The sequence below is a fragment of the Psychrobacter cibarius genome (genome assembly GCF_016107535.1).
Lineage (GTDB): Bacteria > Pseudomonadota > Gammaproteobacteria > Pseudomonadales > Moraxellaceae > Psychrobacter > Psychrobacter cibarius.
The window spans coordinates 115,344-173,014 of the sequence record NZ_JABASQ010000003.1; the positions used below are offsets into that span (position 1 = coordinate 115,344).

A 57,671-nucleotide genomic window follows, 5' to 3' on the forward strand; every position below is an offset into this window, starting at 1 on the left:
AACTGTGGGACGGTCTACAAGATATCGAAGAGATTTACCTAAACGGTGATCTTGAAAACAGTGTACCTAATATCGTAAACATCAGCTTTAACTTCGTTGAGGGCGAGTCTCTCATGATGTCACTCAAAGACTTAGCCGTATCATCAGGCTCAGCCTGTACCTCAGCGACGCTTGAGCCATCATATGTATTACGCGCTATTGGTCGCCCAGATGAATTAGCACATAGCTCAATTCGTTTCAGCTTCGGTCGTTATACCACAGAAGAAGATATCGATACTGTCATCAAACAAATGCATGAAGCGGTCGATAAATTACGTGCCTTATCACCACTTTGGGATATGTACCAAGAAGGTGTTGATTTAGATTCAGTCGAATGGGCTGAGCACTAAAATTACCGAAAGCAACGACATAGTTATCAAATAGAACCATTAAACGATTGATCAGACACTTATAAATCCAGTTTTTATAAATACCGTTTTTATAAATACCGTTTCTATTAACTAAATGTTTGACCCCAATTATCGATGAGTAGTTAGACATTTAAAGTCAGTAATTGACTACTCATCATCTAACTAGGAGAAAACCCCATGGCCTATAGTGACCAAGTTATTGATCATTACGAAAATCCACGCAACGTCGGCAATCTTGATAAAAATGCCAAAAATGTTGGTACTGGTATGGTTGGTGCCCCAGCTTGTGGCGATGTAATGCGCCTACAAATTCAAGTTGATGATAATGGCATCATTGAAGATGCACGCTTTAAAACTTATGGCTGTGGTTCAGCAATCGCCTCAAGCTCGCTCGTGACTGAGTGGCTAAAAGGCAAGAGCTTGGATCAAGCGGGCGAAATCAAAAACAACGATATCGCGAAAGAGTTGGCCTTACCACCAGTAAAAGTGCATTGCTCTGTACTTGCTGAAGACGCCATTAAAGCCGCTATTAGCGACTATAAAGGCAAGCACAGCGCAGCAGTAGAGACAGAAGAAGCGGCTAGCTAAACCTATTAGCGTAAGTATTGTACTTCTAAGTACACGGTCTTAATGGCCGTACTTTAGTAGTCGATGTATTGAACAGCTACTAACGCTAAAAAGGTGACAATAACGCTAATGTAATTGTCACCTTTTATTTTCTAGTGATTCTTAACTGGTCGTTATTAAGATTTTTTTGGCAAGTGCGCTATTTTCATTGCCAGTTTATACAGATTTTTTTGATTGATATTTATCATTGATAGTCAATGGGAGTTGGCATGATTGAAATGACAGAACGCGCCGCTCAGCATGTTCGAGACTTTTTGGACAATCGCGGCAAAGGTGAAGGTATTCGAGTGGGTATCCGTACCGCGGGTTGCTCAGGCTTAGCTTACGTTTTAGAGTTTGTAGATACCCCTGATGAAAATGACACGCGTTACGAAAGCCGCGGCGTTAACATCTTTATTGATCCTAAAAGTTTGGTCTATTTAGATGGTTTGTTGATGGACTACGAAAAAGAAGGTCTTAACGAAGGCTTTAAGTTCACCAATCCTAATCAAAAAGGCGAATGTGGTTGCGGCGAGTCTTTTACCGTTTAATGGTTCAAAGGTTAAAAAACCCTTGAGTTTAGAGTTTCCTGATTCTATATTCAAGCCATAATAAATATGTTCTCAGCTAAAGAAAACTTTCAAAATAAATAACAAGCAAGGCGTATGATATGACAGACATTACTGCAGAAGCCCAGTTTGATAACTTCTTTGCCCTATTTGAGCAGCCTGTACAGTTTGAAGTCAATCAAGAGAGTCTCGATCAGCATCTACGTCTGCTACAAAAACGTTATCATCCTGATAATGTCAACAAGAATCTAGCCAATACTACGCAAGCGCAACAGCAGTCTGAGCAGGCCTCAGCGTTAATCAACCAAGCCTACCAAGCGCTAAGTGCGCCTGATAGTCGTGCTAGCTATCTACTAGACATGGCAGATCAAGCACAGAATCTAGAGCATTCAATTGCAGACTTGGACTTTTTAGAAGATGCGATGCAGATGCGCATGGATTTAGATGACGCTATCGAGGGTAAGGATCGTGCGACATTGCAACAACTACACCCTCAAATCACCGAACGACTGGCAAAACAGTCTAAGCGTTTTAATGATGCTTACCAAAACCAAGATTGGCAAACGGCGATTGATGCGACACAAAAACTGAAATTCTTAGTCAAATTAAATGCTGACGTCACTACTGGTATCGATGAGTTAGCAACTGCTGAGCATTCAGATGATGATGATTTATACGTCTAACTAACTGACGTATAAGCTTGTTAATTTATTTTATATGCCAAATTTATTTATAAATGGTATTAGCTTATAACGCTTATTTGAAAACTATATTATAAGCGATGGTTAAAATAGTCACAGCGATGCCGTATAATCCCTTATTTTAAGCACTTTTAATCGCTAAGTATCTTCGTTTTCACGTGCATACAACGCAGTTAAACTACAATAGTGCGCTTATCATATTTGTTTCATTTCACTTATTCATTTTATCTTTTTCATTTTATCTTTGAGTTATCTTATGTCTTTATTGCAAATTGCCGAACCCAATCAAAGCGCCCAACCCCATCAGCATCGTTTTGGCCTAGGAATTGATCTTGGTACTACGCGCTCATTGGTCGCGGTAGTACGCTCAGGCAAGGCGCAAGTCTTAGAGGCAAGCGCAGCTACCGATACCTTATTACCTTCTGTGGTCTATTATCCAAGTATAGGTAAGCCGTTGGTTGGCTCTGATGCATTAGCCCACTTAGCGGATGATCCAAAAAATACGATCGTCTCGGCTAAACGTTTTATGGGTCGTAGTCAAGCTGATATCAAATTCTCTCATCCTTATGAGTTAAGCGGCAGCAAAGATGACATGCCAGCATTTGTGACGGCTCAAGGTGAAGTATCGCCTGTTGAAGTATCAGCACGTATTTTAGCAGCGCTTGAGCAACGGGCAGCGAGCGCATTGCCTGCAGACAGTATCGAGGGTGCGGTCATTACTGTCCCTGCTTATTTTGATGAAGCCCAGCGTCAAGCGACCAAAGATGCAGCCCAAGCGGCTGGTATTAATGTTTTACGTCTGCTAAATGAGCCTACTGCTGCTGCCGTCGCCTATGGTCTCGACCAGTCAACGCAAAACGGCGATAAAGAAAGTTATTATTTAATTTACGATCTGGGTGGCGGTACTTTTGACGTTTCTATCTTAAAGCTGACTGATGGTGTCTTTGAAGTACTGGCAACTGGCGGTAATAGTGCATTAGGTGGTGACGACATCGATCGTCTAATGACCAATTGGCTTATCAAGCAATTAAATATCGATCCTAAAGATGTGAGTCGTCATGATAAATCGATACTCGCCCAACAAGCCAAGGCTTATAAACAAGCCCTGACGGATGCTGAACAAGTCAATATTGACATCACTGTCAACGAGCAATCTTATCAAGGTGTGCTGCGCCGTACAGATTTACTGGCTATTGCAGAGCCAGTGAGCCGCCGTACATTGAGCGTATGCGAACAAGTCCTGCGTGATGCCAAGCTTTTGAGTGCTGATCTAGACGAAGTAATTTTGGTCGGTGGCTCTACTCGTATGCCTGCTATACAACAAGTCGTGACAGAGTTTTTTGCCAAGCAACCACTTTGTCGTCTAAATCCCGATGAAGTCGTGGCTTTGGGTGCTGCCCAAACGGCGCATCAATTGGTCAATGGCGATAGTAATAACAACCTATTATTGTTAGACGTAACGCCGCTATCGCTTGGTCTTGAGACCATGGGCGGCTTAGTTGAAGTACTGATTCCACGTAATACGCCTATTCCTGTCAAAAAACGCCAAGTGTTTACCACCTATCAAGATGGTCAAACAGGCATGGTGATTCATGTGGTACAGGGCGAGCGCGAGACAGTAGATAACTGCCGTTCATTGGGTCGTTTTGAGCTATATGGTATCCCGCCGATGAAAGCTGGATTTGCTCGTATTGAAGTGACCTTTAGTATCGATGCGAATGGACAGCTAACCGTCAGTGCACAGGAAACCACAACCAAGACAGAAAGTAAGATTGAGATTGTGCCTTCTTATGGGTTATCAGATGGGCAAAAAGAGCAATTGCTCGTCGCAGGATTCAAGCATGCAGAAGAAGATAAAAATACACGTTCTTTAATCGAGACCAGAGTAGAAGCGGAGCGTGAAGTATTAGCGCTACAATCTGCCCTTAAAGAATTTGCAGCCTTATTGTCTTCTGAGGAGCAGCATTCATTGGCTGAGCAAATACAAGTGTTGCAGACAACGCTCAGTACTGATGATTTGGCACTTATCGAAGCACAGCAAGCAAAGCTCAAGCCTCACAGTGATGCTTTTGCTGCCCGTATTATGAATCAAAGCGTCAAAGCCAGCATGGCAGGCACGAATGCCCAAGATTGGTAGCAGATACATTTAAAATGTGATTTAGTCACCATACTAAGCTCATTTCTTATATTTTTATTCTTTTAATTGATTAGCACTGGAAAGACGATTTATGCCAAAAATTACCGTACTACCGCATCATGAAATTTGCCCTGAAGGCGCCGAAGTCGAGCTAGAAGCTGGCAGCAACTTATGTAAAGCGCTATTGGAAAAAGGCATTAAAATTGAACATGCATGTGAGATGTCAAAAGCCTGTACCACATGCCATGTGGTCGTCCGTAAAGGTTTTAATAGTTTAGATGAAATGGATGATATTGAAGCCGATTTATTAGATCGTGCTTGGGGATTAGAGCCTGACTCACGCCTATCTTGTCAGGTCATGCTCGATGATGAAGACTTAACCATTGAGATTCCTAAATATACGCTCAACCATGCAAAAGAAAACCACTAAACGCTAGAACACGTTCTAATATTACAGTTTACTTCATTAGATAAGAAAGCCAGCTATCATAATAATAGCTGGCTTTCTTGCGCTTGATTTTATAAACATTATTTTTGGATGATTATTTATGATGATTGTCATTGATTGTCATTACGTTTGCTTGCTGCCGCTATGTCAGTTGCCACTTTTTCTTGCTCCTGCTCGACACGTTCAAGCGCAAAATTTAAGCGTGCTCTGATATCTTGATAATCATTATCCTTCATATCTTTAAAATTTAGATGCAAATTGAAACCTGGTAGTGTGTGATCAACCCACTTTGATAAATGACCTTTATACGTATCTGGATCCAGCACTTGCCATGCATTTACCTTGCTATCAAAACCCTTTAACTTGAACGCACCCGCATGCTGACAGTCATAATTATGACAGATATAATCGTAGGTACTCTCACTGACCAGTATCTCATCTTTACCAGCGCTCGACTCCAGTCTTGCCGCTAGATTGGCCTCTTTACCAATAAGGGTATAGCTTAGGCGATTATTACTACCAAAATTACCAACATGGCAATAACCTGTGCTGATGCCGATACGGATGTACAACCCCTCAAAGCCCATCAATCGCCATTTCTGCCTCAAAGTTCGCATCTCGCGACGCATGTCTATTGCCATTGCGATACAGTCTAAAGCATCTTGGCGCGCACCGCGACTATTTGGCTCACCAAAAAAACACACCATGCCATCACCAATAAATTTATCAAGTACGGCGCCATGCTTATTTGCTATCAATGTCATACAATGCATATAAGTATTTAAGATATCAGCCAAATTGTCAGCGCTCAAACTATCTGACAATTCCGTAAAGCTAACGATATCTGAGAACATAATCGTCAGCTTAGCACGCTTATTAGCAACGGTAACTGGGCTATCAGATTTTACGATAGGCTCCCAAACTTGCGGAGGTATGAAGCGCGTCAACTTATTAATGACGGAGACCATCGTGCTTAATCGCCCAACGGCCTGATGAGCACGAGTTTCATAACCAATATACTCTTGGTACACATGCCAAAACTGATACAGTATAACGATTATACTGGCTAATAATATTATCGGTGTGGTCCAGCCTTCATGGCAATCTATATCAGCACTACTTAGGGTAACGCTAACATAATAGAAAACAATGACAGTTATTACAGAGACGGCTATCAATTTTAAATGATTTTCAGGGCTGCTAATAATAATTCTGAGTGCTATGAGCGCGGCTAAGCTAAGCGAAATAACCGTGCAAAACTGTATCGATCCAATAACTATCGATAGTAAAATGATAACAATATTAGACGTCCAAAAGCTTTTTTGGCGGCGATAGTTATAAATCAAAATCATTAAACTTGGCAGACAAACAATAACGAGCAGTGCCATTGAAGTAGGTCTAAAATTAAAATGTACAGCGAGGAGTATGACCGTAAGTATTAAAACGAAGACTTCTGGATAGTCAAATCGATAAATCCCTTCATTTTTTGAAGAGTGATTTGGTCTCAGCGTGTCTAAAAAAGGCATATGAAGTATTCGCTTACGTGAAACAGGCTATGTAAAAAATTAAAAGGCTTGAGGATAGCACACGCGTACTACCTACCTCTATGCCAAGTTGTGTATAAAATTAATCAATGATTACATTATACTTTTTAAATGCAACAAAACCCATGTCACTGATAGCCAAAAGCCTACCACTCATCACTCATCTTGTCTTAATTTGCTACCAAATCGGGATTATAAGACGTATCGTTTGAGCCAAACACAAAAAATCCAGATAATATTTATCTGGATTTCACATACTTAAAACCTATTAATATATAAAAATTAAGTCATGTAATAACCGAGCATAACGTTGGCGCATAACCGTAAAACGACTAAGACACCAAAATAAAGCTTAACTTTAAATGTTTGGCCATTTTTCTAGTTATTTTGATGGGTCAATCGATGCCTAGTTAATCGATACCTAGCCAATAGAGTATCATTATCGATTTGCCAATCAACTTACCGACCTGTTACTACTCAGGCATTTATTACATTTGCCAATCAAATGGCATTTGATGATGACCACGTAGCGCCATCATTAACGTTTGCTGCATCTGCGCCAACACCTCTTTAGTATAAGGAATAGCAGGGACGCCCCATACTGGATTTGGCCATTGCATGTCATTTTGATAGCGAACGATATGATGAAAATGAAGTTGGGGCACTTGATTACCGAGTGCAGCTACATTCATTTTATCAGCTTGAAAGGTCTTGGCTAGCTGACTCGACAACCAGCTCGATTCACGTAAAAACTGTGTTTGATCGGCTTCAGATAACTCATATAACTCTTTGATACCTGATACGCGCGGCACTAATATTAACCAAGGAAACTGGCAATCATTGATTAAACGACAAGTCGATAATGGGAAATCACCCACTAAAAAACTATCGGCAGCAAGTTTATGATGAAGTTGGAACATAATGACGGTTCTCTTGTTATGACACACAGATAAAAGGAATATGAATCTAGAAAAGCAGAATTTAATTTACTAAAAAACAATAGGCTAAATATAGGATGTTGCTATTTTATCAGTTATCCGACCGATAAAATAGCGCTATGACTCATTGTCTTGACGTCCTACTTGAGCACTGGCTAGCTGACTTATTGAGCTGATTGAATCTACCTAAAATCATTGCTAAGCTCTCAAAATGCCGAAATGCCAAAACAACTACGCTGACTCTGCCACCATATGCTCACTAAAATAGCGTAATAATTCTTGAATCGCGGTGACGCGCTGTTGCGGCGTTGCCAGTTTATCAGCATCTTGATAACGAATACCAGAAGCACCGTTCATACGATAACGCTGACCATTGCTCTGAATCAACTTAATAATTGCCAAGGCATCGACTGGGGTATTAGGCGCAAACTCTAATGTCATGCTATTACTATTGGCATCAATCTTATTAATCTTGAGCGGCTCAGCTTGTATACGCAGTCCGTGGATGGCGAACAACTGCTTAGTTTGCTCTGGTAATGTACCAAAACGGTCAATCATTTCGGTACGAATATCAATCAATGCCTCTTTATCATCGGCATTACTGATGCGTTTATAAAATAACAAACGCTGATGGACATCATGGAGATATTCTTCTGGTATCAATGCTGAGCTATGCAGATTAATCTCACTAGTCAGCGACAACGGTGTGCTTAAATCAGGCTCTTTACCCGCTTTAATCGCCTTAGTTGCTCGCTCTAGCATGTCCATATATAAGCTAAAACCAATCGCCTGCATATTACCACTTTGCTGCTTACCAAGTATTTCGCCAGCACCGCGAATTTCTAAGTCTTCGCTAGCCAGCATAAAACCTGCACCCAGCGTATTGGCGCGTTCAATCGCATGCAACCGGCGTTTAGCATTGCCTTTTAGACCTTTGATAGAAGGCACAAGTAGATAACAGTACGCTTGATGATGACTACGACCGACACGACCACGCAGCTGATGTAATTGTGCCAAGCCAAACTTATCAGCGCGCTCAATGATAATGGTATTAGCATTTGGTACATCAATACCAGTCTCGATAATGGTGGAGCATATCAGTACGTTGAATTTTTTATGATAAAACTGCTGCATCACTTGCTCAAGTTGGCGCTCTTGCATTTGCCCGTGAGCAACCCCTACTCTCGCCTCAGGCACCAATTCACGTATGGTTTCTGCCATACGCTCAATGCTCGCCACATCATTATGTAATAAATAAACCTGCCCACCGCGCAATAACTCACGCAAGATGGCCTCTTTCATTAGAGCATCCGTTTTTTGCATGACAAAGGTTTTAATCGCCAAACGACGTGCTGGAGGTGTCGCGATAATTGACATGTCACGCATACCTGAGAGCGCCATATTGAGCGTTCTAGGGATGGGGGTTGCTGTCATCGACATACTATCCACATCAGTCTGAATCGCCTTGATACGCTCTTTATGGCGCACCCCGAAGCGATGTTCTTCGTCGACAATCATCAAACCTAAATTAGAGAATTTCACATCAGGTTGTAACAGTTTATGGGTGCCGATGACAATATCGACTTTACCTGCTGCTAAATCTGTCAACACCGTTTCTTGATGCTTTTTGCCGCCAAAGCGTGAGAGCGTCTCGATACGCACTGGCCAATCGGCAAAACGATCACGGAAATTGTCTTCATGCTGACCGGCCAGCAAGGTCGTAGGCACTAGCACTGCCACCTGATAACCTGCGCTGACAGCAATGAATGCTGCCCGCATAGCCACTTCTGTTTTACCAAAACCCACATCACCGCAGATGAGCCGATCCATTGGTTGGTTTTGTCGCATGTCTTCCATCACCGCATGAATGGCATTGGCTTGATCCGGCGTTTCTTCAAAGGCAAATTGACTGGCAAAGAGCTCATACTGTGACGCATCTATTTTAAAATGAATACCGACTTTAGCTTCACGACGCGCTTGCATATTAAGCAGCTCGGCCGCTACGTCATGGATTTGCTCAAGCGCTTTTTGCTTGGCTTTATCCCATTTTCCGCTACCGATTTTGTGCAATGGCGCAAGCGCTGGATCACCGCCACTATAACGGTTAATCATTTGCAAATTAGCAACGGGCACATAAATACTGGCATCATCGGCATATTTTAAGTGAATAAACTCTTGCTCGCCATCACCCACATCTAACGTAATCAGCCCATTGTAACGCCCAATACCATGCTCGATATGCACCACTGGGCTGCCTTCGGTTATTTCAGTAACACTTTTAACCAAAAACTCTTCAGACACCCCGCTTTGACGACGACGGCGTGTTTGCAATACTTGGCGACCAAATAACTGCGTCTCACTAATCAGCACCAAACGCTCAGGAACATATACCCCACGTTCAATGGGCGCAACGGTTAAACCAACCTGCGGTAGCTTATTACCTTTAACGCTGTTGGTTTTGTCCGCTGCTAAAAACGCCTCAAAGCTATCATAAGCTTTGATATCGATTTTGCCTTTAAACAACTCGATGAGAATTTCGCGGCGACCCGCTGTTTCAGCAACGATCAATACTGGCGTCGCTGTTTGTGCTTGCAGCTCTAAAAATTCTAATAGCTGGGTAAGAGGCTCAGACTTTTGGTGATTAACAGCCAATTGTGGCGGCTCTTGCGCACTGAGCGTCACCAAGCCTTGTTGCTTACTCGGCGCAAGCGGCAGTTGTGGCTGTGAATCTGACTGCTCTTCAACTTCCAGCAATGAACCATCTGCTAACAATGAAGCATCTTCCAATAACGAATCATCGCTGTCAATCGCAGCAACATCCGTCATGCTAGCCAGCTCATTGCGCGCACTGAGAATCACCCGTGGATAACGATTAAGATGCGCGTTTAAGGTATTTGATAGCAAATATAACCATTCAGGGGCGACAATAGGTTTATCGATATCATGACGGCGCTCTTCATAACGGCGCTGAATTTGTGACCAGTAATCTACCTGTTTTTCATTAATCAGTTCATCAGTGATAAAAAGCGCATCGCTTGGTAAGTAAGCAAACAAGCTACTCTCTGCTGTCCACTCTTTTAAATCAAAAAATAGCGGCTGATAATATTCAAGTCCGCTACTAGCGATACCTGCCATTACGTCTTTATGTAGCTCAAACTTACGGCTGCTCGCATTAGGGAACATCGTGGCGAAGTTGGTACGAAACGTCTCACGCCCTTCATCAAGCGGGAACTCTTTCGCTGGTAATATTTGAAACTGTTCGATAGGTTTTGAGATATCTGGCAGCTTATGTAACAGTGATAGTGACTCTTTACCCATGCTACTATCGTTGCCGCTCATCATTGTTTTGAGGTCATCAACGGTCAATGTCCGCTGGGTTTGCGGATTAAAAAAACGAATGGTCTCAATCTCATCATCAAACAAATCTAAACGTAGTGGGAACGGTTGACCCATGGCAAAGATATCAATGATGCTGCCACGTACCGCGAATTCACCCGGCTCAAATACATTCTCAACGGCGCGGTAGCCTGCCTTTGCCAGCAATCCGCGCTGGATATTGATATCAAATCGATCACCAACACTCAAATCAAAATGCTGCCCTATCAGCCAGCTTGGCGGTGCGACACGATGCATCAACGCCTGAACCGAGATGAGCAGCACGCCTGACGTTGGCATATCGGTTAATAGATTGATACGCTCACTAACAATGTCTTGATGTGGTGACAGCTCATCATAGGTCAACGTCTCCCAATCGGGAAACACATAAGCATCGACGCCGCAAAATGCCAATTCCGTCTCTATTTGATTGAGCTGGTTTTGGTCACGCGTCACCACAACTTTTAATCGGTCGGCAACATTCCATAGCGGTGTTTGCACCAGACTTGCTAGCCACAAACTGCTGACTGCACCATGCACAGGTGCCAGCCAACGCCGCTCGGCATTCTGGATAGGAAACAACTGCTGGTTAATTGGTTCAAACGCGTCAGTCAAAGCAGTGATAGGCATAAAGAGTAGGATCAATGTTAAGAGTCAGAGAGCTATTATACGAATATTTCAGCAATTACCAAAATTTATGCCGTAACGGTTTGTCACTTAGCATTTTACTTCTTATCAAACACTACCGAAAAACCTTAAAAATACCTATGACAGTCTATAAGCTATCACTACAGCATTGAAGTTGTCACTCAATAAAAAAACCTCAACGGCTAAGCTGAGGTTTTTGAGTGCTATTTATTAAGCTAGTGTTAAATTAATGGCTTATCACTAGCGATAATGCCATTATTATCTGCATAGACAAACATACCAGAATTTAGTGTTAAATCGCCAAAGCTAATTTCAATATCGGTTTGACCTTCATCGCGGCGATTCGATTTACGCGGAATGCAACCAAGCGCCATCACACCGATGTCCATTGCTGCCATATCATCAACATCACGGACGCAGCCGTATACGATAACCCCCGCCCAATCATTATCAATCGCTGACTGCGCAATCATGTCGCCTAGCAGCGCACAACGCATCGAACCGCCGCCGTCAACGACCAATACCTTACCGTTACCATCTTTGTCTTTACCATCGCTATTTAGCAATGATTTGACGCGACTATTGTCTTCGAAGCATTTCACCGTCACAATTTCACCGCAGAATTTCTTTTTGCCGCCAAAGCTATGAAAAGACTTACCTTCGATATTAGGCAAACACACCTGCGACTCAGGATTGGCATCCAATAAATCACAGGTCACAAAGTTCTCTTTATCCATTGTTATTGATTCTGGCATGTCTGACATAGTGACGCTCCTTGTTATGTATGACTGGGGCTTAATTTTAATTGTTCCTTTAACTTAATACTTAGGCTATTTTTTAACTTTAGTCATCGCTAGCATTTGCTTATTTTCGATGATATCAGTGGTTTGGATAGCAGGTTCAGTACGGTATTTATTACGCTGATAAACATCATGCGCACTCATCGCCATGGCACTGGCAACGCGTTTGGCGGAAATGGGATGCAGTGACAATGATTCTGAAACTAAGGGCGATATCAGCTGAAAGGCTTTTTGACCAATACTTTCGAGCGGACGACCTTTATGCTTGCCAAGTAACAAGGACGGACGGAAAATAACTAGCTGCGTAAAACCTAGCGCCATAATAGACTGCTCAGTTTCAGCTTTTACGCGATTGTATAAAAACCGACTATGAATATCAGCATTCATGGATGATAACAAAAAGAAATTTTCAACACCTTTTTCTTGGCACAGTTTGGCAAAATTGACATTATAATCATGATCAACCTTTCGAAAGGCCTCATCGCTACCAGCCTGCTTCTTTGTCGTACCAAGACAGCTAAAAGCGTCCGTCTTTCTATCAACGCCAACACTGGCAAATATTTCAGCCAAATTATCAAAATCATTAACCTGATAAAAACGCATGCTGGTATTGATATAGCGTGGCGGACGCCTTGCAATCACAATTAACGTGTCATAAAGCTCACTAAGCTGTTTGACAAGATGCTGTCCGACCAATCCTGTCGCGCCAATTACAATTGCTTTTCGCTGCATAGCCTATCCATTTATAGTGTGTTGGAAAATAGATGATAATGAAAAATCTGATTTTAAAGCCTATCACCAAAGCTTTTCATCTTAGGGCGTATCCTCATTTTGAAAATGGTGATAAAAATGAGATAAATCATAGTCAAATGAGGAAAATAGCGCAGATACTATCAGAATGTTAAATACTATCGGAATATCAACCAGCTATTTGACATTGTTTTTTAACATTGTTTGGCAAGATTCAGCCACTTTTAGCCCATTTAGATGTCCATCGATTGAATTGAGGACATGCCCTAGTATCATACCTAAATTAACGCATAACTGAAGGTATTCTATAGAATTTATTGTAAGAGATTTTATCGGCTAAGCGATTTATTCACTCATAAGCGGTTTTTAGTGCAACAATATTGATAAATATTTCAAAAAACAGCTGAGCAGAGACACAAAAGCTGTCATATATATGATCACACAACTTCTTTAAGCATTAATCATCAAATATATTGTTCTAAGGGCGATAATTTGCTAAGATAACCGGCTTTACACGTTAACGCTGTTTAATTATTCCAAACAGTTTTGGCGCTTGCGATGCTCTATTGCTCATTTAGGTGCCTTTAATAACAGATAGGTACTTTAATATTAGACATCGACATCATGTTTGGCGAGACGGCTGCTCGTTACCGATGATGGTTAAACCCTTTTTTATTGTAATCCACATTCATATTTTTATCTGTCTTTATCAAGGAGATTCGCGTGGCTAATACTGCACAAGCTCGTAAACGCGCCCGTCAAAACACCAAACGTCGTCAGAACTCTGCGTCACAACGCTCTATGGTTCGTACTTACTTAAAACGTGTTGATGCGGCTATCGCAGCTAAAGATTATGACGCGGCTACCGAAGCTTACAAAAAAGCGGTACCAGTTCTTGATCGTATGGCTGACAAAGGTATTATTCATAAGAATAAAGCTGCTCGTCGTAAGAGCCGCCTAAACAAAACCATCAAAGGCCTACAAGCTTAAGATTGTTAACGTTTAGACCACATCTCGCCTTTATAGCGTGATGACTAAAACCTTGTCACTGGTTCTAATACTAGGGCAAGGTTTTTTTATGTCTGCTTGAAAAATGAGTAGTAATCTTTTAAATAGTATTTAGATTAAATAGTATTTAGACCCATTTCACTTCTGGTGGTAAGAGCAATGTATTAGGATGAAAGCCGGCAGCACGGTAGTCTTCTAATAAAGTATGAATCGGGCGCACATACACTTCACCGCGCCAAACGAAGTGTGCACTTGCTTGTTCAAACGGCTTATCATCAAACCACAAGAACACCCCTTCCATCATCTTTGGCCAATCATTCCAATCAATCTCGACCACATCAAACATCACTGCTAAAAAAGCAGATAATAAAGTATCATGACTAACAGCAAGCATGAGATGCCCTTGCTGCGGCTGATGTTGATAAAACAGCGATAAAATATCGAGACCGCCTTGGTAAGCGTTTTTAGTTCCCTCTAAATTACCTTGCAAAAATCGATTGATAAAGTTGAGCACACCAATTTCTTTAAATACTGGATTTGCTATTTCAGGCTCAGTCACGAGGCTACCAGGCTCGACCAACAATGACTGATGCGTAATATCACGTTGTAGTCCCGCACCTGCTTGCATCAGCTGCGCCGTGTCAATACAGCGTCCAATCGGACTTGAGATACTGTCTACATCAAGCGAGTACGGTAAATGCCCTGCCAACCAACGCCCCCACGACTTCGCTAGTACTCGACCTTTAGGTGTTAGTGGTAATTGATAACTGGCAAAACCATTGCCATCAGAGCGTTCACGTAAGGAATGTCTGGTAAATAAAATCAGCCGTTTATCTTCAGGCAATAAGCTGACTGAGGAAATCATACTATTAGGCAGGTGCGAAGGCGCCGGAGCACTTGGAGTATGACTCGCAAGTTTTTCAGCAGACAGTTTTGAGGGATTGTTATTGAGATATTTGCTCATGGTAGCAAGCGTAGCAGATTTTTTGATATGAATGAACAAAATAACAGTTCGATTGCAATATTGCTTACGAGTCTAGGCGGTTAGACTTTAAAATAAGCACTATTTTATATTCACTATTTTAAAAAATGCGAATCAAGGTGACAAATAACTAAAAACATTTTTACTTTCAAGAGGCTAAAATTACTTAGCCGATATCAATGACTTTGTCCCACGCAAATGCTAATGCAGTGCTGCTCACCTCATTTGGATACGCACGTGGATTGACAATGATTCGTGTATTACCAATACGGTAATCAAATGCTTCGTGTGTATGTCCATGTACCCATAGTATTGGCGCCCAATCTTCATGCATCCAGCCAGACAAATCACTGATAAAAGCTGCGTTACTTGGTAGATTCGCATACTTCTCAGACACCGATAATGGACTGATACTATGATGACTCATCACAACAGTTTTTTTGCCAAGTGTTTTGGCGGTGATCAATGCTTGCTTTAACCATTGACGCTGCTTAGCATGGATTTGCATCGATACTTCAGGTGAAAAAAGCTCGCCTCCAGCATAGATTTGTTTATAGTCACGCATAAAGCGCATAGCAGCAGCTATAGTATCTTCATTGACCTGATATTGGTAATCTGTCCATAAAGTACAACCTAGGATACGTATGTCACCAATATCAATATGTTGACACTGTAGAAAACGGACGCCTTGCTGCGACTGGGCATTATAATTATCCCAAGTCGCCAGCTTTTTATCAAAATGTAGCACATCTTCATTAAAGTATTCATGATTACCAGCTATCGTAATCACAGGCACTTGCAAACGTGCTGCCTGCTCTTGTAGCCATGGCATACCACTATCGCTGTTGGCAGTATCACCCGCGACTAATACCACGTCTGCATCAGTTTTGGGAATATGCCCTAGCGGATGTGACTGACGCGCATAACTGTCAATATGTAAGTCACTTAAAATCTGTAATTTCATAAGTTCTAATATCATTAAATAAACATAAATAGTTTAGCACTTTTTGATATACCCGCAAAAATTAAAAAAAGACAGCGGATTAGGCTGTCTTTTTTATTATGCTGATACTATAAAATGCTAAACACTTTGTAAATATCCAAATATTTTATAAGTATCTAAATACCTCGGAGTATCTTTTGTAATTTAGCCGCAGGATCTGCTGCCTGAGTAATTGAACGACCAATCACCAAATAATCAGAACCATCGTCTAACGCCTGTTTCGGTGTACAAATACGCTTTTGATCATCTGCATTGTCGTCTAGCAAGCGAATACCAGGGGTAATCAATTTAAAATCCTGACCACACAGTGTCTTAAGCGTTTTAGCTTCTTGCGCTGAACAGACCACACCATCAAGACCCGCTTGCTCGGTTAATTGTGCCAATCGACTCACTTGCGCATCTAGACCATCGGTAATACCTGTTTGCATCAATGCTTGATTATCCATAGAGGTCAGCACGGTGACGGCTATCAGCAAGGTATCAAAATTACCGTCTAACAAGCGCTGTTTAGCCAATGACATCGCCTCTAAGCCCGCGCTGGCATGCACATTCACCATCCATACGCCAAGCTCAGCTGCCGCTAGTACCGCTTGAGCGGTAGTATTAGGAATATCATGGAATTTCAAGTCTAGAAATACGTCAAAATTACGCTGATGTAGCGCCTTAACTATCTCAGGACCACAGCGAGTAAATAGCTCTTTACCCACTTTTAAGCGGCATGATGTTGGATCTAACTGATCAGCTAATGCTACCGATGCCTCCATCGTCATATTATCTAAGGCAACGATGACTGGGGAGTTCATTGTATTATTCATGGTTTTACCATATCTATATCAGAATTATCAAAACACTATATATGGACTGCTCATAGATCAGTACAGAATATAATTTAGTCTCGTTTTTGTTTGGTAAGTGTCGCGCCTTCATCTACAGTAAGTACTTCTGCGTCTTGCACTTGCACATTGGTTGCTGTCGAACCATAAACAGCTTCTTCCAACGTTGGTGCACTTGCTTGGCGATCAATGACAGCATTGGCTTGTGTCAGTTGCGCTTGGAGGTTCACATTCGCTTTTTGCAAACGCGAGATTTCCCACTTATTCTGTAAGACACGGAAGATAAGCAGTGCCAACAAGATGCCGATAACAATACCAAGCATAAGGCATAAAATCAGCAGCAATCCTAGATTCATCGTCGGTGCTTGCGAGAATAATAAATTTACGCCAACTTCGGTATTATTTGCCAACACCAAGCCAAGTGCATAAGCAAAGCTCAAAAACAGCAATACAAATAGTAAAAAGCGCATGAGACGTCTACCTCGATTTGGAATGTCGTTAGTGTTTTAAAAATAGCACTTTAAAACCTTCATCAACCCACACATTTATATGCTTATAAACTCACTAGTGATAAATTCTAGCAAAAGTGGCTGGCAAGCACTCTTGTTGGCAATTTTACCCAATAAATACTTTATAACACACTTAGCTATTTGCTACTGTATCATTGACTGCTTCACGTAATGCTTTACCTGGTTTAAAGTGCGGTATCGCTTTGGCAGGTACAGGTACGCTTTCTCCTGTTTTAGGATTTCGACCCATACGGGCACGACGATGGTGCAGACAAAAACTGCCAAAACCACGAACTTCTACGCGTCCATCATTGGCTAACGTATCGGTCATCAAGTTTAATATTTCACGTACTGCATCATCGACTACAGTATCAGTCATATTGTCACAGTTCGCACTTAAATTACTAATAAATTCGGACTTGTTAATCGCTTGCTGCATTATTACGCTTGCCTTGTTGATTAATGGATAAGATGACTGTGAATTGAACCATCATTTTCGATAGTTGGTTACTTTTAAGACAAGCTATACATCAAGATCATAAGGATAAATAGCCATTCACTAAAACAATATCAGTGTCTTAAATAAGTAATAATTCACATCTCGTTACTCAATGTTGCAAATGATAGCGGATATTACGGTAAATGGAAATAAGAGTTTGCCTGTTTGAGCAAAAACCTCATTGATTAATAGTGCACTTAAAATTTAAGCAAAAAAAAAGCGACCATAGTCGCTTCTTTTATAATCTTATATCAATAACGTGCAGCTTACTGCATTTGCTCTTTGATCAAGTCACCAATTGTTTTTGGCTGTGCATCAGAACTGACAGTAGTACTAGTCGTGCTAGTGCTGCTTAGCTCTTTAATCGCCTGACGCTCTTCAGCTTCGTCTTTCGCTTTGATAGACAAGTTGATGTTGCGAGTTTTACGATCAACACTGATGATTTTAGCTTCAACGTCATCACCAATGCTCAAATGCTTAGTCGCATCTTCAACGCGATCACGTTGAATTTCAGAGGCACGTAGATACGCTTCAACTTCGTCAGCAAGCTCGATAGTAGCGCCTTTAGCATCTACTTCTTTTACTTTACCATTAACGATAGCACCGCGGTCATTGTTGACTAGGTATTCGTTGAATGGATCAGAGCTTAACTGCTTCACGCCTAGGCTGATACGGTTTGCTTCTGCATCTACTGACAATACCATTGCTTCAACGGTGTCGCCTTTATTGTAGTTACGGATAGCGTCTTCGCCAGTTTCGTTCCAAGAGATATCAGATAGATGAACAAGACCATCAATACCACCGTCTAGACCGATAAAGATACCGAAGTCAGTGATTGATTTGATCGTACCAGTGATTTTATCACCGCGCTCATGTTTCTTATCAAACTCATCCCATGGGTTAGCAAGAGTTTGTTTGATACCTAAGCTGATACGACGACGTTCTTCATCGATATCAAGAATCATTACTTCAACTTCATCACCCACTTGAACAACTTTTGATGGGTGGATGTTTTTGTTGGTATGATCCATTTCTGAAACGTGTACTAAACCTTCAATACCTTCAGAAATCTCAGCGAAACAACCATAATCAGTTAAGTTGGTTACGCGTGCTTTAACCACACTACCTACTGGGTAAGTGCCGCCAACGTTATCCCAAGGATCAGTACCAAGTTGTTTTAGACCTAGGCTAACGCGATTGCGCTCACGGTCAAACTTCAATACTTTAACTTTTAGGTCCTGACCAACTTCAACAACTTCAGATGGATGCTTGATACGGCGCCATGCCATGTCAGTGATGTGCAATAGACCATCGATACCACCTAGATCAACGAATGCGCCGTAATCAGTAAGGTTCTTAACGATACCTTCGATCTCGATGCCTTCTTCAAGCTTGTTCAATAGCTCTTCGCGCTCAGCTGAATTTTCAGCTTCCATAACTGCACGACGGCTAACAACAACGTTGTTGCGTTTTTGATCAAGTTTGATGACTTTGAACTCTAGCTCTTTACCTTCAAGATGCGTGGTGTCACGGATAGGACGAACATCTACCAATGAACCTGGTAGGAACGCGCGTACTGAACCGATATCTACAGTGAAACCGCCTTTCACTTTGCTTGAGATGATACCTTTTACGATTTCATCATTGTCAGCGATTTTTTCAAGGAAGTTCCAAGTTTCAACACGTTTGGCTTTTTCACGTGAAAGCAAGGTTTGACCCATGCCGTTATCAACCGCTTCAACCACGACATCAACGCTATCGCCAACTTCAACTTCAAGTTCGCCTTCTTCGCTTAAAAACTCTTCACGAGCGACGATACCTTCAGATTTCAGACCAGTATCAACAGTGATCCAGTCGTTATCAATGGCCACAACAGTACCAGTGATAACCGAGCCACGCTCGATATCCAGACCTGTTTCTTCGATGCTCGCTTCAAATAGTTCAGCAAATGATTCCATTATGTCTACCTTTGTATAGCCGTATCCTGTCCAGCACAGTACGGATCAAATTTATGATTGCATAAAACGAGAATACTGGTTTTATATCCCATACAATCATATATAAAAACGTTTGTTGTTAGTAAGCACATAACTTATTAAACTCACTAGCAACAACTGTCTTATATTGCAATGCCTTATACTTTCAAATCTCTATGATTTAGAAAGAATATTTTTATCACTCTCTAGAGATTATTAGCGTCTACTACTGTGATTTTATACTAAAATCAAGCGTATAGGAAACTTTTTCATACTTACTAACTTGTTTTTATTAACTATTAAAGAAAATACCTTTATCCTGACAATGTCTTTTCACTTGTGCATAAACTGCATCAGCATCTAAGTTAGAGCTATCTAGTAGTAGAGCATCTTCTGCAGGCTTTGATGGTGCAGTCGACCGATTCTCATCACGATCATCACGAGCTTTAATTGTCGCTAAAATCGCGTCAAAATCTGCCGTCTGACCAGCATTTATTAACTGTGTTACACGGCGCTCGGCACGCGCTTCAGCACTGGCAGTCAAATATACTTTTACATCCGCATCTGGGAACACCACCGTCCCCATATCGCGACCATCAGCGACCAATCCAGAGTGAGTTGCCATATCTTGTTGCAACTGTAGTAATGCTTGACGAAATTTTGGAAATACGGCTATTTGTGATGCATAGCCGCCCACGGTTTCATTACGAACCTGCTCACCAACCGCCTCACCATTCACTAAAACATCAACACGTCCTGATGCATTGTTAGGTACAAAAGCAATCTCTAGGCGCTGCGTTAGTGCTAATACAGCCATCTCGTCAATGGCTTGGCTTCCGTCTGCCGCAACTAATCCAGCTTCAAATGCTTTGAGTCCAACGATACGATACAAAGCACCTGAATCTAGCAGTTGATAATTCAATGCTTGGGCCAAACGCCACGTCACCGTACCTTTACCTGCCCCACTTGGTCCATCAATGCAGATAACTGGATAACGCAACACTGGCGCTTGGTTATCATTACTACCAGAACTAAAGTTATCAAGTATAGCGTTATCAGCTGTAGAAACGGTCATAATACTCACTTAATAGTAGACGATACTGATACGGCTTAGTACATGCTAGCTGCAGAAAAATATTTACTTATTTATCAAACGCTTGACAATCAATTCATCATTTCGTCATCAAATAGGGCGATATTATAGCAAAGAAACCTACCCATCACTAGCAGCAAGTCCGTTATCTTGTTAACAGCTTATTTTGATTTCGTTTTAGCCAATTTTCTTCGTTCACGAAAAAAGCCTTTGAGTATTTGACTACTATGCTCGCTACACAGGCCTTTATGTACCTGAATACTGTGATTATAAAAAGGCTGCATAGGTAAGTTCATCTGACTGCCAACCATGCCTGCTCTTGGCTCACTCGCTGCATAGACCAATCTATCGACCCGCGCATGAATGAGCGCTCCGATACACATCGTACAAGGCTCTAAGGTAACGTATAACGTTGTCTGTAATGGTAAGCGATAGTTTTTTAAGCGCGCACACGCTTCTCTTAATGCGACAATCTCGGCATGAGCGGTCGCATCGTGACGACCAATTGGTTCATTAAATCCTTGACCAATAATCTGCTGGTCGTGTACCAGTATCGCTCCTACCGGCACTTCTCCACGCTCAGCACCTTGCCTAGCAAGTTTAAGAGCTATGTTCATCCAGCTCATATCTTGAAGTGACCAAAATGCGCTGGCTTGCATATCTTCAATAACTAACTGACTATTTGCGGTTGGATGTGGCTTCAAGCTTATATTTTGTTTATGTTTCATGTATTTTGACAACTATTGCGGTAATTGCCAATCGATAGGCGTTTGCCCATACTGTACCAGATAATCATTGGTCTTAGAAAACGGCTTGAAACCAAAGAATCCACCACGATTGGCAGCAAGTGGTGATGGATGTACAGCGGTCAGAATGAGATGCTTATCAGTATTGATATATTTGCCTTTTTTCTGTGCTTTACTGCCCCACAATATAAATACGGTATGTTCTGTTTGTTCATTAACCACATCAATCACCGCATCGGTAAACTGCTCCCAGCCTTTATTTTGGTGACTGTTTGGCTCACTTTCTCGCACGGTCAGAGAGCTATTTAATAGCAAAACTCCTTGCTGCGCCCAGTAAGTCAGGTCGCCATGTTTTGAGGGTGCGATACCAACGTCGCTCGCCATCTCTTTTAACAAATTATTGAGTGAGGGTGGCTTTGGAATGGCTTTGGGCACTGAAAACGATAAGCCCATTGCCTGCCCTGGTCCATGATAAGGATCTTGACCTAGTATCACGACTTTAACTTGTGATAAAGGGGTCAGGTTTAACGCGTTAAATATTAAGGGTGCTGGCGGATAGATACTGTTTTCTGATTGATAGGCTTCTTTTAAAAACGCACGCAAGTCGTCCATATTGTTAGAAGTTAACTCGTCTGCTAACGCCGTTTTCCAATCTTCTGGCAAGCGCACATTGTCTAAAATAGCCTGCTTTTGCGCTGGCGATTTTGGCGTTTGTTCATCGAATAATTCCATAGTATGTCCTGTTATATTTGTTATCGATTAGATAAATATCGAATGGAGGGCGTGAACCAATCTCGCACATGAGAGCTCGTGATTTCATACCTTGATGTTGTTATGAATTATAGCAATAAAAAAACGGCTACCACAGTAACATGGTAACCGTTGTTATTACATTAGTAGCAAAAACTTAGCTGGCGAGTGACTCAGAGTCTGGATGTGGCTCATGAGTCTCAACGACCGTCAAGATAATACGACTATCTGCTGATCCTTTATCTGTAGAGTTATAATCCGTCTTACCACTGTACTTATCAAGCTTGACAGAATCACCATCTTGCTCATCATTGGCTTCAGGCTCCAAAGTAAGATGTACTACCCCGCCATTGACCAAATTACCAAACAAAATCATACTTGCCAATGGCTTTTTGATTTCATCTTGAATCAGACGTTGCATTGGGCGGGCACCCATTAGGCGATCATAGCCTTTTTTAGCCAAGTAATCGCGTACTTCGTCATCAATCTCTAAGGTGACTTGTTTGTCATCAAGCTGGACTTGCAACTCAACCAAGAACTTATCGACCACAGACACCACCACTGAGGTATCTAGTGGGTTAAATTGAATAATTGCATCTAAACGGTTACGGAACTCTGGCGTAAAGACACGTTTGAGCGATTCCGTATTATCACGACTATGGTCTTGGTGAGTAAAGCCCATCGAAGAGCGGCTAATACTATCAGCACCGACATTGGTCGTCATAATCACAATCACTTGCTTAAAGATAGCCACACGACCATTGTTATCAGTCAACGTACCATGATCCATGACTTGCAGTAACAAGTTAAAGACATCAGGGTGCGCTTTTTCAATCTCATCAAGCAATAACACACAATGTGGATGTTGATTGATTTTTTCAGTCAACAAACCACCTTGATCATAACCGACATAGCCAGGAGGTGCACCAATCAGACGTGAAGCAGTATGCGCTTCCATATACTCTGACATATCAAAACGAACTAACTCGACACCAAGTAGGTTCGCTAACTGACGTGAAACTTCGGTTTTACCCACCCCAGTAGGACCGGCAAACATGAAGGAACCAATTGGCTTATCTGGTGCTTTGAGACCGGCACGTGATAGCTTAATGGCGTCGGCTAATGTTTCAATGGCCTCATCTTGACCAAACACTAAGTGCTTAAGATCACGATCTAAGTGCTGAAGAATACTCTTATCATCACTCGATACTGACTTGGGCGGAATACGTGCAAGCTTGGCAACAATCGCTTCAATATCTGCCACATCGATTTTCATCGGTGGTTTTTTCTTAGCCTTGGCACTTTTTGACTCACTGAACGATTTGGCACGATCATTGGCTTTTGCAGTTTCCGCTTCATCCTGCATTTCGCTATCGCTATACGTGTCACCACCGAGTCCCTCAACATCGGCATCAATCTGAGCATCAAAATCTTGCTCTATATCTGAAATAAAGCTTTCTTCTGCATCAATATCATCAGCATCAGGAATAACGCCTAAACGCTTATAGGCACCTGCTTCGTCAATCACGTCAATCGCTTTATCTGGTAAAAAACGCTCGTGAATATGCTTAGCAGATAATTGAACGGCGGTGACCAACGCTTCATCGGTATATTCAACATTATGAAATTCCTCATAACGAGGCTTCAGACCGCGTAAAATATCAATTGTATCGTCAACACTCGGCTCTTTGACATCAATTTTCTGGAAACGACGTGACAGTGCATGGTCTTTTTCAAACACTTGACGGTATTCGGTAAAGGTAGTTGAGCCGATACAACGCAGCTCACCATTAGCAAGTGCTGGCTTAATCAAGTTTGATACGTCCATATTGCTACTCATTGACGACCCTGCGCCAATAATCATATGAATCTCATCAATAAATAATATTGCATTGGGCTTTTTCTTTAGCGCATCAAGCAGTGACTTCATGCGTTTTTCAAAATCACCACGGTATTTAGTACCAGCGATTAATGAGCCGATATCAAGGCTATAAATCACGCAGCCATTCAATGGTTTCGGTGCTTTATCATTAATAATCAACCACGCCAAACCTTCAGCGATAGAGGTCTTACCGACGCCAGGCTCACCAACCAATAACGGGTTATTTTTACGGCGACGACACAGTACTTGCGCGGCGCGCTCAATTTCAGGGCCACGTCCAATTAATGGATCCGTCTTACCTTCAGCCGCACGCTGGTTCAGGTTGGTCGCAAACTCAACCAAGGGATCTTTACTGGTTTTTTCTGAGGCACTACGGCGCTCACCCGTCATAGAAGCACGTGGCTCAGATGGCTCGTCTTTATCTTGACCATGTGATAAGTATTGGGTTAACTCAAGACGACTAATACCCTGCTTTTTGAGCAAATAAACGGCATAAGTATCGTGCTCTGAAAACATAGACACTAAAATGTCTGAGCCTTCAACAAGGCGACCACCACCAATAGATTGCACATGGAAAATAGCACGCTGTAGAATACGATCAAAGCTTTGGGTTGGCTGCGGTGACTGCTCGGTGTCTGCGTCTACCGTTGGCGTATGCTTATTGATATAAGCTTCTAACTCGGTGCGCAGCGTTGAAACATTGGCATTACAGGCAGTTAGTGTATTGGCAGCGTGAGTATTCTCTAATAACGCCAATAATAGATGCTCAACAGTGAGGTACTCATGCGATTTTTGGCGCGCAAGTGTCATTGCTAAACGCAAAGAAACTTCAAGATGACGACTTAACATAACGACTTCCTACGGTTATACCTATCTTTATAATTGATAGCTTTATGAATGAGTTAGTAAGTAAATCAGGGCGACAGATGGATTGTTCAAGGGCTAACTCTGTATTATCAAAAGACAGCGCTAAATGATATTGACCATGTATTACTCAAGTAGCAGTGCTATCTACTTATCACCAATTAAGCGTTTTGATCACTCATACTTGCTTTCTTTATCTCAACACGATACTTAAGAAGAGTCAATCTATTAACACAGACTAAAATGTATCAAGGCGTACTGCGCATCAATATTTATAGTAAAGAAATAGCATGAAAGCTTCAAAAGCTGAGCAAATAAAGGAGAAATGGGTAATAGAATAATAAATGAGAGAGTGAAGGATACAAGTGACTTTTTTAAGCCATCAACTGATTAAATTATAGAAAAATTCAAGTTAATAGGATGACTAGAAAATGATACGAGTTCAGCAATCATTTCTATAAAATTTAGACAGCTGTTTGGTGTGATGACTTAATATAGATAAGGGTATATTAAAGAAAAATCAAGGTTAGGAAATTTTTATAATAAGGAATTTATGAGTGATTGCTTGGATACAGAGTACCAATCAAGCTCACAATGAGCGGTTTTTAGAGCTTGATAGGGTTTCTAAACGATAAAACCATTGGAAATAATAAGATAAAAACACGAAAAGAAGATAGAACTTTAAATTCATATTTACGCTATTTTCTTATTCGCCTTGATGTGGCTCAATCTGGGTCAATAATGGATAGCCTTCACGATGTGCCAGACTGTTTACCTTTTTGGCTTTGGTCTCAGCGATATCTTTAGGATAGATACCAGCAATGCCTTTGCTACTGTTATGAATCGTCAGCATAACTTCGACTGCCGAATCCATACTATGACGAAATTCAGACTGTAAAATATAAACAACGAACTCCATCGGCGTATAATTATCATTATACATAACGACGGCATACATAGGCGGCTTAGCCACTTCTGGCTCTGCTACCAGTACATCTGCTTGTGGCGAGGTCTCGCCGTCCGTATCGCCATCTTGTGCACGATGAGCAGGTATGGTTGGAAAGTGCCAATCAGCAACAGTTGGCAACGCTTGCAATAGGGTTCGTTTTATCATAATTGGCATACAAATTAATGGTTATATTTATAACAGAATAAAGAGCGCTAACAGAGGTTGGCAAATGCAATGCTTATTATAGCGCTCTTAAATATGAATAGATTAAGGCTCAATCGGACTTTCGTCGACTTCAGGTAAATCTAAAAGTGATAGCGGCATATTATCAACTCGGTCGCCAAGCCTCCAATCATAGAGCTGCTCCACTTGTTGTCCGCCAGCTTGTAAGCTGAGTTTGACTTGTAACGGTTTAAAGCCTGATGGCATCATGAAACGACCACGAATACGAACGATACCTTCAATAGTATAAACTGGAGGATCTAGCGGCACCTCTACAAAATCATCGTCATTGAGCAAAGTCAACGTTGGCTTTAGGCGTTTGGCTTTGCCATCGCTAGCAAGCATGCCTATATCGAAACCATATTCGAAGGCATTTTCAGGTAACGGCTCAATCTTTGCTGCTATTACTTGTAAAGGCATGCCGCCTTTGTCACGAAGGACATCAGCATATAATTCATTCAGTTGAGAGACTTGTCTATTCTCAACCGTTAATTCTTGCTGGTTTTCACGCAACTCTTTGATGTTAGCCAAGCTAATCGCCAGCTCCTGCTTAGCAGTAGCGGCTTGATTGACCGCTATTTTATGACTAAGACGTAAATCTTCCAGCGCTTCTGTTGCCTCAGTGCCATTAATAATTGCTTGCTTGGCTTCTGTTTGCATTGAGTGCAAGCCGCGCTGATAGCCAAGTTTATGACCGAATATCAATCCAACAATGGCAGTCACCAATATGACAACGACAAAGAGAGCCAACACCAATGTGGATGCCCCTTGTTGGGTACCACCTACCTTAGTTACTGAACTAGCATTGGTTTTAAGAGAATGCGGACTACGCTCTAAATGATACAAATCAGAGTCTTTGCACGATGAAAGTGCGGGCTGTGAGCAAAAGCGTCGTACAAGCTTGACACGCATTTAGACAATATCTCTTAACAGTAATGGCAATATTATAGCGGAATTTATAATCAATACCTAGTAGCATAAATATGAATGACTTAGCCACAAAAAATCTCGTACTAAGGTACGATAGGCGCAAAATTCAGTCCCATTGTTTCATCGAATCCGAACATGACATTCATATTTTGTACAGCTTGTCCTGCGGCGCCTTTTACCAAATTGTCTTGTACGACAATCACTGTCAATTCAGCCCGTTCATTGTCTTGATGCACAGCAATGCGTAAACGGTTGCTGGCGCGGACACTACGGGTATCCGGATAAATACCTTTTGGCATGACATCAATAAACGCTTCTGATTCATAGCATGTTTCAAATATCTGCTGCCAATCAATAGCAGCACCCGCATCCGTCAGCTCAAGATGAATAGAGCTCAGCATGCCACGTATCATCGGCACAAGATGCGGTAAAAAACGAATGCGATGGGTGAACTGGCTGCCTAATAACTGCGCCACGCCTTGCTCAATCTCAGGCAGGTGACGATGTCCTTCAACGCTATAAGCTTTAAAGTTATCAGTAGTTTCAGCATAATTAAGCGCAAGTGAAGCTTGGCGACCAGCGCCAGAAACACCAGACTTTGCATCAATAACGATACGTGATTCTACCAGTCTCTCTGCTTGCTTATTTTGCATATCGATTATTGGTTTCAAACCCAAAATAGCGGTAGTCGGATAACAACCCGGATTACCGACGACTAAAGCAGTGGCAAGTTTATCGCGATTCACTTCAGGTAAACCATAAACAGCTGTCTTTAGTAGCTCAGGACAAGCATGCGACTGCTGATACCAGTGTTCAAAATCGGACAGTGACTGCAAACGAAAATCAGCAGCCAAATCAATGACTTTCACACCGGCTTGCGTTAGCGCCTCTGCTTGCTTCATCGCTACGCCATGTGGCGTGGCAAAAAAGACCACATCACACTTTTGCAGCGTTGCAAGCGTCTCATCGCCCAAGTCGCTAAAGACAATATCTGATATACCGCGTAAGCTTGGAAATATCTCATCAGCGCGTGTACCAGCTTCGCTACGCGAGGTTAGCAAATCAATAGATACTTCAGGATGCGCAGATAACAAGCGAATCAGTTCAATACCCGTATAACCTGTGCCACCAACAATCGCTGCTGAAATCATAAGATATTCCTTTTTATTTTACTTGGTAAATATCAGTGTTTGTTAAACAAATCTTAGATAGAAAGCTCGCTTATAGGCCTGAACTTTGTCATTTTTAGATTCTAGCGGCTTTAGATTTTATAATCGTGCACCGCATCGATAAATACTTTGGCATTGTCAGGATTGACCCATTGCGTAATACCATGACCTAAGTTTGCTATATAACCCGTTTTTTCGCCGCTTGCATAAGCACTATCAAGCATTGCATTTACTTCAGCACGAATCGTCGCAGGTGAACCATACAATGTTGCTGGATCCAAGTTGCCTTGAATGGCTTTACTACTCTGTAGTTTTTTATGCTGTTTGGTCAATTGACGCTGACTTTCAGCCAATACTTGGCGTGCACGATCAATGGGCATCGTCCAATCTAACCCTAAAACATCAGCTTGACTATCTGCTTGCACATCCAACCATAACCCACCGCCTTTGGTAAATAATACCACTGGTATTTGCGGATGGCGTACTTTTAATTCAGCGACGATACGCTTATTATAAGCATGAGAAAAATCGATAAACTGACGATGGCCAAGCGCCCCGCCCCAACTATCAAAAATCTGTAGAATTTGAGCGCCAGCGACCACCTGTGCATCTAGATAATCAATAACAGAAGTGGCTAATTTATCTAATAATTGATGCAAGAAATCAGGGTTGCTATACAAAAAGCCTTTAGTATAACGATAGTCTTTTGAGCTGCCGCCTTCAATCATGTAGGTGGCCAATGTCCATGGACTACCAGAGAAACCAAATAACGGCACTTGACCATTTAATGCTTTGCGGATGCTCGTCACCGCACGCATGACATAATCAAGAGAATCATTGGGTTCAAGTACTGGCAATCTATCTAAGTCTGCTTGCGTACGAATAGGATGTTTAAACTTAGGACCTTCGCCCGCCTCAAAGTATAAGCCCAATCCCATAGCGTCAGGTATGGTCAAAATATCACTAAATAAGATAGCAGCATCTAAATCATAACGGCGTAGTGGCTGTAAAGTGACTTCAGTGGCGCGGTCCGTATCTTTGCACAGGCTCATAAAGTCGCCCGCTTCTGCACGAGTGGCTTTATATTCTGGTAAATAACGACCAGCTTGACGCATCATCCAGACTGGCGTGGTGTCTATTGATTCAAAGCGTAATGCCCGTAACAATCTGTCGTTCTTTAAAGGCGCAAATTCTTGCTGAATCGAGTTACTATTGTCTGAAGCACTCATGTACAAATCTCCAAAACAACACCGCATTCATGATCATCAATGAATACGGTGCTAGATAAAATAAGTTGAATAAAAGAATATTAAAACGTTTAGATAGCGACAATCTATGCTAAAAAAACCACAAATAATGAGATATTCGCTAATAACAATTTATTGGTTAATATCTCTCGCATTAACAATCATAAAAACAATAATCATTAAAAGTATTTGTGCTTTTTAGAGCGTCATTTGCCGTTAGTCTTTAATCAATAATATCTTGCTCATATTTGAAATTAGATGAATACCATCAATGGTCTACATGGTCAGCGCTAAATTATCACGGTGTACCATGACCACACGCTCTTCATTATTACCAAGAATTCTATCAAACTGCTCAGTACGCTCACGAGCCACTCGGCAAGCATCACGAGATGAGAAGTTCACTTGTCCAACCGCTAAACGCTCGCCCGTATCTTGATGCACCACCTCAACCACGTCACCTTCATCGAAATCACCGCGTACTTCCACAACGCCGACCGGTAGCAAGCTCTTGTGATGCTCAACTACAGCTTTTGCTGCACCTGCATCGACTATTAGAGTGCCTGACATACGTAAATGTGCGGCAAGCCATTGTTTGCGTGCAATGATTTTGTCTTGATCATTGGTGGTCAATAAAGTACCAACCGCTTCGCCTGATACCACACGAGTAATAACATCATCGATAGCACCGCTCACGATAACGGTTGGACAACCACCCATCGCAGCAAGACGACCAGCACGAATTTTGGTCAGCATACCGCCGCGACCAAGCTTGCCACCATCCCCTGCAATATCAAATAAGTAATCCGCCATCGCACGCTCTTGGCGAATCATTTTTGCATTAGGATTGTCACGTGGGTTGTCCGTAAACACCCCATCTTGATCGGTTAAAATGATATATAAATCGGCATTGACCATCGCCGCTGCCATCGCGCCCAAAGTATCGTTATCACCAAATTTAATTTCATCAATTGTAATAGTGTCGTTTTCATTAATCACTGGTAGCACGCGCCATTCTAATAATTGTGTCAACGCGCCCGTCGTATTGAGATAACGGCTACGATTAGACAAATCATCATGTGTTAGTAGCAGCTGCGAGCTTTGAATACCATGTTGGATTAATGCTGACCACCACGTTTCAATCAAACCCATTTGACCAATAGAAGCACAGGCCTGTAGTGCTGCTAGTTTCTTCGGGCGCTCCTCAAGGTTCATTCGTACCACCCCTTCAGCAACGGCACCTGACGATACTAGCAGTACTTCAACGCCTTGCTTGTGCAATTTAGCGATCTGCTTTGCCCACTCGTATATGGCAGTTCGATCCAGCCCTCGACCGTTATTGGTTAACAACGATGAGCCAATCTTGACAATAACGCGCTGAATATCAAAGTTGCGAGTTTGTTTAATAAACCTTGCTTCTTCGGTCGTGTTTTCTATGTCACCTGCCATATAAACTCCTGTCTCTCATGTGAATTGATTACGGGGATTGATCTAAAAAATTCAAGTATATCAGCTCAAGCGTGTTAGCTTAAGGAACATAAATGACCTCAACACCATCTTCGTCGTCATCGTCAAAATCAGCATCGTCGTCGCTTAAATCTACACCTTCGCGAGCCGCTTTACGAGCCGCACGATAGGCTTCACGCTGCGCCTCAGTGTTTAGACGGACTTCTACTTCTAAGCGCTCAAAACGGGTTCTTTGTGCTTCAGCGAAGATAGGATCTTCTAGTTCACGCTCACGCTCTAGTTCAATCTCATTCATTAAATGATATTTAACTGCATCAGTCCCTTCACCCATTAAGGTTGACGTGCGAAATACATCGCCTGTCCAATCAAGCTCGGCGACAATATGAGTACAAAGCTCATCTAACTCTTCGTCAGGCACCTGATCAATTTTGTTTAATATCAAAATCTGGGGCAAGTTGGATAACTCAGGCGAAAAACGCTCAAGTTCATTCAAAATAACACGAGCGTTGGCTACCGGATCGCTGCCATCAATTGGCTTTACATCAACCACATGTAATAGACGACGAGTACGAGCCACATGTTTTAAGAAACGAATGCCAAGTCCAGCACCTTCTGAAGCACCTTCGATCAAACCTGGAATATCTGCCATCACAAATGAGCGATGACGACCGATATCAACCACACCTAGATTCGGAACGAGGGTGGTAAACGGATAGTCAGCAACTTTTGGTCTAGCAGCAGAGACTTGACGAATAAAGGTAGATTTACCAGCATTAGGCAAACCAATCAAGCCAACATCAGCCACAACTTTTAGCTCAAATTTAAGAACTTTTAACTCACCTTCAAAACCAGACGTCGATTTACGCGGTGCTTGGTTGGTAGAGCTCTTAAAATGGGTATTGCCCAAACCACCATCACCACCTTTGGCAATCAGTAACGTCTGACCAAGTTCAATCAAGTCACCCAACACTTCGTCAGTTTCGGTATCAACTACCGTGGTACCGATAGGTACTGGTAAAAACAAATCATCAGAGCCCTTGCCTGAACAGTTTCTACTGTGGCCATTCTCTGCTCGCATAGCATCATGACGACGGGTATAACGATAGTCCACTAGGGTGTTGGTGTTATCCTCTGCAATGACGTAAATATCTCCGCCCTTGCCACCATCTCCACCATCAGGTCCACCACGTGGGACATACTTTTCTCGGCGAAAACTGGCGATTCCGTTACCACCGTCACCTGCTTTTACCGTTACGACGGCTTCATCAATAAATCGCATCTTACGTTCCTTTATTTACACTCTAGTTTATAGACTCAATAGCAGTCATATACTGCTTCTTTTGCCTATAGGTATCTTTTAAAAAATAGGAGACTTACGTCTATGTTGCTATATATCATTGCTTTATTTATGACAATAACACCCGATAACCAATTGGACTATCGGGTGCGGTATATATTAACTTAAAAAATCACATCTATTTGTCCATGCTAAAAGTGACTATTAAAATACTTTCTTATAAAGAGTACCTCAATATTAGAAACTCACTACTGCTGTACAAATGTATTAAGCTGGAATCTGTGTATAACTGATGCCTGCCATTTGTGTGGCTAAACGTAATACTTGCGTACTATAGCCAACTTCATTGTCATACCAGATATAAACAATGGCATGATTGTCGGTCAAAATAGTTGCTTGGGCATCAACGATACCTACATGGGTATCACCAACAAAATCCGTCGATACCGCTTCGGTAGAATCTGTATAAGCAATCTGTGTTTGCCACTGACTGCTATTAGATACTTTACGCATGAATTCATTTAACGCATCAGCATTTTCTGGTGCTGTTTTAAGATTCAAGTTTAAAATCGCTAAGCTGACGTTTGGCGTTGGTACACGGATGGCATTACCCGTTAGTTTACCACTAAGCTCTGGCAGTGCTTTACCAACCGCTTTAGCAGCACCCGTACTGGTAATAACCATATTCAATACAGCACTACGACCACGGCGATCCGCTTTATGATAATTATCAATCAAGTTTTGATCGTTAGTGAATGAGTGAATCGTTTCAACGTGACCGTTTTCGATACCGTATTCATCGTTCAATACTTTTAACGTTGGGGTGATTGCGTTGGTGGTACAGCTCGCCGCACTGACGATGGTATCTTCACCGACTGTTTCGTTATTTACACCATAAACAACGTTTTTAATCTCACCGCCAGCTGGGGCTGTTAATAGGACTTTTTTCACACCAGTCGATTGCAAATGCTTGCCAAGACCCGCTTCATCTTTCCAAATGCCCGTATTGTCAATCACTAACGCATCATTAATACCGTAAGTCGTATAATCAATCTCGCTTGGATCTTTAGCGTAGATGACCTGAACAAAGCGACCATTGATAATCAAGCCATTGTTTTCATCATCAACCACCACGCCACCAGCAAAGCTACCATGAATCGAATCACGCTCTAGCAATGAGGCGCGCTTGGCCAAATCGCCAGATGCCGCAGGACGTACGACGATGGCTTTTAACTGCATACCTTTAGCACTTGACGCTTGTGATAATAGCAGGCGAGTTAAGATACGACCGATACGACCAAAACCGTATAGCACGACATCAGTCGCCGGATTAACCGTAGTGTCATCAACATTAACTGCTTGAAGTGCTGCTTGTAAATCACTGTCATTAGCGATTAATTGACCAACATCAACCTGTGCAGACTGAAGCTTATCATTAGCCGCTAGCGCTTTAACCATGGCTAAAGTGTCAGCGATATCAATAGATTTAGCGTCTTGGTTACGCAAGGCTACTTTTTGATGCAATGCCAATATTTGACCAACTGACGTCGTATTTAACGTGTCACCGAACAAGGTTACTTGTACGTCTTGCTCATTATAGAGCTTATTCAATAGCCCCATCAGCTCAATCGCTTGTTGCTCTTGATTGTTGTAGTTGCTTAAGTGGTCTTGATGTAATTGGCGTAAGGTATCAGCGTTGCTCACGAGAAACATCCTTATGGTCAGTAATGTGTGATCAGTAAATGATAGAGAATACAGATTAGATAGATTATGTGTGGTCTACGCAATCACTCTAGTATGGCAACCGCACGATATTGGTGTCAGTTATTGATATAGAGTATTGAGATCGTCTAGATTTTAGCCTAAAACGGCCTATTTTGCCAGTGATAACCGATCTGCTAACGCTTATAAAGCATTTTATTGAGTTATGCAGGTTATTATGAAAATAAAGGCAGCCAATTATGCTGCCTTATTGTTTATTATTGCCAGTATCAAATAGTGGATGATAAAGCGACATTACGATTTAACACAGTATCTAGTAAGTGATGCTCGTTATGGAACGAGGCTAACTGTTTGATTGGTCTGCGAGGTTAACTTAAATTCTTTTAAGTCATAGCCTTGCTGTTGAGCGATTTGACGATATTTGGCATAGGTTTCTTGAGTGACGTTTGGCGAACGCGCCAATAACCATAAATATTTTTTATCAGGTGTTCCTACTAAAGCAGTCTTGTAATCAGCATCACGTGCTAGTACCCAATAGTCGGCACGACCAACTGGCAACCAACGAATCCACGATGGTAAAAAGGTGACCTTTAACTTACTGCCTGACTCATCAACAGGCTTAGCGATACCCTGAGAAGTAATACCAGAACCGTCTTTCTGTACGCATTTATTAGTGACTATGATACCTGAACCATCGGTTTTTTCAGTATAATTGGCGGTGACATCACTGGCACAATTGCGCTGAAAATACATGGGCAAACGTCCTATCTCATACCATGTTCCTGCATACTTTTTTAGATCAATGCTATCCACTGTGGTCGGTGTGCTTGCAGACTTATGAATGATGGCGCTTGGCTTGACTGACAATGTCTCTGTAGTGGTTCTATCAGTAGTGGCGTTAGCAGTCATGTCAGCGGTAGCATTAACCGGTGGCGTCGCCGCATACGCTGAAAATGCAGCTAATGGTATGATAATAGCTAGCGCTATACCCGTATGCTTGATAAGTCCATTCATAAATATACGCTCCGGTATTTCTTTGTATGATGAGTAAGTAGAGGTTGATGATGAATCAGCATTTTGCTTTGAATGGTGGTTCTGTCCAGATTCTTTTTCGCTCAACTCTTGTGACCATTTATAATCGTTAGTGCAGTGACCACTATCCTTAGTACAGTAATCACTAACGAAATTACTGCTTTCGCTATGTTTTGAATCGCCGTCCTTGTTATTGTTGCTGTTAATCATAGCAGACTCTTTTGCCTGTACAAGGCTCTTATCGGCGCTTTTATATCCAAAATAGTGATCTTGCGAAGACGTTTTTTTTGCCAAATGGGTAGAATATTGGTCATTTAGATTATCATGGTTGTAGCTAGCATCGTTGCTGGCGTGACCTGCCTGCCGTGTTCTATCCTCATTGAGATGATAGTGGCGCGACTGGGTAGTCTGCTTAGATTGAGAACCAGCTTCCTTTGTATCAGACCATGCTGATTGAGGTAACTTATTGGTTTTCATAGAGGTACCATTATTGATAGTGACTGTTAACTATTCTTCTTATATGCCCTATATGTACTCTCATCTTCTGTGCGTCTTCAAATTTTAAAAATATATTGAATGTAAAAGCTGGCGCTACAGAAGCAAAATATTATGAGAGAACTTATAGAGGTATATTGATAAGCAATTCGCTTATAAGAATATAGAGTAAATACTCTTTGTTTAGGTGATATATATTAATGGCAGCTCGACTATTAAAACAGTGTCGCAATGTAGGAAAAAGCAACGGTTTGTAAGTAACTATGCGTTTATGCAGTAGAACAAACACATAGTTACTGATTGGATAAATATATTAAAAATCAATTATTTGCCCTGATAGATGCCAATTAATGGCAATTCTGGTTCAGAACTGGTCAACATTGGTGCCAACACTCCCTCTATTAGTTTTTTACTATTCAAAGAACTGTCGAATGCCAGCAACACTGATACCACCATGCTCTAATACTTGATGAATCATCACAGGTGATAAACCACCCAAACCGATAATCGGCATGTCAGCCAATTGTGCCAATGCTGACCATGATTCCCAACCAAGTGGCACAGTATCAGGATGTGTATGGGTGACTAGTACAGGAGACAAAAAAGCGCCAATGACGGGCGGTAATTGCTGCTGTAACCGAGCATGAGCCAGTTTATTGGCAGCATCAATACTGGCGGCATCATGACAACTGACTATTAACGGATAATTTTTAGACAGCACTCTATCTTGTGTATCCTCCGACCATTGCAACAATGCGGTATGAGACAGCTGATTGGCAACGATTGAATTGGCAGTGGTTGTATCTTTCATTGCTAGCGGCGCTTCAATGGTTAGGGTCTGTCCATTGACATCACAAGGGACAATCGCCTTAATATCTGGACGCATATGCATCAACTGCGCTGCTATACTTGCTGAGCCAGCTGCCTTTATTCGAATATATACCCAAGCATTGGCTGTTAGCTTGTTTTGATGAAAAGTCAGCCATGCGGCCACTGGATCAGGAGCGGCATCAAAATGCGTCAATGGATAGGTAATTGCTATCGTTGTTGGCACACTCAGCCATTCGAGGATCGTCTGGTTAGCAGCCGGTAAATGATACTTTCCTGCTAATAAATCTGCCTTATTTACCCACGTTAGCGCCTGACCTTCTAGCCCATATTGGCGATGCTTATGCTGCTCATACTGCTGCGCAGTCAGTTCAACCTTGTAAATCTGTAAACTGACCTGTTTATCACCATAATCATGATGCAGACGTCCAAGCTTGACCATCGTATTGTCACAAATCTCAATGCCTGTCTCTTCAGCAACTTCCCGAATTAACGCCTGCTCGGCGTTTTCATTGGCTTCTATTTTGCCACCTACAAATTCATAGCGGTTCCCTTGATGCTGGGCGGCGTTTCTAAATCCAAGTAAATATTGGGCTTCATGATGAATGACCGCAACTGCCACATTTACGATAAGTACTTTTTCGCTGTTATATGAGCCATCAACGTGGTTGTCTGCTTCATTTGGCATCGGCGTCTCCTTTATTACTGTTTTTTTAAAGTGCTATTTGATTGGTTTATAACTTCAAAAAACCAAGTCGATCTAAAACCAACCTATTGATTTATAATAATAATTAGCTAATTTTTATTTATTTAAATCTCATTTACAAAAACTGTTTTAGATAAGTTTACACAATGACTGCATTTTATTTTATCAATTACCTTGCAAAATCTTTCAATGTAAATGATAATTATTATCGTTAAAGATAGTTACTGTATCGCCATTACTATTCAGCCATTTTTTATCAAAAGGAATTTACTATGAGCATGGTTATCTCTCGTTACTTGAATTGCCGTGAAAACCGTTTACCAACTTTGCAATCACAACACTTATTTGCACTCACTAAAGAAGTGCGTATCGAGCATGAGGGTGAAGAGTATCGATTACGTTTAACACGTAATAATCGCTTAATCCTGACTAAATAGATTAATATCATTGATCATCAATATTAGGGCGTGTCCTCGTTTTAAAAATGGTGATAAAAATGAGATAAATTGCAGTCAAACAAGGAAAATAGCGCCGATAATATCGAGATATTAGTCAACTATTCGACGCCGTTTGGCAAGATTTAGCCATTTTTAACCCATTTAGATGACTATCGATTGAATTAAGGACACATCCTAGCCTACCTATAAAAAAACGCCTTCATTAAAAGGCGTTTTTTTATTGGATAAAACGATGCGATTTAGAACTGCCAGCTGTAAACCACATCCACCGCGTTTTCTGCCGCTGAGGTTGCCTCTACATAAATACGTCGAGTTAACTGATAACGAATGGATAAGCTATTTTGAGCATTAAAGACCCCTACTCCGTAGCGTATATACAAGTCAGGCGTCACGTAACCGGTGACGTTGACGTTGGTATCTTCACTACTGCCTGAGGCATCAACGGTCAAACTCTGAAAACCAAAAATCTGACCGATTTGATTGGTTAGATTGCGCGTGCCACTCAGTCCAAAGCTTAAGCCCGCGGCGGCTAGGTTATTCGTCACTTGCGATTTAAAGCCTTGCTCACTGATTTGGGTGGCGCCCTTGTTATTAATTCGACCTGTCACCAAAGCATTCATCGCCTGCTGTTGAGTCAAGCCTGCATTATTAAAGACAATAATATTGGGACTTTCTGTATTGCCTTTGACACGCACACCTACGGTTTTACCACTGATCGTTTTAACCGCCTCAATACTGAGGTTAGGTTTCATCACATCACCGTTGAAGCGCACTTGTCCGTAGTTAAGCTCTAGGTTCTGACCAAAAGCGTTGATATTGGTACGACGTGATACTTGCACCACCCCTTTTGCACGCATGACACCCGTGCCATTTTGAGTGATATTAATCGCACCAGCTAAAGGAATAACGGCACCAAAACCACGGAAGTTGATATCATCACCCAAGTCGACACCGATATCCGCATTGATTGACCAAGGTTTCGATATTGCCAATACCTCGTCAATATTGCCAATGAGACGACGATCAAGAACTACTGCATCCTCGGTTTGAGTAATGATATCTTCGCTGGCTTCTGGCGGACGAATGGTCGCTGACGGTACGCTGACCGCCCCTTTAATATCGACATAACGATCGCCTGGACGCACGATGATATCAATATCAGGATTGATTTCTGCCACTAACAATGGTGGCTGAGTAATCACCAAACGCTCGCCGCTGACGCTAAGCTTGGCTTGGAGTTTTTGTTGCCAATTAACGGTACCACTCAAAACCCCTTTACCCGTACCACTGCTAAAGGTTCCATCAATAGTCGCTTGCGTACCACGAATTTTGGCGTCAGTATTTACATTGGTTAAATTAATGGGCAAATCAAGCATCGCAATACGGCCATTAGCAAGTTTCACATCGCCATAGAATTGCGGCTTATCTAATGTACCGCCCAATCCTCCTGCCATCGTGACATTGCCCTCTAGCACTCGCATACCTGGGAAGAAAGGCTTGAATATCGCAAGGTTAAGCTCATTCAATACCAAAGCACCCGAAATTGGCTTAGGTGTCTTATAAGGATCAACGACCACTTCAGCATAACCACGCGCACCGCCGCCAGTATTGATATCGGTACGTAGTTTGATGCCTTCAGGGACGGACAGTGCAATCAATGAGACCCGCTTATAAGGCAGAGTGACGGGTAAACTATCACCATCTTGAATCAAGCCGATTTTACCGTTGTCTGAATACAGTGTGGTATTAATCGTCGGTGGACGACCACGTTGCCAGCCAACAATCGCCTTACCATTAATTTTGCCATGCCAGTCGATATCTTTGGGTAAAAAGACCGATAGTAATGACGTATCCAGATTTTGTAAGGCAATATTCACCTCACCTTTATCAGGTGACGCGATTAAGTTTTCACGTAAGCATACCTTGCCCGTTTGATCGGTGGCTTGCCAGCAGTGCGCTGCCAACTGTACTTTTAAATCGTTATTATTGCCATTTTGATTGTTGGGTAAATTAACAATTAACTGCGCTGGCTGTAACTGATTTAAGGTCGCATATTTAGATTGAACACGGCCCTTACCGATGACGCCAGACCAGCTCAGTTTATCCCGATTGAAGCCGCCTTTAAGCCTTGCGCCAATCGTGAGCTGCTCATTGGCAACGTCAAGATTGACCACATGCGCCTGTTCAGTACCATTAAAAGTCGCTTTAACGCTTTTAAAACTCTGTCCAGCTGCATCTAAACCTTCAGCGGTGATAATAAGCTGACTTGGGCTGTTTGCTAAATTGACCAGCTTACCGCGCACGCGACCTTGGCGCAAAATAAAGCCCGGCAGCGCAATCCGCTCACCAACCAAATCGATATAAATGGTTGGCAGCGCTTGTCCTACTGGCTGTGATAAGGTCGCACCGCCAGTGACTTTGCCAGCCAATTTATCTGACAACTGATCCAGACTGGTGATATTAATTTTGGTTTGTAATTGCTTAGCATTGCCATTAGCAGTGACATAATTATCACCCCAACGTAGCACTAAATTATCCGCGTTTAAGCTGTCTATCAAGGCATTTACTTGCTTATATTGCGCCTGTGCATCTTGCGTTTGTAGGCGCTTGAAATAGCTTGCCAAATCTTTTGGCAGACGCATCTTCGCCGCTAAGCTACCCTTAGCACTAAGCGGTTGACCTTTTAACATACCTCTTAAATCAATTTTTTTGATATTAATGATTTGCTGCGAGTCACTCCAGCGCCCATCCGTATCGATAGTACCGGTGATAAGGCTTGGGGTATCTTTGAGGAAATAACCAATATTAAAACGATCCATCACTGCGTCAATATCCCACGCAATGCCTTGACGTACATCAACCGTCCCTTTGGCATCAATACTGCCTGCCGCGCCCACATGACGGAAACGCTTGATACGAATCAGCTGGTCATCGCCACTGGCATCAATGGTTAGCTTGCCCGCTGGCAGTTGCTCTGCATCTAGCACTCCATCGAAATTCACCGCAAAACGTTGCAGTTTGCCTGCGGTATTTTTACTATTCTTAGGCGCAGTTTGCCACTCGCCACTGGTTTTTAGATCACCAGTGATAATCGCTGGATTATTGGGTAAAAAATAACCCAAATTGAACTTGTCGAAGCGACCATCTATCGTCCAGCCGATATTTTTACGCAAATCGATGACGCCCTTGGCATTCACTGCGCCCGCTTCACCATTGTAATTGAGCTTACGAATACTGATAAACTTTGGCGTGCCAGCCGCATCAATAGATAGGCGTCCTTTTGGTACATCTGCAGTATCGACTTGCCCATTGAAGCGCGCATCGAACATAGACAGCTCGCCACCAACGATATCGATTTTGGCATCACCCGCACCCGTTATGCCAATAGCACGGCCATCTTGAGTCGCATCAAGTTGCGCCTGCAAGTCGGTATTTTTTAAATTAATAATATGACGCTGACCACTAACGCCACCTTTAGTAATAGTTAATAAACGACCACGCGCGCTGACACTACCGGTTAGGCGCTCAAGCGGCAAATCACTGCGATACTGTTTGGGTAATAATCCATTGGTACGCGCATCTATCTGCCATGTGAGCGGACGCTTTTTATTTGCCAATTGAATCTGCCCAGTACCTGATAAGTCGCCCACGACTCCTTTATAATTCAGGCGATTGATGTCGATGACATCCCCAGCTTTGCGCACGCTCACGTCATAGTTACCTTTAGGAGCGGCATTCAATTCATTAATGACCGCATTGGCATCTACTGATAACCGTGAGCCACGAATGATGACATCCGCCTGTCCACGCGGACTATCAATATTACCGATATTAGGCACATCGCGGCGGATTAGGTTTTGCCATTTGGCATCGATATACCAAGGCGCTACCTGTGTCGACTTCGCTGACGTTTTGCCTTGGACGATATTAGCATTCACATGCTCGCCATCACGTTGACGCAAATCTGCATCAAGCTCTATGTTACCAGTACTGTTTTGCTGCTGATAATGTAATGACAGTCGACCATTCAGCTTTTGCGGTGCATATGCTTTGAAATCAACATAGTCATTAGGAATAACGCGGCGAATATCAAAATTGCTACCTGTCGCTCGCACTTTTACATCAAAACTGTCTTGCCAATCTAAAATACCTTGCAGAATTAAATTTCCAGCTGGCACCTGAGCATCTAAGCGATCAATACGCATCTGACTGTTTGCAATAACGGCGCGACCTTGATAGTGACCAGACGGAATGTCTTTAGCCGTCAGCTCAGTATTGATACGCAGACGTATTTCAGAGATAACCCCTGTCGCGGTAGCAGTACCACTTTTCAAACGAATTTTTTGGCTTTCCGCATAAGGGATCAAAATATCATCCCATTGCAATTTTGCCTGGAATGGCGAATCCTGATCCAAACCTTGGACAACAAAATCACCGCTCACATCGCTGTCATTGTAGCGACTATGAACCTTACCAACCGTACGTTTTAGCGTCCCTGTTGCTGTGATATTCAATGGGTCAACATAGGCTTTTTCTAGCGCACTGACTTCTGCAATCGCGCTTAAATCTAGCGGATAGTCGCCTTGTAAATCAATTTCACCTTGTAAGGCACTGATTTTGACGATATCAGCATATTGTAAATCGCCGCGACCAACCGTTACCATGCTACCGACCCATGTCAAATCACGGGCAACAATATCCTGCACAACGATTGGCTCTTTGGTCACTTGTTTATAAGTAATATTTTTTATTTTAGCGTGATCAAAGCGTAAGTTCACTGGTAGCTGTAACGTTTTATAATCGAACGGCTCACCCGTTGGTGGCTTGTTATTGATAATCTCAATGGTTTGTATGTCTGCATCACGCAGATGCACTTCTTTGGCAAATATGGCACGCCAGCCTATCTTGACGTAGGCTTTATCAACCAATACTTCAAGGTCTTCAGTCGCCTTGATATCAACATCAGTGACCCAGATACCATCACGTAAATTACCGCGACCATATTTAAAATCAATGCCCGTCTCAGCACTGACTTTCTCTAATATAAACTTCGTACCCGACTCTGTACCCATTGCGTAAAAAAACACGGCAAACATGATGGCCAGCACAATTAAAATAAGCACCAGTAATTTGAGCAAAAATGACAGCGGATACCAACGTCTGACGGCACGAGCGTCGCGCTGTGCTGGATCTTCATCTGGGGCGTTATTAGGCGGGGTATTTTTTGTCAGCATGACACTCAACTACGTTAAAGAATGGTCACCGGCAATCGGCACGATAAATAAGAAATACAACGGATATTGCTAATAGCGCGTATTGAACCTGTCTCAATTTCACTAACGGAGACGACTTAAGAATGTTCAATACGTGCTAAATGATGTCACTACTGGATTACATGGCTATAAAGGCGAGCCAATAAAGAAATGCAGTCTAACGGGTATGCTTTCTTCTGTCACCCCAGCCGCCACATCAACTCTTACCACACCGACTGGCGATGCCCAGCGGATACCAACACCGACGCCGACCTTTGTCTCAGTCTCGAAGTTTTTGTCGTAAGCATTACCCACATCAGTGAAGAATGCCCCGCGGAATCCTGGTTTAAATTCATAATTATACTCTGCACTACCAACCGCAAGCACTTGCCCACCAGTCAAATAGCCCTTGTCGAGCGGTGACAAGCTCTCATAGTCATAGCCACGAATACTTTGGTCACCACCCGCAAAGAAGCGTAATTTATAAGGCACATCATAAAAATCATCTGCCCAGATGTAGCCTGTATTCAGACTGCCCAGTACTTGATGCTTTTGCTCATCGCCAAAACTATAAATGCCGCTGACACCCGCGCGAATGATTGCCATATTAGTGTCGCTAAGGGCTTTATCAGCCCCTGCTTCAAGCGAGTAATACTGACGCATACCGCGAGTCGGATTGGTCACGCTGTCTACATCGGTTTTGTTCATACCATAACCAAATAGCAGCGCTTGCTGCTTAGGCTTAGAGGAAGTAAAGCGGATAGGTAGGTCGTCCAACTCTGTCTCATCGACCCCAGTCTCTAGCTCATCTAAACGGTAATTCACAGAGTAGCTGCGATTCCAGCCACTGTCACGGCGAATATTACGCGCCAATGCTGCTTTTAGCGTCGTAGTAGAGAGGTCGAAGTTACCTTCACCTTGGTCGATGACCTCTTCTTCATAGGTAAGACGCGCATCTAATTTATCGTTAAGTGGATGTTTCCAAGGTCGACTGGCATAAACAGCGACGTTTTTAGTAATTCTGGAAACCTCGGTCTCCGCACCAGCTTGGTAGCCTTTACGATTGAGCAAATTATAGTCTATTTTTGCCGTCGCTCGCACGCCCGTATCTGTGCCGTAACCAAGACCTACTTGGGCATCGCGCGGCTTACTTGAAGAGACAAAAACATACAACGGTACTTTTTTACTTTCTGCCACTTGTTGCGGGGTTTTTCGACCAGCCAGCGTTGGTGGTACAAAGTTTTCATCAGTGATTAAGCTTTCTTCATCAGGGAATATTTTTTGCGCAATATTACTGATGCCGTCGCTTATTTTACCCAAAAGATTGTCCGCCTCTTGGTCTTTTTCATCCAATACACGGTCATTTGGTAAGCGGCTCAAACGCTCTGCTTTTTGTTTGATAGCTTGTAGTTTATCAAGTGTTGCTGCATCAGCTTCAAAATCGATCGCCGCAATGTCGGCGGGATTGACTGTTTCACCGCTATTCGCAGTCGTATTGTCCTCACTCTCTGCGTTATTTTCATCACCATCATCAGCGCTATTGTCTTGATTAACACGGCTACTATTAGAAGCAGCTGAACTTTCAGCACCATTATTGCCCGCAATGTCTAAGGCGCCATCACTATTAATATCGTCGTCGAGTGTGCCGCTATTATTGGTAGGCGTGTTATCAAAAGCCAAAGTACTGGCTTCACTGCGTTCATCTGGCGGCAATATCGACTCAACGTTGACCGTATTAAAATAACGAGTCGCTGATAAGTCATTGCTAAACTCGGTCACCGCTGGACGATAAAAAGGGTCACCGGGCTTAAAGTCAAACAACTGTTGTAATAGTGACAACTCAACAGGTAGCTTGTCAGGATCTTGGGTTAAGGTGTTGGTTTCTTCATCGTATGTAAAAAACACAACGTCATCAAACTCATAACGATCACCAGTGTTGTAGACCAGCGACACATCTGCTGTATTATCTGGCAAGATAATATCAACGGATTTGTTGAGCCAATATTGATCAAAATAGCCATAAGTATTACTCAGCGACTCAAGGGCCGCCTTGCTATCTTTATAAACACGGTGATTGAAGATATCACCCACTTGTGGCGGCAAGTCTTTTTCAAGTGCTATATATTCTGGTTGTTCACTGCCTTCACCGCGAATCTCAACAATACGGCTATCCACACGTACCGGCTCGCCCAGCTCTTCGATAATGACATCGATCGTGTCAGCATTGCGCTGACGTAGGCGTAACGTAATATCATAGTAACCCACTGCTTGGGCTGCCTCTAATGCTGTTTGGCGTAGGCGTGGCAAGGCGGCCGTAAAGTCGGTAACTGACTGAACTGTCGTATCATCAAGGGCGGCTTTGATGTTTTTCATGGGCTGAACGTCATTATCCGCTTTGGTGAGCTTTGGCTTACCATCGACAGCACCTTCAGCGGTCGCCTGCCGTAGATAAATTGTGGTATCTACATGTGGTAATGCCATCACACCTGCATTGAACAAACGATTATAAAGGCGTTTCACGATATTGCCTTTATTACGTGCCATTGGCTTAGGCTTACTCGCTTGTTCGATACTCTGGTTTATTCCCTGAGAGTCCGCTTGATAGTCTGGCAAGTAGTCATCAGGATTGATGATATCTGACGTTGTACCATCTTCATTGGTCTCATCACTGGCATTGGCGACAATCTCATTATCGAAAGTACCGCTTCCATCCACGCGTCCACTACTGACAGAGTCGCTAACATCAATCGGACGCGACATAACTTCAGCCGTCTGTGCACTTTCAGCGGCGCTCTCATTCCTACCTAATGTCTCAAGATTGTTAGGAGTTGGCAGATTGGTTGCATCCAAATCCACATCTAAACCAATAGGCGGGGTTGTATCATCTAATGTAGCAATTGGCGCGTCAAAATCGCGATCGTTATTGCTGATATCATTATTATTGTTATTAAAATTGGTACTATTAACGTTACTGCTATTAACGTCCGCACTATTATTGATGTCATCAATATCTTTGGCATTCTGCATGTCCATCGCAGCCAGCTCACGATCAATCTCTTCAGGCGTCATCATCTGATAACCCTGCTGCTGTATGGCTGCGGCTTGTTGCAACAAGTCATCATTGGCGTTATTGGAAAGATCGAGCTGAGCATTATTTGCGCCAGCCATATTATCCATGGCATTTGCCTGAGAATTGGCCATACCCTGAGACTGAGCAGCTGGTTTTTTAGCGCTTTTATCTTGAGCATCAGACTTTTTAATGCCTAGGCTTTGTTCACTGTACTCATCCAATACTGACTGATCGATAATGCCCTGCTCTACTGCCTTTTTTAGGCGCAATGCATCCAAAGCGATATCGAGCTGAGTATCATCATCTGACAGTGTGGTCGATTGAGTGCTGGTTGATTGAGTACTGGTTGGTTGAATGTTTGATTGATCGACAGCTATTTGATTGCTCGTAGGTGGTTTAGGAGAACTGACATTATTTGTGGTATCAGCCAATGCAGCAGGTGCCATACCGAAACCCACCAGGCTAGTCGCTAGCGCAGTGAAAAGTGCTGAGCGCGTAAAATGAATGCGCGGCGCATTGCCATGAGTTGCCATAGCTGCTGCACGACATGTTTTTTGAAAACGGTCACTCTGAAAATCTTGAATTTCAATATCCTCTCGAACATTATCCGTATCACACTGCATCATCGATACATTGCGCGCAAGCGTTGAAGGCTGGTGTTTCATGTGTATTTCCTATCACCTCACGCGGCACAATATTATGAACGATAACAATCGCCTAGTCTTACCGGTGAATAAACTTATAGCAGTTGGCTGAATTATGGTTTACTGTCTTGCTTTGGATAATGACCGTTTATAACGCAAACCTTGGTGTCAGATTAGCACCATGTTTTTATCAAAATATCGACATGCGTGAGTGGTAGCAAGCCTTTGCGATCACTCACACCTCGCGACGTAACCATGCAAAATTTACAAATCATAACTTAGATAATTATGAAATCATAGCGTCGAGCGCATGTATTTTTACCAAAGCCTTGCTATTATACGGCTTAATATTGATAAAACCTATGCTATATTTCGATAAGTTTTTGATACTGTTAATAATTATATCGATAATTACTTTCACTTGAAAAGCGGTATTCAGCGCTTTTCTTTGATCTAGCAACCGCGACCCGTCTGTAGGAATTTTCATGGCCAATCAGTTTCAATTATTTAAGCACCGCCGTTTTAGCGCCATGTTTTTTACCCAGTTTTTGGGCGCGTTTAATGACAATATTTTTAAGCAAGCGCTCATACTGGTTTTGACTTACACCGCTGCGAGTCAGTTGGGCATGGAAGTCAGTATTTTGAATAACTTGGCCGCGATGTTGTTTATTTTGCCCTACTTTTTGTTTTCTGCACTGGCAGGACAAATCGCGGATAAATTCGAAAAATCAAAACTCACACGATTGATTAAATTGCTTGAATTCGTGATTATGGTGATTGCGGCAGTAGGGTTCGTGTTTGAGTGGTACGCATTGTTATTTGTTGCGTTGTTTCTCATGGGCACTCAATCTACGTTTTTCGGGCCTATTAAATACGCCTACTTACCACAAGCGATGAAAGAAGATGAATTGGTTGGTGCTAATGGTTTGTTTCAAATGGGAACATCGTTAGCGATCTTACTCGGTATGATTATCGCGGGTGTTTTAACCCAGATAACACAGCCGCTCTATTGGATAAGTGTGACCGTATTGGTCATCGCCGTATTGGGTTATTTTGTCGCACGATTGATACCCCACATGCCAGCGATGCAGCCAAACCTAAAAATCAACTGGAACATTGTGACCACTAGTGTGGCGACGGTGCGCTACTTATATTCATTGCCTTTTTTGTTCTTTGTCATCCTTGGTAATAGCTGGTTTTGGTTTTATGGCGCGACGTTTTTGACCCAAACGCCAGAATTCAGCAAGGTCATCTTACATGGTGATGAATCAGTGGTTATTTTCCTATTAACCTTGTTTTCTGTTGGTGTGTCGATTGGCTCATTATTATGCAAATCACTAACCAAAAACCAAGTCAGCTTACGTCTTTTGCCCTTTGGTATCACGGGCTTAAGTATTTTTGCGATTGATTTGTATTTTTCACTGTCAAGTCTCAACATCAATGTGAATAATGCAACTCTGTTTGGCATCAGTGAGTTATTTGCGGTGAGTGGCAGCTGGCGCGTGTTTGCTGATTTATTCTTTTTGGGCTTTAGCGGCGGTTTATACATCGTGCCGTTATATGCCTCTATGCAGGCCTATGCACCCAAGAGCCACCGCGCGCGCGTCGTTGGTGCCAACAATATCTTTAACGCGATATTTATGGTCACCTCAGCGATTTTCTCTATCGTGATCTTGAACGCTTTGGGATTCAATTTACCTCAGCTATTTTTAGTGACAGGACTCATAAACATTGCCTTCGGTGCCTTTTTATACAGTAAGCTCAATAAACATATTAAAAATGCGGTCATCCAAACGCATGATGAAGTGGCTCCATAAGTAAGATTGACATGCTGCTATAGCAATCAATGTGTTATCAAACCGATAATATTGATGCTGATAATTTGGATTGTTTGCTATAGTAATGCCTATGCGTTAATCACTATCATTATTTTAGAAAAACAGATAATGTTTTTAGCAGAACAGATAAGTTTAATTTTTTGATCGTATTTAAGCCATCAGGAGTGAATCATGGCCCTGCGTCCCTTATCCAAAGTCGACCAATTGTTACTTGGGGTCGATAAGGCATTACGAGCTGTCGTACCACATTCAAACCCTAGCACTCGTCCACTACCAGTCAGCAGTGACGAGATTCCTGAGCTCACTATCACCGAGGCGCGACATGTCGCCGGATTGATGCGTATCAATCATACTGGTGAAGTATGCGCGCAAGGTCTGTATCATGGTCAAGCATTTGCCGCCAAAGACAGTGGCGTCAAGCAAGCCATGCAACAATCAGCCGAAGAAGAGGTCGATCATTTGGTCTGGTGCGAGACGCGATTAGACGAGCTTGGCAGTCATGCCAGTGTCTTTACGCCATTATGGTATGGCATGTCTTTCGGTCTTGGCGCAGTCGCGGGTGCCATCTCTAATGAATTTAGCTTGGGATTCGTCGCAGAGACAGAAGCTCAAGTCAGCGAACATTTACAAGACCATATCACCCAATTACCAGAGCACGATAAACGCTCAAAAGAGATACTGGCACAAATGGATATTGAAGAGTTGCATCATCGTGAGTTGGCATTAGCAAGTGGCGGCGCAGCGTTATCACCGCCTGTACGTCATACTATGCGCTGGATGGCCAATCGCATGAAAGCCACGGCATATCACTTGTAATTGCCATTTGTTATAGCAGGTTTTGAGCGATAGGTTGTGGTGGTAAGTGCGTTGTAATGGTAAGTACAGTGCGCTTTATTATTGATATTGCTCTCATTTACCCTGCTGTCGCTGGCATGACGTACACGCTATCGCGTTATTATTAACAATCCTACTACTGATAGCGCTCAGTTGAATTTGTTAGTGTATTAAAAATTTGTATGATTTTGCCGCAAAGACATGAGCTAATAACCATTCAATTGCTAAATAACAACTAAATAAATTAAGGTAACGATTTTTATGAAAGCCATCAACCAATCGACTCTCTCTGCCCGTTCGTCTAGCAAGTCGCCTAAACTGGCAACTCTGACAGCACTGGCAACAGCTTGTGCCATGCTATTATCAGCGCCTGTCAATGCGGCAGAAACCAATGCGGCAACAGATGCTGCAAAGACCGATACTACTGCCACATCGGTGCCTAGCGCTATGGATTCTAGCAAACGTGTGATTCGCCTTGCTCGACCGACTGCGGCTAGTACAGCACAATCAGGTACTTTACCGACTGCGGCGGTGACAGCCAATACTCAACCAACTGACCTTCAAAGCAATAGCGTTCCACAAAGCGCTCCTTTGCCAAATAATGCTCAGCCGTATCGTGCGCCAATGAGTACATTGCAACCACAAGATGTTGTACCAGCACCAAAAATACCTGAGTTCACTGGCACCACTCGAGTTTATGAGCCTGGTCCTTTGACCGCTACTGGTATCGACCTGCGTAGTGGTCAGCTTGCCAATGTTCCAACGCCGCAAGTGCAATTGTCAGACGTAAGCTTTGTACCGACTGTGTTGATTCCTCAGCAAAACGGTAATAACAACGATCAGCTAGACGTGAGCTTGCTTGATGATTTCATCGAAGACGTCTCACCTAATGCCCGTCATTACCCACCAAACTTCCCTAACCGCTCACAGCGCCATTATACGCGTGAAAAAATCAAAGTATTGGCTGAATGGATACAGCCTTATGCTGAATCACCAAATGCCTCTTATGATGTATTGATTCGTGCTGCTAAACTCAATGGCATGGGACGTAACTTAGATTTGGGATCAGACTATACGATACGTGGTGGAAAATATGTTGACCGTGCCATTAAACTTAAACCTGATAGCGGAGAAGCCAACTTCTTATATGGCATGATGTTGTCAGAAGGCGGCGGCTTTAAAGAAGGTCAAAAATACCTAGACCGCGCAGTGTCTCTCGGCTATACCGAAGCAGAGCAAAGCTTGGCACAGTCAGACTTGTTAAGTGATCGCCGCGATAATGCGCTAGAGCGCTTACGTCGTCTTGAACAGAAAAACCCTAACAATGACATCATTCGTCAGCAAATCAAACTTATTGAAGAGGGTAAATTCTACATTTGGGATATACCTGCGCCTAACATCAATGTTAAGCCTAGTGCTTAACATCGATTGGGTATTTAAATGTCATTAAGTAAGTTCACCAAATACCATGATTGCTCCATAAGCTAGATTGACTCGACTAAGCCCCTGACCTTATATCGAAATTACTTCAATATAGAGTCAGGGGCTTTTTTATGTCTAGCGAAACTCCATTGAATCCAACTTGCTGTCTACCTTATTTAAATGCGTGTTCGATTCAATTATTGAAGTTTAAACAGTATTTTTGAAATTTAAATAAAATAGTTTAATGCGAAAAGTTACGCTACACTTCTTATTATAAATTACTGACTCAACCATGCTTTTACGACTAACTGGACTCACCTATGACTTTCGCTAACCCTATCAAAAATATGGTGACGCATGCTAAGAAAACCCCATTTTCGATCACATCAGTCGCCTTGATAGCCGCGGTAGCATTACTACCTGCGTGCAGTACGGTATCAGTGAATAAGCAAGCGTCAGCGAAGACGATTACTGCGCAGCGCGGTAATATCGTCACCACCAAGAAACTAAGCAGTGATACGGCATCAGCGCTCTTATCGGCAGGGCTCAATGAGCAAGCCTGTATGCAGCAGTTTGATTTATGCCTCACTCAGCTGACTGACAGTATTTTGAATGAACACTACCGTCCTGCTTTGGCAGTTTTTGCAGAGTTACACTACGCAAAAGCGCGACAGCTTTCTGCCTCTCAAGACTGCCGCAATGCGCTGGCTCGCCCGCCACTTGATCCTTATTATGCCAATGCACCTTTAGAAGATACAGAAGCTAAAGTCCAGCAAGAAAACACCAATCGCTGTCTAACAGGTTATCAAGAGCGATTATTCGATGCTATCAAATCCAGTTATACCTATTTATTTTATGACAGTTTGACGCATGATTTTGAGGGCGCAGATCAAGACAAAAGCCCCTCTCAGGCACAGAACCGTATTCCAAATGACACCGATATTCAGACCCAAGACATCTATAATGCCGCCAGTAATGATGTGATAACCCAGCTTTATAGATCAACCAACGGCTCAAATAAGTTGATGGGCGGCACCAAAGTAGATTATTTGCCCACATCCGCTAGCCATCTTAATGACAGTAACCAAGCCGCGATTGCCAATTACTCACCGCTCAAGGGCAAACCGACTGAGCAAGTCAACGTCATGAAAATACAAATTGATGATTATGATCTTGGTGTTTATTTGCCTAATGAAAATAACTATTTGCAAAATGCACATAAGCAGACCTCTGCACTAGCAGACTTGGTTTCCACTTACGAATTACGCCTCTCTGGGCTTAACTCAATCAGCAAACGTCCAGGCTTAGGTATCAGCTTGGTGGCCTCACTGGATGACCGCTATACCACCACGATTCGCCAATTATTAGTATCATCATTGTCAGGTCGATTGGCCAATGAGAAAGATGGAGACACAGATGAGAGCAAGCCAAGTTCGCGTATCTACCCTACTGGACATTTGCTATTAACAGGATTGATTGAACCAAGCGGCGATAGCGTACTGGATGTACTAAGCAGTCGCAAGCTCGATATTCATTTATACAACCCATACCAAAGCGAAAGCGTTAACATCCTTAATAGTGACTATCCACTGGCGGCTAACTTTTCTGCAGGTTATGGCTTGTGGCTGTCAGAGAACCAGCTGGATGGCGTCGGTTATCTCAATTTAATCACTCGCCAGCCAGAGGCCAGACTGCCCAAATTATTCATGCTTGAGCCTTATGATCCCAATAAGCGCGTCCTGATTATGCTGCATGGTTTGGCTTCTAGCCCTGCCACTTGGGTCAATTTAACCAACGATATTCTCAACGACGATAAGTTGCGTGATAACTATCAAGTGTGGCAGATATTCTATCCAACCAATTTGCCCATTTTAGAAAACCGTTATCAAATACAACAGTTAATCAACAGCACCTACGAGCAAACTGATCCTAAAGTACAAAATCGCGCCAGCAAAAACAGCGTGATTATCAGTCATAGTATGGGTGCCATTATCGCTCGCATGATGCTATCTGATGAGAACTTGGTCGATGACCTAGATAGACTAGACGATCAAAATGTGCTGTCTGATAGTGAAAAACGTAAGATTCGTGACGCACTTAAAGCATCATTTGGCGAAGATCAGCTAAAAGAACGCTTTGAGCTAAAAGCCTTACCACAAGTAGATACGGCTGTCTTTTTATCAGCGCCTTTTCGTGGAACTGACTATGCAGATCGCTGGTTCACTCGGGCACTGCGCCGTATCGTCTATTTGCCAGTCGGTTTGGTAAAAACTGTCACGGACAACTTGGCAACTATTGCCACGCAAGGTGATTTGGCACAAAATCCTTTGGGTGCATTATATTTACAAAATGGCGCAAGTCAGCTGAGCGACAAATCTTCTTTTATACAGCTAACGAAAGACATCACCATCAATGATCGTGTTACCTATCATTCTATCATTGCCAATAATGATGCCGATATTACCAAAGGACTGGCGCAAATGCAGCCAGCTGGTGCAAAGGTTGATTTATCACAAGCAGTAGAAGAAGACACCGAAGATAAGGAAGAAGACACCGAAGATAAGGCAGTCGGTACAAGTAGCCCTTCTGATAGCTCAAGGCTCTCTGCCCAACCGCTAGTTGCAGCCGTCACCGTCAATGAAGATATCAGCCAAGCGCTAACTGAACGTCTCTCAGATGGTATTGTTCCTTATACCAGCGCTCATCTTGATGGCGCGGCCTCTGAGACGATTATCAGCGGTGGTCATAGCATTCAAACTAACCCGCAAACTATTTTGACATTGCGCCAGATTTTACACAAACAATTACAGGAATGATGATTGCTTGTATCATATAGCACTGCACTGGTCTTTGCGCTTTAAAATTAAGAGTAAAGCAGATGGCTTTGCAACTTTGTACTCTGTTGGATATTTGTGCCTATACTACTACACAAATAAAACATTACTGTTATTAAGGTGAACTTGATAACACCTTGTTTTCCCAAGCGATTAGTCTGATATATCTGGGTTTATCTCAGCAGTTTTTAATGACTATCAGGTATGCGACCAATCTGTTGCGCAGCTTGCGTGTGCATCGAGGGAAGCGCATAATATATTGACAGCACCTGACAGTAATGTATTAATTTATAGGGATATAAATTACTTAATTCAGCTAAACAGTCGTTAGCTTAGCCGCACTCTATCCCTAAGATTGCTCGCTAATCAACACTGAGCCATTGCCCGTACTATTTTTTACCTTAATCTATAGACGATTGCGGGCAGTTACTTGAGCGTTTTATGGAAGCCAGCGCTATTCAGCTAACAGATAAGGGTAACCGTTTATGTTCGCTACGTTTATGATTGACCAGCTCGATGCGCTGATGCTCGCGCGTATCCAATTCGCTTTTGTTATCTCGTTTCATATTGTTTTTCCCGCCTTTTCTATCGGACTTGCCAGCTGGTTAACGGTGCTTGAATTCCGTTGGCTCAAAACAGGCGAGCCTATCTATGCTGAAGTTTACAAGCATTGGGTCAAAATATTTGCCGTGGTATTCGGTATGGGCGTGGTATCCGGTGTAGTAATGTCCTACCAGTTCGGTACTAACTGGGCGGTCTTTTCTGACAAAGCCGGTAATGTCTTGGGGCCACTACTCGCCTACGAAGTATTGACCGCGTTTTTCTTAGAAGCGTCTTTTTTAGGTATTATGCTGTTTGGTTGGGGGCGCGTGAGCAAACGTATGCACTTTGCTTCCACTGCCATTGTCGCCATTGGTACACTGATTTCAGGCTTTTGGATTTTAGCCGCCAACAGCTTTATGCAGACGCCGCAAGGCTTTATGATGGGCGCAGATGGTCTTTTATATCCTACCAACTGGCTTGAGATCATTTTTAGCCCGTCATTCCCTTACCGTTATGCTCATATGATGACAGCGGCATTCTTGACGACTGCCTTTGTCATTGGCGGGGTTGGTGCTTATTATATTCAGTCCAAAAAACACACCGAACACCGTCAACATGGTCGTGTCATGCTAGGTATGGCGATGATTATGGCGATATTCGTCGCACCCGCTCAAGTATTGATTGGCGATGAGCATGGTCTAAACACTTTAGAGCATCAGCCAGCCAAAGTCGCAGCGATGGAAGGTATTTGGGAGGATGAGCGCGGCGCAGCGTTACGCTTATTCGCTATTCCTGACCAAGAAAACCAAACCAATAAATATGAAATAAGCATTCCCTATGTTTCAGGTTTGATTCTTACCCATTCATTAGATGGGGAAGTTAAAGGTCTAAAAAACTGGGCACCTGAAGACCAACCACCGGTCATGATTGTATTCTGGGCATTTCGCATCATGGTTGGTATTGGCATGTTAATGGTGCTAGTCGGCTTATTTAGTCTCTATAAATACTTTAAAAAACAGCAATATAATCCCGAAAGTGTCTGGTTCCACCGTGCTTGGATGATGATGACCCCACTCGGCTTTATCGCATTACTGGCGGGCTGGTTTGTGACCGAGACAGGACGTCAACCGTGGACTGTATATGGTGTGATACGAACCGCAGAAAGTATGTCACCGCTCGCAGCACAGCAAGTGGCAACCACGTTGATTGGTTTTATTGTCCTCTATATATTTGTCTTCGGTGCAGGCAGTTTTTATATTCTACGCTTGATTGCTCAAGGACCAAAACCGTACGAAGATCCTGCCGATGATAATTTCTATGAGCACTCAGTGACCGAAAGCCAAGGTCGTGCGCTCAGTGGCGATAGCAATCCTGCTAAGAGTACTGAAGAAGATATAGATACTCCTGCAAACGACGTCGATGATGGAGGGTTACGCTAATGTTTAACTACGGTGATGTATTAGACTTACCTTTAATTTGGGGCGGACTGATCGCTCTATCCGTCTTTATCTATGTATTGCTTGATGGCTTTGATTTAGGCTGCGGCATCTTGTTTCCCTTTGCTGGCTCAGATAAAAACCGTAGCCGCATCATGAACTCTATTGCCCCGTTTTGGGATGGTAACGAGACTTGGCTAGTATTGGGCGGTGGCGGCTTGTTCGCTGCTTTCCCAGTGGCTTATGGCATCATTATGACGGGGCTTTATCTGCCTGTTACTTTTATGCTATTCGGTCTAATAATGCGCGGTGTGGCATTTGAATTTCGCTTCAAAGCATCGTCACGTCGTCACGTATGGGATACTTTCTTTTTTGTTGGTTCAGTCGTTGCTACATTCTCTCAAGGTATTATGCTTGGGGCGCTTGTACAAGGTCTTGAGGCAAGCAACCGCCTCTATACTGGTGGGCCATTTGATTGGTTAACACCTTTCTCGATCGTCTGCGGCTTTGCGATGATTATTGGTTACGCCTTACTTGGCTCTACATGGCTCATTATCAAAACTGAGCATACCCTACAAGTCTGGGCACGCAAAGTGTCTGGCTGGATGCTGTCTGCTTTGGTAGTGGCAATGATCGTCGTCACAGCGTTTATGTATTTTTCAGACATCAATGCCCTCGAAGGTTGGTTTGGTTTCCCAGGTCTATTATATCTAGCGCCAATGCCAATTATAGTTTTACTATTATTTTTCTTGATGCGTAAAGATTTAAGTGGCGAGCGCGAATATCGTCCTTTCTTGTTGACTGTGGCACTATTTTTGATGGGCTATATCGGGGTTTGTTTCGCCATGTTCCCATACATCGTACCGTATCAGATGACGATTTATGAGGCAGCCGCAGCTGACACCTCACTATCCTTTATGTTAGTTGGTGCCGTCATAATGCTACCGATTATCCTGAGTTATACCGCTTTTGCCTATTACACCTTTAAGGGTAAAACTGGACATGAGCATATGTACTAAGGGTAAACAAAGGATATAAAAATGTGGCTACTGCAAATATGAGCAGTGACTATACTTTTTAAAGCGCATTAACACGTAGTAGGAGGCGAGCATGAAGAAGCTCAGTAAGAAACAGTCACAATGGGCATGGTTCATTGGGCTATATATAGCAGGGTTTGCAGTTATTTTTACGATTGCTCAATTAATCAAGTTGGCTATGGGTATCTAGCAGTCATTTGCAGCCCACTTAGCCATGGCTATATCACATAAAAAAGCAGCGCCGATTCATCGACGCTGCTTTTTTATACGACTACTTATATAAGATTAGTAATAATTAGGCATCTTAATCTAAGCCCTTTATTATAAATACCATAGTCTAAACGCCATAATCTAAGCGCCTTGATGGTGATCAACACCGTTACTTTTGATAAATTCATTTACCTGCGCTAAGCGTTCAGGCGTGCCCACATCTATCCAATTATCAGAAATGATTTCAGCCGTGATTTGGAACTTTATCATTGCTTGCTTGAGCAATGGTGCCAACGCCGCTGGCTGACCTGATACCAACCCATCGACCAATCGTGGTGACATCACACTAATGCCAGCAAAGGTGTATTTGTCTGCATCACCAATCGGCTGCTCGCTGGCTAAACCATTATTGATCGCAAAATCACCACCGTTATTATGCTCTGGATTGTCAATCAATAACAGATGTGCGCGCTGATCTGCGCCAAGCTTATAATCTCGCAACTGCGCAAAATCATAGGTCGTCCATACATCTGAGTTCACTAAGATAAATGGCTCGTCGCGCAGCTTGCCAGTTTGTAACGCTTGAAAAATACCACCTGCGGTCTCTAGAGGCTCATCATCCTCTACTGACCAATGCAATTTAACACCGTATTGACTGCCATCACCCAGTGTATCCATCAGCTTATCAGCCAGCCATGACGCATTAATAGTGATATCAGTGATACCAGCCGCTTGTAGCGCTTTAATGTGCCAGACGATAAGCGGTTGCCCACCCACCTCTACCAGAGGTTTGGGCGTATCCAGTGTTAACGGACGCAGACGCGTGCCCTTACCAGCAGCCAAAATCATTGCTTGGGTAATCATTGCTCGGTCAACCCCAGACATGTGCGCTCCTTTTTTTATTTTATTGGATTATACATTCAGATTAAAATTTGCTAATGTTTTAACGTAACTTATC

The 57,671-nt window shown here is 42.7% G+C and carries 42 protein-coding genes (1 of these 42 only partly in view); 15 read left to right on the forward strand and 27 right to left on the reverse strand.

Features of this window, described 5'->3' with window-relative positions; all coding sequences use genetic code 11:
• The 6 genes from JFC08_RS03785 to fdx form a co-directional block, all read left to right on the forward strand.
• Positions 1 to 389, forward strand: the final stretch of a protein-coding gene (locus JFC08_RS03785; RefSeq protein WP_198329756.1) for an IscS subfamily cysteine desulfurase. The gene continues 838 nt to the left of window position 1, outside the view; 389 of the gene's 1,227 nt are visible here — the last part of the coding sequence; its start codon lies off the left edge, out of view; it ends in the stop codon at positions 387 to 389.
• Between the two features lie 198 nt (positions 390 to 587).
• The gene (gene iscU, locus JFC08_RS03790) at positions 588 to 998 is read left to right on the forward strand and encodes a Fe-S cluster assembly scaffold IscU (protein WP_055124404.1); all 411 of its coding nucleotides are present in this window, start codon (positions 588 to 590) and stop codon (positions 996 to 998) included.
• A gap of 248 nt (positions 999 to 1,246) precedes the next feature.
• On the forward strand, positions 1,247 to 1,567 hold the full coding sequence (gene iscA / locus JFC08_RS03795) for an iron-sulfur cluster assembly protein IscA (protein WP_045445072.1): 321 nt from the start codon (positions 1,247 to 1,249) through the stop codon (positions 1,565 to 1,567).
• A 119-nt stretch (positions 1,568 to 1,686) separates the two neighbouring features.
• On the forward strand, positions 1,687 to 2,268 hold the full coding sequence (gene hscB, locus JFC08_RS03800; RefSeq protein ID WP_109590375.1) for a Fe-S protein assembly co-chaperone HscB: 582 nt from the start codon (positions 1,687 to 1,689) through the stop codon (positions 2,266 to 2,268).
• Positions 2,269 to 2,542: 274 nt separating this feature from the next.
• The gene (hscA, locus tag JFC08_RS03805) at positions 2,543 to 4,423 is read left to right on the forward strand and encodes a Fe-S protein assembly chaperone HscA (protein WP_198329757.1); all 1,881 of its coding nucleotides are present in this window, start codon (positions 2,543 to 2,545) and stop codon (positions 4,421 to 4,423) included.
• Positions 4,424 to 4,514: 91 nt separating this feature from the next.
• Positions 4,515 to 4,853: an ISC system 2Fe-2S type ferredoxin gene (fdx, locus tag JFC08_RS03810; protein WP_045445066.1), complete on the forward strand. Its 339-nt coding sequence runs from the start codon at positions 4,515 to 4,517 to the stop codon at positions 4,851 to 4,853.
• A gap of 128 nt (positions 4,854 to 4,981) precedes the next feature.
• On the opposite strand, the gene JFC08_RS13750 is transcribed toward fdx, so the two are convergent.
• The 5 genes from JFC08_RS13750 to JFC08_RS03835 form a co-directional block, all read right to left on the reverse strand.
• Positions 4,982 to 5,902, reverse strand: a complete 921-nt coding sequence (locus tag JFC08_RS13750; RefSeq protein ID WP_244656467.1) for an adenylate/guanylate cyclase domain-containing protein — start codon at positions 5,900 to 5,902, stop codon at positions 4,982 to 4,984.
• A gap of 1,001 nt (positions 5,903 to 6,903) precedes the next feature.
• Positions 6,904 to 7,335, reverse strand: coding sequence for an HIT domain-containing protein (locus tag JFC08_RS03820; RefSeq protein WP_045445060.1), 432 nt, complete (start codon positions 7,333 to 7,335; stop codon positions 6,904 to 6,906).
• A gap of 249 nt (positions 7,336 to 7,584) precedes the next feature.
• Positions 7,585 to 11,358, reverse strand: coding sequence for a transcription-repair coupling factor (gene mfd / locus JFC08_RS03825; protein ID WP_198329759.1), 3,774 nt, complete (start codon positions 11,356 to 11,358; stop codon positions 7,585 to 7,587).
• 239 nt (positions 11,359 to 11,597) lie between these two features.
• Positions 11,598 to 12,131, reverse strand: a complete 534-nt coding sequence (gene rraA, locus JFC08_RS03830) for a ribonuclease E activity regulator RraA (RefSeq protein ID WP_198329826.1) — start codon at positions 12,129 to 12,131, stop codon at positions 11,598 to 11,600.
• Positions 12,132 to 12,206: 75 nt separating this feature from the next.
• On the reverse strand, positions 12,207 to 12,908 hold the full coding sequence (locus JFC08_RS03835; RefSeq protein WP_198329760.1) for an NAD-dependent epimerase/dehydratase family protein: 702 nt from the start codon (positions 12,906 to 12,908) through the stop codon (positions 12,207 to 12,209).
• 741 nt (positions 12,909 to 13,649) lie between these two features.
• Here JFC08_RS03835 and rpsT point away from each other — a divergent pair.
• Entirely contained in the window at positions 13,650 to 13,916 is a 267-nt protein-coding gene (gene rpsT, locus JFC08_RS03840) for a 30S ribosomal protein S20 (protein WP_010200097.1), read from the forward strand.
• A 145-nt stretch (positions 13,917 to 14,061) separates the two neighbouring features.
• Here the strand turns inward: rpsT and JFC08_RS03845 are convergent, their stop codons facing one another.
• The 19 genes from JFC08_RS03845 to JFC08_RS03935 form a co-directional block, all read right to left on the reverse strand.
• Complete coding sequence (locus JFC08_RS03845; protein WP_198329761.1) at positions 14,062 to 14,898, reverse strand: histidine phosphatase family protein; 837 nt, start codon at positions 14,896 to 14,898, stop codon at positions 14,062 to 14,064.
• 184 nt (positions 14,899 to 15,082) lie between these two features.
• A complete protein-coding gene (locus JFC08_RS03850) occupies positions 15,083 to 15,880 on the reverse strand; it encodes a metallophosphoesterase (RefSeq protein ID WP_227697634.1) in 798 nt (265 codons plus the stop codon).
• Between the two features lie 155 nt (positions 15,881 to 16,035).
• A complete protein-coding gene (gene pyrF / locus JFC08_RS03855) occupies positions 16,036 to 16,734 on the reverse strand; it encodes an orotidine-5'-phosphate decarboxylase (protein WP_198329763.1) in 699 nt (232 codons plus the stop codon).
• 74 nt (positions 16,735 to 16,808) lie between these two features.
• The gene (locus JFC08_RS03860) at positions 16,809 to 17,222 is read right to left on the reverse strand and encodes a lipopolysaccharide assembly protein LapA domain-containing protein (protein ID WP_109590391.1); all 414 of its coding nucleotides are present in this window, start codon (positions 17,220 to 17,222) and stop codon (positions 16,809 to 16,811) included.
• Positions 17,223 to 17,394: 172 nt separating this feature from the next.
• Positions 17,395 to 17,700 carry an integration host factor subunit beta gene (locus JFC08_RS03865; RefSeq protein WP_045445047.1) on the reverse strand — a complete coding sequence of 102 codons (306 nt, stop codon included), beginning with the start codon at positions 17,698 to 17,700 and terminating at the stop codon, positions 17,395 to 17,397.
• Between the two features lie 326 nt (positions 17,701 to 18,026).
• Entirely contained in the window at positions 18,027 to 19,718 is a 1,692-nt protein-coding gene (gene rpsA, locus JFC08_RS03870; protein ID WP_198329764.1) for a 30S ribosomal protein S1, read from the reverse strand.
• A 310-nt stretch (positions 19,719 to 20,028) separates the two neighbouring features.
• Entirely contained in the window at positions 20,029 to 20,811 is a 783-nt protein-coding gene (gene cmk, locus JFC08_RS03875) for a (d)CMP kinase (protein WP_198329765.1), read from the reverse strand.
• 179 nt (positions 20,812 to 20,990) lie between these two features.
• A complete protein-coding gene (gene tadA, locus JFC08_RS03880) occupies positions 20,991 to 21,557 on the reverse strand; it encodes a tRNA adenosine(34) deaminase TadA (RefSeq protein WP_198329766.1) in 567 nt (188 codons plus the stop codon).
• A 12-nt stretch (positions 21,558 to 21,569) separates the two neighbouring features.
• Positions 21,570 to 22,307: a uracil-DNA glycosylase gene (locus JFC08_RS03885; protein WP_198329767.1), complete on the reverse strand. Its 738-nt coding sequence runs from the start codon at positions 22,305 to 22,307 to the stop codon at positions 21,570 to 21,572.
• A 175-nt stretch (positions 22,308 to 22,482) separates the two neighbouring features.
• The gene (locus JFC08_RS03890; protein WP_198329768.1) at positions 22,483 to 25,056 is read right to left on the reverse strand and encodes an AAA family ATPase; all 2,574 of its coding nucleotides are present in this window, start codon (positions 25,054 to 25,056) and stop codon (positions 22,483 to 22,485) included.
• Positions 25,057 to 25,777: 721 nt separating this feature from the next.
• Positions 25,778 to 26,185 carry an ATP-dependent Clp protease adaptor ClpS gene (locus JFC08_RS03895; RefSeq protein ID WP_198329769.1) on the reverse strand — a complete coding sequence of 136 codons (408 nt, stop codon included), beginning with the start codon at positions 26,183 to 26,185 and terminating at the stop codon, positions 25,778 to 25,780.
• 102 nt (positions 26,186 to 26,287) lie between these two features.
• A complete protein-coding gene (locus JFC08_RS03900; protein WP_198329770.1) occupies positions 26,288 to 27,154 on the reverse strand; it encodes a hypothetical protein in 867 nt (288 codons plus the stop codon).
• Positions 27,155 to 27,255: 101 nt separating this feature from the next.
• Positions 27,256 to 28,323 carry an N-acetyl-gamma-glutamyl-phosphate reductase gene (gene argC, locus JFC08_RS03905; RefSeq protein WP_198329771.1) on the reverse strand — a complete coding sequence of 356 codons (1,068 nt, stop codon included), beginning with the start codon at positions 28,321 to 28,323 and terminating at the stop codon, positions 27,256 to 27,258.
• A gap of 110 nt (positions 28,324 to 28,433) precedes the next feature.
• Positions 28,434 to 29,570 (reverse strand): uroporphyrinogen decarboxylase, encoded by a 1,137-nt coding sequence (hemE, locus tag JFC08_RS03910; protein ID WP_045445031.1) that lies wholly within the window; start codon positions 29,568 to 29,570, stop codon positions 28,434 to 28,436.
• 294 nt (positions 29,571 to 29,864) lie between these two features.
• Positions 29,865 to 31,037, reverse strand: a complete 1,173-nt coding sequence (proB, locus tag JFC08_RS03915) for a glutamate 5-kinase (protein WP_045445028.1) — start codon at positions 31,035 to 31,037, stop codon at positions 29,865 to 29,867.
• Between the two features lie 79 nt (positions 31,038 to 31,116).
• The gene (cgtA, locus tag JFC08_RS03920) at positions 31,117 to 32,334 is read right to left on the reverse strand and encodes an Obg family GTPase CgtA (protein ID WP_055124422.1); all 1,218 of its coding nucleotides are present in this window, start codon (positions 32,332 to 32,334) and stop codon (positions 31,117 to 31,119) included.
• A gap of 285 nt (positions 32,335 to 32,619) precedes the next feature.
• On the reverse strand, positions 32,620 to 34,065 hold the full coding sequence (locus JFC08_RS03925; RefSeq protein ID WP_198329772.1) for a glyceraldehyde-3-phosphate dehydrogenase: 1,446 nt from the start codon (positions 34,063 to 34,065) through the stop codon (positions 32,620 to 32,622).
• 339 nt (positions 34,066 to 34,404) lie between these two features.
• The gene (locus JFC08_RS03930) at positions 34,405 to 35,583 is read right to left on the reverse strand and encodes a lipocalin family protein (protein WP_198329773.1); all 1,179 of its coding nucleotides are present in this window, start codon (positions 35,581 to 35,583) and stop codon (positions 34,405 to 34,407) included.
• A gap of 430 nt (positions 35,584 to 36,013) precedes the next feature.
• Positions 36,014 to 37,117, reverse strand: coding sequence for an NUDIX domain-containing protein (locus JFC08_RS03935; RefSeq protein WP_198329774.1), 1,104 nt, complete (start codon positions 37,115 to 37,117; stop codon positions 36,014 to 36,016).
• A gap of 296 nt (positions 37,118 to 37,413) precedes the next feature.
• On the opposite strand from JFC08_RS03935, the gene hemP reads away from it, so the two are divergent.
• A complete protein-coding gene (gene hemP / locus JFC08_RS03940) occupies positions 37,414 to 37,572 on the forward strand; it encodes a hemin uptake protein HemP (RefSeq protein WP_227672156.1) in 159 nt (52 codons plus the stop codon).
• A 260-nt stretch (positions 37,573 to 37,832) separates the two neighbouring features.
• Here hemP and JFC08_RS03945 read toward each other — a convergent pair whose 3' ends face one another.
• Positions 37,833 to 42,827, reverse strand: coding sequence for a translocation/assembly module TamB domain-containing protein (locus tag JFC08_RS03945; protein ID WP_198329775.1), 4,995 nt, complete (start codon positions 42,825 to 42,827; stop codon positions 37,833 to 37,835).
• 165 nt (positions 42,828 to 42,992) lie between these two features.
• Positions 42,993 to 46,580, reverse strand: coding sequence for an autotransporter assembly complex protein TamA (locus tag JFC08_RS03950; RefSeq protein ID WP_198329776.1), 3,588 nt, complete (start codon positions 46,578 to 46,580; stop codon positions 42,993 to 42,995).
• A 464-nt stretch (positions 46,581 to 47,044) separates the two neighbouring features.
• Here JFC08_RS03950 and JFC08_RS03955 point away from each other — a divergent pair, with 464 nt between their 5' ends.
• From JFC08_RS03955 to JFC08_RS14030, 7 genes are all read left to right on the forward strand, one after another.
• Complete coding sequence (locus JFC08_RS03955) at positions 47,045 to 48,376, forward strand: MFS transporter (protein ID WP_198329777.1); 1,332 nt, start codon at positions 47,045 to 47,047, stop codon at positions 48,374 to 48,376.
• Between the two features lie 198 nt (positions 48,377 to 48,574).
• Complete coding sequence (coq7, locus tag JFC08_RS03960; RefSeq protein WP_198329827.1) at positions 48,575 to 49,213, forward strand: 2-polyprenyl-3-methyl-6-methoxy-1,4-benzoquinone monooxygenase; 639 nt, start codon at positions 48,575 to 48,577, stop codon at positions 49,211 to 49,213.
• Between the two features lie 279 nt (positions 49,214 to 49,492).
• The gene (locus JFC08_RS03965) at positions 49,493 to 50,653 is read left to right on the forward strand and encodes a hypothetical protein (protein WP_198329778.1); all 1,161 of its coding nucleotides are present in this window, start codon (positions 49,493 to 49,495) and stop codon (positions 50,651 to 50,653) included.
• 320 nt (positions 50,654 to 50,973) lie between these two features.
• On the forward strand, positions 50,974 to 53,469 hold the full coding sequence (locus JFC08_RS03970; RefSeq protein ID WP_198329779.1) for an esterase/lipase family protein: 2,496 nt from the start codon (positions 50,974 to 50,976) through the stop codon (positions 53,467 to 53,469).
• Positions 53,470 to 53,972: 503 nt separating this feature from the next.
• Entirely contained in the window at positions 53,973 to 55,469 is a 1,497-nt protein-coding gene (locus JFC08_RS03975) for a cytochrome ubiquinol oxidase subunit I (RefSeq protein ID WP_087814611.1), read from the forward strand.
• Positions 55,469 to 56,485 carry a cytochrome d ubiquinol oxidase subunit II gene (cydB, locus tag JFC08_RS03980; protein ID WP_045445007.1) on the forward strand — a complete coding sequence of 339 codons (1,017 nt, stop codon included), beginning with the start codon at positions 55,469 to 55,471 and terminating at the stop codon, positions 56,483 to 56,485. The genes JFC08_RS03975 and cydB overlap by 1 nt, the downstream gene beginning before the upstream one ends.
• Positions 56,486 to 56,576: 91 nt before the next feature.
• Complete coding sequence (locus JFC08_RS14030; RefSeq protein WP_372815413.1) at positions 56,577 to 56,693, forward strand: DUF2474 domain-containing protein; 117 nt, start codon at positions 56,577 to 56,579, stop codon at positions 56,691 to 56,693.
• Positions 56,694 to 56,854: 161 nt separating this feature from the next.
• Here JFC08_RS14030 and murU read toward each other — a convergent pair whose 3' ends face one another.
• Entirely contained in the window at positions 56,855 to 57,598 is a 744-nt protein-coding gene (gene murU, locus JFC08_RS03985; RefSeq protein WP_276509863.1) for an N-acetylmuramate alpha-1-phosphate uridylyltransferase MurU, read from the reverse strand.
• Between the last annotated feature and the right edge of the window lie 73 nt (positions 57,599 to 57,671).

What these genes read in the sequence shown, in the direction of transcription:
- iscU (WP_055124404.1), top strand. Translation starts at nt 588, where the DNA reads ATGGCCTATAGTGACCAAGTTATTGATCATTACGAAAATCCACGCAAC.
- iscA (WP_045445072.1), top strand. Translation starts at nt 1,247, where the DNA reads ATGATTGAAATGACAGAACGCGCCGCTCAGCATGTTCGAGACTTTTTG.
- hscB (WP_109590375.1), top strand. Translation starts at nt 1,687, where the DNA reads ATGACAGACATTACTGCAGAAGCCCAGTTTGATAACTTCTTTGCCCTA.
- hscA (WP_198329757.1), top strand. Translation starts at nt 2,543, where the DNA reads ATGTCTTTATTGCAAATTGCCGAACCCAATCAAAGCGCCCAACCCCAT.
- fdx (WP_045445066.1), top strand. Translation starts at nt 4,515, where the DNA reads ATGCCAAAAATTACCGTACTACCGCATCATGAAATTTGCCCTGAAGGC.
- JFC08_RS03820 (WP_045445060.1), bottom strand. Translation starts at nt 7,335, where the DNA reads ATGTTCCAACTTCATCATAAACTTGCTGCCGATAGTTTTTTAGTGGGT.
- mfd (WP_198329759.1), bottom strand. Translation starts at nt 11,358, where the DNA reads ATGCCTATCACTGCTTTGACTGACGCGTTTGAACCAATTAACCAGCAG.
- rraA (WP_198329826.1), bottom strand. Translation starts at nt 12,131, where the DNA reads ATGCCAGAATCAATAACAATGGATAAAGAGAACTTTGTGACCTGTGAT.
- JFC08_RS03835 (WP_198329760.1), bottom strand. Translation starts at nt 12,908, where the DNA reads ATGCAGCGAAAAGCAATTGTAATTGGCGCGACAGGATTGGTCGGACAG.
- JFC08_RS03845 (WP_198329761.1), bottom strand. Translation starts at nt 14,898, where the DNA reads ATGAGCAAATATCTCAATAACAATCCCTCAAAACTGTCTGCTGAAAAA.
- JFC08_RS03850 (WP_227697634.1), bottom strand. Translation starts at nt 15,880, where the DNA reads ATGAAATTACAGATTTTAAGTGACTTACATATTGACAGTTATGCGCGT.
- pyrF (WP_198329763.1), bottom strand. Translation starts at nt 16,734, where the DNA reads ATGAATAATACAATGAACTCCCCAGTCATCGTTGCCTTAGATAATATG.
- JFC08_RS03860 (WP_109590391.1), bottom strand. Translation starts at nt 17,222, where the DNA reads ATGCGCTTTTTACTATTTGTATTGCTGTTTTTGAGCTTTGCTTATGCA.
- JFC08_RS03865 (WP_045445047.1), bottom strand. Translation starts at nt 17,700, where the DNA reads ATGCAGCAAGCGATTAACAAGTCCGAATTTATTAGTAATTTAAGTGCG.
- rpsA (WP_198329764.1), bottom strand. Translation starts at nt 19,718, where the DNA reads ATGGAATCATTTGCTGAACTATTTGAAGCGAGCATCGAAGAAACAGGT.
- cmk (WP_198329765.1), bottom strand. Translation starts at nt 20,811, where the DNA reads ATGACCGTTTCTACAGCTGATAACGCTATACTTGATAACTTTAGTTCT.
- tadA (WP_198329766.1), bottom strand. Translation starts at nt 21,557, where the DNA reads ATGAAACATAAACAAAATATAAGCTTGAAGCCACATCCAACCGCAAAT.
- JFC08_RS03885 (WP_198329767.1), bottom strand. Translation starts at nt 22,307, where the DNA reads ATGGAATTATTCGATGAACAAACGCCAAAATCGCCAGCGCAAAAGCAG.
- JFC08_RS03890 (WP_198329768.1), bottom strand. Translation starts at nt 25,056, where the DNA reads ATGTTAAGTCGTCATCTTGAAGTTTCTTTGCGTTTAGCAATGACACTT.
- JFC08_RS03895 (WP_198329769.1), bottom strand. Translation starts at nt 26,185, where the DNA reads ATGATAAAACGAACCCTATTGCAAGCGTTGCCAACTGTTGCTGATTGG.
- JFC08_RS03900 (WP_198329770.1), bottom strand. Translation starts at nt 27,154, where the DNA reads ATGCGTGTCAAGCTTGTACGACGCTTTTGCTCACAGCCCGCACTTTCA.
- argC (WP_198329771.1), bottom strand. Translation starts at nt 28,323, where the DNA reads ATGATTTCAGCAGCGATTGTTGGTGGCACAGGTTATACGGGTATTGAA.
- hemE (WP_045445031.1), bottom strand. Translation starts at nt 29,570, where the DNA reads ATGAGTGCTTCAGACAATAGTAACTCGATTCAGCAAGAATTTGCGCCT.
- proB (WP_045445028.1), bottom strand. Translation starts at nt 31,037, where the DNA reads ATGGCAGGTGACATAGAAAACACGACCGAAGAAGCAAGGTTTATTAAA.
- cgtA (WP_055124422.1), bottom strand. Translation starts at nt 32,334, where the DNA reads ATGCGATTTATTGATGAAGCCGTCGTAACGGTAAAAGCAGGTGACGGT.
- JFC08_RS03925 (WP_198329772.1), bottom strand. Translation starts at nt 34,065, where the DNA reads ATGTTTCTCGTGAGCAACGCTGATACCTTACGCCAATTACATCAAGAC.
- JFC08_RS03930 (WP_198329773.1), bottom strand. Translation starts at nt 35,583, where the DNA reads ATGAAAACCAATAAGTTACCTCAATCAGCATGGTCTGATACAAAGGAA.
- JFC08_RS03935 (WP_198329774.1), bottom strand. Translation starts at nt 37,117, where the DNA reads ATGCCAAATGAAGCAGACAACCACGTTGATGGCTCATATAACAGCGAA.
- hemP (WP_227672156.1), top strand. Translation starts at nt 37,414, where the DNA reads ATGGTTATCTCTCGTTACTTGAATTGCCGTGAAAACCGTTTACCAACT.
- JFC08_RS03945 (WP_198329775.1), bottom strand. Translation starts at nt 42,827, where the DNA reads ATGCTGACAAAAAATACCCCGCCTAATAACGCCCCAGATGAAGATCCA.
- JFC08_RS03950 (WP_198329776.1), bottom strand. Translation starts at nt 46,580, where the DNA reads ATGAAACACCAGCCTTCAACGCTTGCGCGCAATGTATCGATGATGCAG.
- JFC08_RS03955 (WP_198329777.1), top strand. Translation starts at nt 47,045, where the DNA reads ATGGCCAATCAGTTTCAATTATTTAAGCACCGCCGTTTTAGCGCCATG.
- JFC08_RS03965 (WP_198329778.1), top strand. Translation starts at nt 49,493, where the DNA reads ATGAAAGCCATCAACCAATCGACTCTCTCTGCCCGTTCGTCTAGCAAG.
- JFC08_RS03970 (WP_198329779.1), top strand. Translation starts at nt 50,974, where the DNA reads ATGACTTTCGCTAACCCTATCAAAAATATGGTGACGCATGCTAAGAAA.
- JFC08_RS03975 (WP_087814611.1), top strand. Translation starts at nt 53,973, where the DNA reads ATGTTCGCTACGTTTATGATTGACCAGCTCGATGCGCTGATGCTCGCG.
- cydB (WP_045445007.1), top strand. Translation starts at nt 55,469, where the DNA reads ATGTTTAACTACGGTGATGTATTAGACTTACCTTTAATTTGGGGCGGA.
- JFC08_RS14030 (WP_372815413.1), top strand. Translation starts at nt 56,577, where the DNA reads ATGAAGAAGCTCAGTAAGAAACAGTCACAATGGGCATGGTTCATTGGG.
- murU (WP_276509863.1), bottom strand. Translation starts at nt 57,598, where the DNA reads ATGTCTGGGGTTGACCGAGCAATGATTACCCAAGCAATGATTTTGGCT.